We start from the raw sequence: 57,671 nt of genomic DNA, 5'->3' as shown, positions 1-57,671 counted from the left end.
GTAAGTAAACTTGGCTGTAGCGCTCTTTTATAATTGCAGCTGTTTCAAAGCCATCCATCACTGGCATAATGACATCAAGCAGTACGATGTCTATCTTTTGCTCGTCAAGAAGACTTAAAGCAACAAGTCCATTTTCGGCAGTGAAAACCCGGTAGCCTTGTTGCTCTAACATCACAGTTAATAAACGACGATTTAGCTCTAAATCATCGACTACTAATATATTAAGCATCAATCGATATCAAATTTTTTATCAAAACGAGATATTTGTAAGATTTTCTTTAATTGAGGCTGACAGTTACTTATTTGTATTGTATCAACTTTGCCCGTTAGGTTTTTTTTCATATTGAGCAACATACCTAATGCTGAACTGTCCATATAATCAGTTTCTCTAAGGTCAATAACGACTTTATTGATATTGCTGTTTAAGTCGGCGTATGCCTGACGAAAAGATTGCACCAAATTAAAATCAAACTTTCCTTTTATCTGTACGGTTAAAATAGCGCCATCAGCAGATGTACTGCGCGTCAAACTCATAATAAACTCCTATTTAACAAATCTTTCCGAAGACTTATCTAAATATAACTGCTTAGAACAAATAAGCCAAAAAATAAAACACTTAGGATTAAATTTGTTATCATTTATCTAAGCTTCTACAACGAGATCCACTATGAGCGAAAATAATCTAGTTTACTCAACTTCTACAGGGCGCATTGAACAACCCAAAGAAAGTAAACCTGCACAAAGTAAAATGTTTAAAGATGGTTTTTTACGAATCGAACGCCAAACAAAAGGACGCAAAGGTAAAGGTGTGATGTTAGTGGTTGGTATTGATAGCCAACAACATGACTTAAAAAAATTAGCCAAAACCATTAAAAGTAAGATGGGTCAAGGCGGTGCAGTAAAAGAGGGTATCATCGAAGTTCAAGGTGATGACAGAGATAAGCTAAAAGCGATTCTCGAAGCGCTGAAATTCAAAGTAAAAATAGCAGGGGGTTAACTTCCCCCCTACTTTGTTAATCATTCTTGATTAAATCTAGTGACTGTAAATGCTCATATAACTTAGGTAATTCAGCCTCACTCACAGGCGGACTGAAGTAATACCCTTGCACAACAAAGCAGTTATTATTTTGTAAAAACTCAATTTGCTCTTTAGTTTCGACCCCTTCAGCAACAACGTTAAGCTTAAGTTTTTGTGCCATTGCGATAATCGCAGCAGTGATCTCCATATCATTACTGTCTTCAGGGATATCTTTCACAAAAGAGCGGTCAACTTTTAAAATATCGACTGGGAAGCGTTTCAAATAACTCAGTGACGAGTATCCGGTACCAAAATCATCAATTGAAATTGAAACGCCAAGTGCTTTTAGTTGATGCAGTTGTAAGATCGCCGCCTCAACATGTCCCATTAACATACTTTCAGTCAATTCTAAGTGAATGCGTTTTGGTTCAACACCTGTTTGCTTGATGATTTTATCAAGCGTCGACACCAAATTAGCATCTTTAAATTGACGTGCTGATAAGTTGATTGAAATATTATTTTTTAAGTCTTGGCTTGCTAAACGTGCAGCAAACTCACACGCTTCTTGCAATATCCACGCTCCAAGCTCAACAATCAAACCTGTAGCTTCAGCAATAGGAATGAATTTAGTTGGCGGTATCATGCCTTCATTTGGATGGAACCACCGTATGAGTGCTTCATAGCCAACAACTTGATTCCTGCGACAATCTACTTGTGGCTGATAGTAAACCTGGAACTGCCCCTCACGAATACCTGTACGTAACTCATTTTCAATAAACAAGCGTTCATTGGCAGCAGCATTAAGCTCTTGGCTATAAAAGTGGTAAGTATTACGCCCTTTCGCTTTTGCTTCATACATAGCAAGGTCAGCATGCTTCAGTAGCTGATCTTCCTCTTGGCTATCAAATGGTGCCATCGTGATACCAATACTGGCACTAATTATCACTTCATTGTTACCTAGTTTGATAGGCTCATTAAGAGTACGTTGAATGGTATTCGCCACTTCCATGGCGTGAGTTTGATGCTCAATACCACTTAACAGGACTGCGAACTCATCACCACCTAAACGTGCAATGGTATCTTCGGTGCGTAAACGCTTTTTCAAACGATTAGCAACTTCAACCAATAACTGATCGCCCGCATCGTGACCTAGCGTATCGTTGATACGTTTAAATTCATCTAAGTCAAAGTAAAATAAAGCAAATGCATAATGACCACGTTCAGCAAGTGCCATAGACTTGCGTAGCTGCATTCTAAAGAAAGTACGGTTTGCAAGCCCTGTTAATGTATCAAAATAGGCAAGCTGTTCCATTTTTCGCTGACTTTCTTTCACAAACGAAATATCTTGAGCTGAAGCCACGTAACTGGTGATTTCCCCCCCTTCTTCGCGGATTGGAGAAATACTCAATGAAACCCATACAGATTGACGCTCATTACCCTGTAATAAAGTATCTCCTCGCCAATAGTTACGGCTACGTAGGTCGATATCAATATCGTCAACTAAAATCGCCATTTCTTGAGAGATAATATTCATCAATGGTGAGCCAATAAAGTGGCGTTCCTCGAAACCCGTCATCTCAACCATTTTCGGGTTCACGTATTTGATTTCAAAGTCTTGATTAGTGATCACAACGCCAGTGCCTGAGAAGGCAACCGCTTTGGATAATCGGTTCGCTGCTTTTTCAGCTATTTCTTTTTCGCTAATGCGCTGATTTAAACCATCGATTAATTTACGAATTTCTATTGCCATGTCTCTAAAAGAGCCATTAAGCGTGCCTATTTCGTCTTTGTTCACTTTAGGAAATTCAGTTTGAAATTGCCCTTTACCAAAACTAACAACCGCATTTACCAAAGAGTGAATACGACGCAGTACTAATTGATAAAGTGCTTGATGCAATAACAAGGCAACTAAAATAGCGTACAGGATAAACAAGCCAAAGAATTTTACTTTTAGCTCTTCAAGCGCAGAAAGTGCCGACGAGCGCTTTTTATAAATACCAATATACCAATTAAGGTTCTCGACTTTGCGGATATTGATAATATGGGTTTCACCATCTTGTACAAATGAATTTGCAGACTCTGGTAATTTTAAGCGAATGGTTTCAGACACTAATTTTTGTAGATCAGGATTAACAAAATCTTCAGTCAGCAACTTTTTACCTTCACGGCCATATTGCTCAAGCGTTGTTTTATCTAAATCAGGATGAGCTAAGAGCTGACCTTTCGCATCAAACACTAATAAATGTTGCTCACGATCGCCAATAGGCAGCTGTGCCAATAAGGTTTCAAGAGCAATATCACTACCAGTGACACCAAAAAATTCGTTATCAAGATAGATTGGCACAAGCACGCTTACTACCCACTTATGCCAAATAGTATCGTAATACACCTTTGACCATACAGCTTCTCGGCTCGGGTTTGTTGCAGCTTGTGCGTAATTAAATGTCTCGCCTTTGGTAAAGTCAAAATCGCCCGGTACATTGAGCGCCCAATTAGGTGGAGCAATACGTATAAAGTTATCTTTAGTGATTAAATAAAAATTAAAAAAGTCTTGGATAAGCGTTGGTGAGACAATTTTCCATAGCGATTCAGAATCGTTAATCAGCTGCTTATAAAAATTAGAGTACTGGTCTTGTGGAATAAATGAAGCTGATAAACCATCCTCAGAAGTGCTGCGAATACTGCCATCAACTGCAAACTTTATATCTGCGCTGCGGTTATTTTGTAGATGTGACTCATTATGCAGTAGCTGACTACTAACGACATTGTTAGCTTGCTCTGCAATATTTATTTTGGTGTTAATTAAGCGATTGAATTGACGACTCAAGCGTTCACTCGAATGCTTTAAAAGTTCGTGCTCTTCAAAAACAAGCTGTTTTTCTTCTGATTTAAGCATTAAAGCTGCAGCGCAAATACCTGCAATTAAACAAATAGCAGAGATTAACAGCGACAATTTCATACTTAATGAATTCACCCCAAACCGGGATGGCGGTCGTCGATACACCACAGGACTACCTTATTAATAATTGTTATTATTTATTATGCAAAAACAAATATACCAGATTCATTTTTAGATTTATAAATTTTTTATGAAGATTAATGAAATTTCTGAGGAATCTTTCGCTTTGTCCAAAATAGCATGTTTATGCAGTTGACTTTACATAGAAGTATTTTTACATTAGTCCAATGAAACAAAATATCTCTCGCACTTATTTTTCTTTTTTTAGCTTCTTTAGATAGAGGAGGCTTAACTGTTTGCGAGATAATTTCACCGAATAGCTAAAGCCTCCCTCTTGGGAGGCTTTTTTGTTTGTGCACTGTTTTGGAATGAGGAAACCAACATGAGCATTGATACATTAAATGCGTTACGACACGATATAAATGAAATCGACTCCGACTTACTTGTGTTACTGGCTAAAAGACGCCGTATAAGCCACAGCGTAGTCGAATATAAAATAGCCAATAACAAACCAATTCGTGATGAAGCTCGCGAACAAGCACTACTGGAAAAACTAATCAGTTATGGTAAGTCATTAGGTCTTGACGCTTACTACATTAATAATGTGTTTCAAACTATTCTTGAAGACTCAGTTTTAAACCAGCAAGCCATGCTGCAAAAGAACCTCAACCCAGAAGCTATGAGCGAAAGCCATCGTGTTGCGTATTTGGGTGGGCAAGGCTCATATAGCCAACTAGCCTGCCATAAATATTTTAGCCGCCGCCCTGGCAAAGTGATTGAAATGGGTTGCTCTAGCTTTGAACAGATCACTGGTAAAGTTGAAAGTGGACAGGCTGATTTTGGCTTACTGCCAATTGAAAACACCAGCTCAGGAAGTATCAATGAAGTATTCGACTTATTACAACACGCACAAGTATCAATTGTAGGTGAAGTAACCCATAGCGTTGAGCACTGTTTATTAGCAATGCCAGGTACTGAGCTATCTCATATCAATAAAATTTTTGCTCATCCACAACCTTTTGCTCAATGTAGCCGTTTCATTCAAGGGCTAGGTGACATTCAACATGAAACCTGTGATTCAACCTTCCACGCATTGCAATCTGCGGTTGAAACAGCAAATAGCGCCGCTATCGGCTCAGCTCAAGCTGGCAAAAATGTTGGTTTAGAAGTAATTAAGTCAGGCCTTGCAAACCAAAGCGAAAACCACAGCCGCTTTATTGTTGTCGCCCGTAAGCCGCTACAAGTATCGAAACAAATTCCGACCAAAACCAGTTTAATCATGGCGACTAAACAACAAGCAGGTTCATTGGCTGATGCTTTAATGATTTTTAAACATCACCAAATTAACCTAGTAAAACTAGAATCTCGCCCCGTACCAGGAAATCCGTGGGAAGAAGTGTTTTATGTTGACCTCGAAGCAAACCTTGATGACTTACATGTTAAGCAAGCGCTTGAAGAGCTGAAAGAACACACTCAGTACACACGTGTATTAGGCTGTTACCAAAGTGAGTCTTTGCAGGCTGTTAGTGTGTAATAGCCTGCCTAGATATGACTAATGAAAAGGAGTCTGTCGACTCCTTTTTCGTATAATTTCATCTTAGATACTTGCACCCATAGCCCTGTCTAAGCATAATCTTGAAAACAATTTGAAATTGGATCTTTCATGAATTGGTTAGCAGAATTAGCAACTAAAAGAACACCTTGGTTATTACTAGCGTTTATTTCACTCGCATTTGAAGTCACAGCATTGTTTTTTCAATACAACATGGGACTTGAGCCTTGCATCATGTGTATTTATCAGCGCACCGCTGTTTTAGGCTTACTTGCAGCGGGTGTGATTGGTGCGATTAACCCAAAAAGTATGGTTGTTCGCTTACTCGCATTTGCCACTTGGGGTATCTCAGCAATTTGGGGTTACTTTATTGCTAAAGAACACATTGCAATGCAAAACAATACCGACCCGTTTGCATTTAGCTGTGCATTTGAACCTAACTTCCCAAGTTTTATGCCTTTGCATGAATGGATCCCTAGCTTCTTTGCTGCCACTGGTGATTGTGGCAATATCGATTGGCAGTTTGCTTCAATGAGCATGCCGGCATGGATGGAAGTGATTTTTGCAGCATTTTCAGTGGTATTTGTGGCTGTTTTAGTTAGCCGATTAGTGAGCAAAAAGTCGCTATAATGATTTATTTTTTTACTAGCCAAATCCCTACTTTAAAAAACTTTAAAGTAAGGCAACGCCAGCAGATTATTGCTCTTGCTTTAGCTCATTTAAGCCCGAGCAAAAAGATCATTTTATCGGTATGTAAGCTTGCCTTTTTAACGCCATTATTTTTAGGTTTAGCTTACTTTGAAGGGTGGATGCTTATTCCTTGGTTGTTGTTAGCAGGTTTAAGTTACCCTCTTATCACAACACCTATCGAAAACATGTTCGCGTTAGCGCATTTAGACAAGGCTATCAATGAATTTAAACAGGGCGAATAACGCCCTGTATAGGTGATAACCTGCTATTTATAGTGTAATTTTCCCCTCAAGTTTAGCGAATAGCTTATCACCAATTCCTTTTACTTCTTTTAATTGTTCTAGCGACTTAAACGAGCCTTGCTTGGTGCGATGCTCGACAATCGCTTTCGCTTTTGACTCACCAATACCCGGTAATTGAGTTAGCTGCTCAATGCTGGCTTTATTAATACTCAGCTTTTGCATTTTAACTTGTGTTGCTTTGGTTGGTGTTTCGGCTGATACCTGTGTAGCAGGTAGTAATGCAAGAGTAGCGGCAAGTAAAATACTTGATAGTAATTTCATAATTTCCTCCATGACGCCCTTGTTTGGACTGATAGTTAGCGATTACCCAACACTCACTCCATCGCTTGTGTTTAACTTTGGGTAACATTTTAAATAAAGCTAATACACAAAGTATTGTCAAATTTACTAAATAAAAATTTTCTCAAGTTACTTGCAAAGTAAGGCTCGAAGCATTACTGTATATAAAAACAGTAATCTTAGCAGCGATTTTACGCTGCAATGCCAGGCTTAAATGCAGGAGAAATCATGGCTGTTGTTGTTAAATATGTTGTAGAAAGAAACGGAGTCGAGCGCATGACGTTTACTACTAAGAAAGAAGCTGATGCGTATGACAAAATGCTCGACATTGCTGAGTCATTAGAACTTATGCTTGAAAAAGTTGATGTACCATTAAGCGAGCAACAAATTGAGTCACTGGCGCTTGAAATGGCAAAAGAAAAAGACCAATTTATGGCGGTACTTAAAGGTGCAAAAGACGCGCCAGCTAAACCTAAAAAAGCAAAGTCAGACGATAACGTTGCTGATATAAAAGAAAAAGCGGCAAGCTAAACGCAAATTTAGATCATAAAAAAAGGGCAACATCCGTTGCCCTTTTTTGTGTTTAATCAAAAACTACAATGACGATTCAACTTCATCAAATAAGTCTGTAATTTCTTTTTTCGGCTCAGCCGTCATAAGGCTAACAACAACAATGGCTATTGTTGATAAAATAAAGCCAGGGACAATCTCATAAATGATTGCACTTAGTGCTTGGCCATCAATAGTAATTGGCGCGTATATCCAAAACAGCACTGTTGCTGCACCAACAACCATGCCACTAATAGCCCCTTGTAAGTTCATGCGTTTCCAGTAAAGGCTCAGTAGCACCAGTGGACCAAATGCTGCACCGAAACCAGCCCATGCATTACTTACTAAGTCTAAAATAGAGCTATTACGGTCATAAGCTAGGTAAATAGCAAATAAGGCAACTAAGATAACACTAATACGACCAACTAAAACCAGCTCTTTTTGAGATGCACTACGGTTTAAGTAAATTTTGTAGAAATCTTCAGTTAAAGAGCTTGAACACACTAACAACTGTGAAGAGATGGTACTCATAATTGCTGCTAAAATTGCTGCCAATAAGAAACCGGCAATTAAAGGATGGAAGATAAGCTCAGACAACACTAAGAAAATAGTTTCTTTATCATCAATAGGCATTTGGTTTTCAAGCATATAAGCAGCACCAAATAGACCAGTTAGCACAGCACCAATTGCTGATAGCGTCATCCACGACATACCCACACGACGCATGGTTGGCATATCTTTCACTGAACGTACAGACATAAAACGCACAATAATATGTGGCTGACCAAAATAACCAAGGCCCCATGCCATTGCTGAAATAATCGCTATAGTCGAACCACCTGCAAACCAATCCATCATATTAAGTGCATGAATTTCTGATTCTTTTGGTGAGCTTAATAATAAGTCATAGCGTGCATTGGCAAGTGTATCCATAACTGGCTGATCAAGCATGGTAAACGTCGCAATTGGCACAGCCAGCAGCGAGATAAACATGATACAACCTTGCACAAAGTCAGTCAGGCTCACGGCTAAGAAGCCACCAAACAAGGTATATAACACGACGACACCTGTTGTGATGTATAGACCCATTTCGTAGCTCATATTAAATGAGTTTTCGAACAACTTACCACCTGCAACAACACCTGATGAGGTATATAAAGTAAAGAAAACAATGATTACAATCGCAGAGATAACACGCAGAATATTCTTATTATCATCAAAGCGGTTTGCGAAGTAATCAGGAATGGTGATTGAGTCATTCGCCTTTTCTGTGTAAACACGCAAGCGAGGCGCGACTAAGAAGTAGTTAGCCCAAGCACCGAGTACTAGACCAATGGCAATCCAAACCTTACTTAAACCAAACAAGTACATTGCACCTGGTAGGCCCATTAGCAGCCAACCACTCATGTCAGATGCGCCAGCTGAAAGCGCAGCAACACTTGGTGATAAATTACGACCACCTAGCATATAGCCTGATACATCGTCGGTAGATTGCTTATAAGCATATAGCCCAATCCCCAACATGACGATGAAGTACAATGCTAACGAAATTATCATTCCTGTTTCCAAATTAGCCTCCAAAAGTTGTTTAATGTTGGCTTTTAATCCGAATAATGACTCGCAAGTTATTTAATTTAAAGACATTATTGGGGTAAAAACCTATATCACCCACGACTATATCATGCTTACCCCCCTTAACTCCAATCAAGCAGATAAATGACAAAGCTCAATTTTTCAACTTTTATCTAACATTTTTCTTATATTTAATCGCAAGTTATAGAATTTATCTGCAAATTATCCTAGTCTTTAATTCTTAATAAAATAATAACTTTTCCTCGCAAATGAACATTTAGCTAATGCTATTTCAGGCACAATGCAATATATTGCGAGAAGTAAATGAATTAACAGATGTGGACATGTTTGGACTATGTATTTTTACGCTGCACGCCAACCTATTTTAGACAGGGATAAAAAACTAATTGGCTACGAGCTTTTATTTCGAGATGGCGTAGACAATGTTTTTCCTGATATTGATGGCGATGAAGCAACGTCACGACTTATTGAAGGCAGCCAATTTAATTTTGGTTTAGAGGATTTAACGGATAACAAACCTGCTTATATCAACTTTACTCTAGAAACCTTGCAAAAGGGTTATCCACTTTTACTTGGTAAAGAGCAGGTGGTAGTAGAGATATTAGAAACAATCCAACCAGGTAAACGTCTACTGGCATTAGTTAAAGATCTAAAAGAAAAAGGCTATATACTTGCACTTGATGATTACATTCACCAACCTGTATGGCGACACTTTTATCCTTACATCGATATTATTAAGATTGACTTTCTAACTTGTGATGTAGACTCAATAAAAGCGATCATCGAGGCTATTAAGCCGTATCCACACATAAAGTTGCTTGCTGAGAAAGTTGAAACATACGAAAAGTATCAGCTTGCCCTAGAAATGGGCTTTAGCTACTTCCAAGGGTTTTTCTTTTCAAAACCTGAGATGGTACAAAGCAAAACTTTGCCGCCATCAGAGATGGCTCTTGCCGAGCTTCTATATGAAACATCGAGTATTGATCTAAACCTCAGAAAAATCACTGAGGTGTTTGAACGTGACGTTAACTTATCTTATAAGTTGCTACGCTACTCAAACTCAGCGGCCTTTAAACGTCGCGCTGAAATCAGCACAATTAAACAAGCGCTTATTGTATTAGGAAGTGAAGAAATTAAACGTTTCTTATCACTTTTATTTGCAGCGCAAGTCGCAGCAGATAAGCCAGCCGAACTAATTCGTCTTTCATTGACCCGTGCTCGGTTTGCTGAATTATTGGCAATCAGCCACGGCAAAATGCGAGATACTGGTATGGCATTTTTAACGGGTATGATGTCGTTAATGGATGCAATCCTCGACGAAGATATGCCAAGTGTAATGAACAAGTTACCGCTGACTATTGAAATTAAAGATGCGCTACTCAAAGATGAAGGCTTATTAGCAACGTATTTAAAGCTGGTAAAATTTTATGAGCAAGCAAATTGGGAAAAAGCGAAAGAAATCCAACAACAACTTGGACTTAAACCTGAAGAAGTACCGGACGCTTACCATGATGCATTAAGTTGGTCTAATGACCAAATGAGTGTGTTTGGGGACTGATGAATACCCATCCCTTAACGATATAAAAATGCCAGCAATTGCTGGCATTTTTATTTAACACTTTTAAAGATTCTCTAAGAAGTCTTCGTCAAAGTCATCTGGTTCTTTTTCTAGTGGCGGATTACCATCATGTAGCTCATATAGTTGACGCTGGAAGTAGATATCCTTCATGAAGATATAAGGGTCTAGCGACTCATTTAATAGGCTCTCTTGTGGCATTAATGAAGCACGGGCTTCAACCGCTTTAAGTGCAAACACTAATATTGTTTGAGGTGTTGTTAGTGTTATTTCAGGTAATACGAAATTATCAACAACATCACCAGTTAGGTTTCGTGCGGTACTTGGTCCCATACCAGGGATCATCAAGTAAGCACCATCACCCACTCCCCATACACCAAGAGTTTGGCCAAAATCTTCATCGACAATTTCTAAGCCCAGCGATGAAGCAACATCAAAAAAACCGAGTAGACCTACTGTAGAGTTCACTAAAAAGCGCGCTAAGCTAATACCCATATTACCAGGCTTACCCTGCAGACCAGCATTGACCATATCCGTTGGTGCGGTGATGTTATCGGTAAAATTAACAATGCTACGTCTTACGGGTGTTGGCGTTACTGTAACGTAGCCAACAGCTGCTGGTCGAAGAATATAGGCGTCAAGCACGTCCATATTAAAATCATACATAGGACGGTTAAACGACTGTAACGGATCTCGCTCATCCGCTTTTTCTTCGGGTATTTGTGCGCATCCTGCAAGCACTACAAAAAAGATAAAAAATATACTGTGCCTAAACATCGGCTATCCTTACGGTATTAACTCATTAATTAGCAACGCGTACTCTTTAACGTTCGCACGTTCTAAAATACCCGACTTGCCTTCCAACTCGCCGCTAGAAGTTACCACAGTTGCATCTTTTGATAAACGCGCAGTTAAAATAATTTTATCGACACTTGATAAATTCAGACCTTCAACCATTGCATTCGAATCACTCAATGTCACTGTTAGCGGAAAGCTGTATTCCGTCATTTTTACCACAGCTAATGGCATCTGTGGGCCACTGGCTGCTTTTGCAAAAACAAACAAGGTGCCATTTTGTGGCTGCGAATCTGCTAGAGCTGAGTCTAAATCAACTGTGATGCGAATTTCACTGTGTGAAGCTTTTGCAATTTCTGTATTTGTAACTTGCTGCTGATTATTTAAGTGAGCATCAATTTCAGCAATACGCTCTGCAATCATGCTATAACGCGGATCATTTTGCTGCATACTTGCAAGCAGTACTTCAAACGCAGTTTTAGCTTGCAGCCAATCCTTGCGCTCATAAGCAATCAGAGCTAACAATGAGATTGCATCAATATTAGTCGGCTCTGCTTTTAACACTCTCGATAACATCGTTGCTGCACGTGACATATTCACATCACTGCCTTCCATTAGCAGAACTTGCGAGTAGCTGATCAGCACTTGCTTGTTATCCGGGTTCATTTTTAGCACTTTATCAAATGACTGCATCGCCATATCAAATTCATTTAATGACATCGCAACACGACCTAGCAGCATCCACGCCACTTCATCATCACCACTTTGATCAAGCTTGGTACGCAATGCTAAAGCAAATGCTTGCAACTCATTCGGTGTCAATGGCTCACCATCTTGCATTACGGCACGTTCACCATACGACTTAAGGTTTGCCATCGCGTCATGCCAGCCTTTTATTTGCTGCTGACTACCCGTGTAACCGTAAAAGATAGCCGTTAAAACAATTAAAAAGCCAGCGCCAGTAAGGGCAAAAATACGGTTGTTACCTTTACTATTTAGCGCTTTTTCTGGAGACAGCTCATTGAGCAAACGACGTTTTTGTTCGATAACTGATTCGTCGTGCATTTGTGCATCAATACGTTGGTTATCTAAGTCTGTTTTAAGCTCATCTAAACGTTGATGATAAATTCGGATTAACTCCGAGTTTGCATTGTGATCAAGGCGTTGAATACGTTCGCGTTTAAAAAAAGGAACGACAACAAATAGCAATGCAACCAGCGTGAGTAAAACAAAAGAAGCCCACATTAATGCCATCTAGCTTTGCTCCTGACGTTGATTTTGTTCAATTAACTTTGCAAGTAGTGCCTCGTCTTGCTCTGTCCATGTTTGTTTTACCGATGCCTTACGTTGGCGTAAAACAATAAACCCAAAGCCAAGTACCACAATCAATACTGGCAATACCCATAATACTAAGGTTGCGGGTGTTACGGGTGGATCGTAATGTACGAAGTAGCCATAACGGTCAATCATATAATCGATGACTTCATCTTTAGTTTTGCCATCTTTTACCAGCGCTAACACTTTGTCGCGTAAGTCTTTGGCTACAACCGCGTCTGAATCGGCAATGTTCTGGTTTTGACATTTAGGGCAACGCAGCTCTTTGGTAAGCTCACTGAAGCGTACAGCTTGCTCTTTGTCATCAAATTGATACTTGTCTTGCTCTGCAAATGCACTAAACGTGATAAGCAAACTTGCTAAAAAAATCACGAGTCTCATTACTGTAACTCCTGCATTAACGGTGCGAATTTGGCTCGCCACACACGCGGATTAATATCGCCGGTATGGTGCAGCAAAATGGTGCCTTGCTTATCAACTAAGAAGGTCTCTGGCGCGCCAGACACCCCTAAATCAAGGGCCAATGTGCGCTTTAAATCTAAGATATTGAATTGATATGGGTCGCCAGCACGATTAAGCATACTGGTAACGTCTTCGCGTAGTGCGTTAATATCAAACTGGCCATCAAAGTCAGGGTCGTAGCCTTGCTCGTAGTATAAGCCAACAATCTTAACGCCCTGCTCTCTAAGCTCAGTTAAATAGCCCAACTCAGCTAAACAGGTCGGGCACCATGTGCCCCACACATTGAGTAAGTAAACTTCACCTTTTAAATCACTATCTGTCCAACGCGTTGACTCATCCATCAAGTCTGGCAAGTTGAAAGCTGGCATAGCCTGCCCAATACGCCCTGTTTGCAGCTCACGCGGGTTAGCAAACAAGCCTTGATATAAAAACACACACAGTAAAACGAAAACCAGTAAAGGTGCTAGTGCGAGTAGTTTACGGTTCATGCTGATGCCTCCTGCTTAGTCGATTTTTGGCGATAGCGTTTATCACCAAGCACTAAAAAGCCTGCCAGTGAAATCAAGATACCACCGAGCCACATCCAACGAACATAAGGCTTATGGTAAATACGTAACGACCACGCACCTTGGCTTAATTGCTCACCCAGTGCTAGGTATAAGTCACGCGTAAAGCCAGCATCAACAGCTGCTTCTGTCATAAACTGCATGCCAATGTCATAACGGCGTTTTTCAGCATGTAAAACGGTTACTTGTTTATCATTTTTCAGCACAGTGACAACCCCAGCATGGCCGCTATAGTTAGCGCCGCGAATAGACTTAACACCATCAAAACGGTACTGGTATTCATTTAAAGCCACAGTGTCACCCGGCTTCATTGATACATCACGCTCTACTGAATAAGCAGAGGTTAACGTTACACCTGCAATCACGAACGCTAAACCAACGTGACCTAATACCATCGCCCAATAGCTTAGTCCTAAACGTTTAAAGCCTTCGCCTAAGGTTTTGTGAATAGTTACTTTTGCCGTTAAATCAACCAGAGTAGTAACAACAATCCATACCGCTAGCGCAGTTGCAATAAAGGTAATTGGCGCAATTACATCGTAACTTGAATATAACCACGCTGCCGTAGCCACGAGACTGACAACAGCCGATAGTGCAAATTTGTTTTGCAACATTGACCATTTATTTTGTTTCCAGCGTAACAGCGGACCCATACCCATTAAAATGGCAAACGGTACCAGTAAAATAGCAAACATCTTATTGAAGAACGGCTCACCAATCGAAATGCTACCTAAGCCAAGTTCTTTGTGGATCATTGGCAGTAATGTACCTAGCAATACAATCAGTGTTGCCACAACTAAGAAAATATTATTTAACCAAAGCGCAACTTCACGTGAGGCAAACTTATAACGGCCTTCACTTTTCACCTGCGAAACACGCAGTGCATAAAGCGATAAACCACCACCAACTACAATGGCTAAGAATGCTAAAATAAACATACCGCGGTTAGGATCTGAGGCAAAAGCATGCACAGATACAATGATACCCGAGCGAACAATAAAGGTACCCAGTAAGCTTAACGAGAATGCTGCAATAGCCAGTAATACAGTCCACGACTTAAATACACCGCGCTTTTCGGTGGTTGATAATGAGTGCAGCAATGCGGTTGCCACAAGCCATGGCATTAATGATGCGTTTTCAACGGGATCCCAGAACCACCAGCCGCCCCAGCCAAGTTCAGAGTATGCCCACCAACTACCAATGGTAATACCGAGTGTTAAAAAACCCCATGCTGTCATAGTCCAAGGACGAGACCACTTAGCCCAAGTATTATCAAGCTTACCAGTAAGTAACGCTGCAATAGCGAATGAGAATGACACAGATAAACCTACATAGCCCATATAAAGCAATGGCGGGTGAATAATCATACCCGGGTCTTGCAATAACGGATTTAAATCGCGACCTTCGACAGGGAAATACGGCAATAAACGCTCAAATGGGCTCGACATTAACAAGGTGTATAACATAAAGCCAACACCTAAAAAGCCTAGTACACCAAGTACACGAGCACGTAATACCCAAGGTAATGATTGCGAACGCATAGCGACAACTGCTGTCCAACCCGCTTGCATCACTAACCAAAGTAATATCGCCCCTTCATGACCACCCCATGTCGAGGTTATTTTGTAGTACCAAGGTAAGGTGCTACTTGAATGATAAGCAACATACGAAACAGTAAAGTCGTCGGTTAAACTAGCATAAACAAGTGCCGCAAAAGACAAAAGCACAAATACGAACTGTCCAATTGCCAGTGATGGGGCGGCACGCATTAAACGTAAATTGCCGGTATGCGCCCCCCACATAGGAAAAATACACAATAGAACACTGAGCACCATGGCCAGTGTTAAAGAAAAATAACCGAGTTCTGGGATCATATTAATTGCCGTTATCTAAGTTATACGTCGGTTTTTCGTGCTTGATACCCTTCACTGCTTCAGCAACTTCTGCAGGCATGTATTCTTCATCATGCTTTGCAAGTACTTCAAAGGCATCAATTTCATTGGCTTTAACTAACACGCCCTGCGCCACAATCCCTTGGCCTTCACGGAATAAGTCCGGTAAAATCCCTTGATAATTAATTGTCACCATAGGGCCTTTATCAATCAGTTTGAAGCTTACCTTTAAGCTTGATTCGTCACGAACAACTGAGCCTGGTACAACCATGCCACCAATACGTAACTTTTGACCAATATGCGGTTTTTCTTTATTTGGTCCTTTACCATCAACAAGTTCACTTGGGGTATAGAATAAATTGATGTTTTCTTGCAGTGCATACAGCACTAAACCAATCGTTGCACCCACACCAAAAATAATGGCTACAACTGCTAATAAACGTTTTTTACGTCTTGGATTCATTGCCCTGCCTCTTGCTTCGCTTTCTTAATGCGCTCTTCACGTTGTGCTTGCTGCTTTACTGAAGAGAAAATACGTTTTGTATCGTTTAACGAACTAAATAAAATACCGAGTAAAATTAATGCACAGCTACCAAAAGACAACCATACATAAAAGCCATAGCCACCCATGGCAATAAAATCTGCAAAAGAATCAAACTGCATGATTAACCTCGCTCAACCATATCACGCACCCAAGGGCGATGCTTTTCACGTTGAAGAATTTCGTTTTTAAGGCGGATTAACGTCACCACACCAACAAAACCTGCAAACGCAACAATGTTAACCATTAATGGCCAAAACATGCTTGGATCAATGGCTTTAGTATCAAACTTTGTAATGGTTGCACCTTGGTGTAAGGTATTCCACCACTCCACCGAGAAGTGAATAATCGGTAAGTTGATAACCCCAACAATGGCTAAGATACAAGCAGCACGCCCCGCTGCTTTTTTATCTTCAAAAGCATGATAAAGCGATAACACACCAAGGTATAAAAATAACAGAATTAACTCAGAGGTAAGACGTGCATCCCACACCCACCATGCGCCCCACATAGGCTTACCCCATGCTGCACCGGTAATTAATGCTATCGCTGTCACACATGCCCCAACAGGTGCAATTGCAATCACTGCAAGTTCTGCATTACGTAATTGCCATACTAGTGCGATCACTGCTGCAATCGCCATAGAAGAGTAAGCGCCCATAGATAAAATAGCTGAAGGCACATGGATAAAAATAATTCGGTAGCTGTCTTTTTGTTGGTAATCGGCTGGGGCATAAGCAAGCCCCCAGACCCATCCAACAATCATACAAACCACCGTAACGACGGCGAAATAAGGCAGTAAGGTGTTACACAATTGGTAAGCACGATCTGCTTTTGCGTAGGGATGTAACCACTTCCACATATTAACTTACACTCACTTTCAATGCTGACGATATGGCAATTGGTGCCGCTATAATCGCTACGATTAGCATGGCACCAAGGATTGCAAGCTGTCCGCTATAGGCAAGCTCCATAGAGCTGGTATCAATAGCCGAGGTTGCAAAAATTAGTACAGGGATATACAAAGGCAAAACAAGCAAACTCATTAAAATGCCGCCTTTTTGTAGTCCCACAGTGAGTCCAGCGCCAATTGCTCCAATGAAGCTAAGCAATGGCGTACCTAACAATAAGGTCAGAACGGTTGCTAAAAGCGCTGAACTTTCTAAATTCAATAACAAAGCAAATACCGGAGTCATTAACACTAAAGGCAACCCCGTTATCACCCAATGCGCTGCCACTTTTGCAAGGACAGTTAACGGTAAAGGGTATGATGAAGCAATTAATTGCTCTAGTGTTCCGTCGTGATAATCATCACGAAATAGCTTATCTAGGCCTAACATGGTCGAGAGTAACGCAGCGACCCAAATAATGCCCGGCGCCATACGAGCAAGTAGACCGGGTTCAGGGCCAATTGCTAACGGAAAAAGTGTAATAACAATAAGAAAAAACAAGATAGGGTTAACGATTTCAGCACGCTGACGAAACGCTAATTTAAGATCTTTAGAAAAAACCGCAGAGAATAATTGCCAATACGAATGCTGTTTTACCATCAGTGGCGATACTCCAAAGTCACTGTTTGTAGGTCACTAAAATGTGTCGTTAAATCTTGGTGGGTGGTTAATAGAATCGCGCCGCCAGCATTTAGGTGCTCAACAAAGCGTTCTTGTAAAAATGCAACACCGCTTTTATCAAGGGCTGTAAATGGCTCATCAAGGATCCATAGTTTGGCACTGTTTAACCACAGTCTTACGAGAGCGACACGGCGCTGTTGCCCTGCTGACAACATACGAACAGGCACATCCTCAAGACCTACCAAGCCTATTTTTGCTAAGATCGGATACAAGTCTTGTTTGCTATCGTAGCCATTAATTTTTAGCCAAAATGCGACATTCTCAAGGGCGGTAAGCTGTGTATTTACCCCAGTTTTATGGCCGATGAATAATAACTCTTGTGCATATTCATCATAGTATTTTGTAATTGAGCGATCTTGGAACAAAACATCACCTTCATCCGCCATAGCGAAACCCGCGATAATACGCAATAATGATGTTTTACCAGCCCCATTCGGACCAGCTAACTGCATAATTTGTCCCGATTTCAAGCTGAAATTAAGATCCGCAAACAAACAACGATCTTGCTTGATGCAGGTGACGGCCTTAATGTGTAACAAGATGATGATTCTCTATACCCAAAATTAGGCGTTAGTCTACCATAATGATAGGGTAATACGAATATTGCTTTAAAACGATTAACTTATATTTGATCTAAAATAATGAATAAACAAAGCCAGTTGACTCTCAGCACTCAGCTTAATCTAGACCCAAAAGCAATCAGCAGTGCATCACAGCAATCACCTAATGATGCCTTGAAAATGCTGGCTGAACAGAGCCTAACTGCCCGTAATATCGTGATTGGTAAGCACAGTGTGCAAATGGACGTGCTAATCAATAACTCATGGCAAACATTACGCTTATCAACAGAGCAAGAAAATCTTAAAACTGAGCGCTTTTTAGCGGCCAATATTCAATTAAGTAGTGATGGTAAACAGCTGACTATCACACCAGCACCACTGACGATTACACTTGGCAAAAGCCAGCAATTACAAGCACTGCTGAACTTGCTAACGCAAGGGAGTGCAAATACAAATATGCCGCACCCAGCTCAGATTGCGCCAAGTAAACCTTTACTACAACTACCGGCATTAAAAGCTGAGTTTGCTCTTAATAATAGTCTCGCTGCTCTTTTAAAAGCTGAAGCACCACTTAAAGCCATTTTGCTGCCTGCTACCAACCAACAAAATAGCTTTAATTTAAACATTATTAATCGCTTTGGGGATTCTCTCCATCAGCAAAGTGTTAGCCAACAAAAAATAGCTGAGTTGGTGGCTAAGCAAACCCCTGAAATGAATTTGAAATTAGCAGGGCAACAAGTACAGTTAAGCGTTGCAAACAAGCAAAGTAATGAATTAACTTTACCGCTACCTACAATATCGCCAAAACAAGCTAAGCAAATTCAAGCGCAGTGGCAATTTCATCCTCATGCATTAAAACTAACCCCCCAGCAAGTTAAAAATACTGTTGAACTTATAAATAAAGCGCCTGTGCAACAAATACTGTTAAAGAACTCGCTGTCAGAGACATTCAATCAAGCATTAAAAAGCCAAGCTGTTGAACCTAAGAGTACGTTGTTAGCGCCATCGAGCAGCTCAAATTCCCCCATTAGCTCTTGGCTAAAAGACAGTTTTGCTGATTTAAAAACGCGTATTAGTGATGCAGTGCGCTATTTTGAAAAGCTCCCTGCTACCACCAAAGCGGCTGTTTACCAGTCAACGCATCAGCTGATTGAAAGCAAAAATACGATTAGCCAACTGGGCTTTAATGCCAATAAAATCAATATAGTAAAGCTTGCCGCTGCTCAACAAAGCGCGCCCCAACACACTGCGCTCCAAGTAGCGCAAAAACCCAGTGGGCCAGTTACAGCTAATACGCCACCACCTGTGGCTAAACAAACAGAGCCATTAACCGAAAGTCAGCCTGCAAAGCAAGTTAGTTTACCCGTGAGCTATAACAAGGCAGCACCTTTAATACAGTTACTACAACTGTTAAAAGTCAGTTTAGAGCCGCTTGTTAGCGCACAAAATCAAGCGACTCAGTTGGCTACAAACCATAGCAAAGAACAACTCCCTGTATTGAGCTTAGACAATGCTATGCAAAAAGCACCTGCAGACAACAAGTCAATTAACAGTTCTGTTAATACTCTAAACTCTGACAAAGCAACATCTGAACAGCTTGCCCCAGTTAAAAGTAGCCTCGCTAATTCAGTACTGAAAAAGATGAGTGAGCAAACTAAACAGCATAACTTCGTGACTCGAGCACCCAATGAGCAAACCGTAGGGTTACAAAAAGTTGTTCAACAGCAAACTCAATTACACGCCCCCTTCTTAGCAACAAAAGAGCCGAACTTGAGTCAGCCATTATTGCCGATAAGGCCAATCGAAGCCGCGTTGATTGCTAAGCTATTACCGCTCCCTGAAAGTAAACCGTTAGCAAGTATGCCTCTGCCAGTGCAATTAACAGAGAAACTTGTAGCCCTGAGTGAGCAAAACACATCGCCTTCGGTAGATTTAAACAGGCTCGTTAATCAAGCATTTAATCGCATGATCTCGAGTCAAAACATGCACCCTACAACGATTGAACGAGAGCTTTTAAGTATCCTCAGGCCAACAGCACTGCCTAGTCAAACTCAGCAGGCAAGCTTCAGCCAAGGGTTAGAACAACTAGCAGTGGCTTCACTTGCCGCGCCAATTATTAATCAAGCACCAACCAACCTTAGTTTTAATAATCAAACTGGTCTTGATGCCTTACTGCAAGTGTTAGTGCCCAACTTTAAAGCCGTTAACGGCAATAAATTACTCGAGCAACTACAGCAGCCTGCGATGCAAGCCATGGCGGCTGAAGCCTCGCAACTGAAAAACACTCTAGCTCAGGTGCAAACAACGCCCATCAATCAGCAACAAGATAACAGTGCTTTAGCGCAGTTTTTCTTACCGATGAAATTACCTCCTGAAACAGGGCAAACAGAAATCAGCTTAGGACAATATAAAAAGCCAAGTAAAAATAAACTCGAAGCAAAGAATGTCTGGTTTGTGCGATTGAACTTTGATTATGCTCAGCTTGGCAAGTTACAAATTACCGCGGAGGTGATGGATAAAGCAGTTGATTGCCAATTGCTCGCTTCTTCACAAGAAGTGACAGCGCTTGCTCATCCGCATTTAGAAACGCTGCGCCATAAATTAGCAGGCCATGGTTTAAATGTAGGTGAGTTAAACTTGCAACAAGGGACATCAAACCACCAAGCTTTTTATAAATCCCATGCGATTATTAACATTAAGGTGTAATTTTTATGAGTGAACAAGCGGTGCATAAATCAGCAATTGGCTTACTCTACGAAGCGGGTAGCTCACCACGAGTAACCAGTAAAGGCTTTGGTGAATTGGCTGAAGAAATCGTCAAACTTGCTGAGCAAAAAGGCATTTTGATACACCAAGATGCGGACTTAGCTCAAACCTTATCGCATCTTGAGCTAGGTGAAGAAATCCCGAAAGAGCTCTATTATGTTATTGCTGAATTAATTGCTTTTTCGTACGTATTGCGTGGTAAGTTTCCACCGGGTTGGCAAGACTTTCAAGGTAAGCTCAACATCAAAGCTTAGCTCAAATAAAAAAGCGCCTATTCGGCGCCTTTTTGTTTATGAAGTGACATGAGTAGCTCAGCTTCGGCTCTGGGTAATTCGCATTCACGAATTATTTCTTCTAAATCAGCGCCTAGCTCAACCATTTTAACCGCTCGCGAATAAATTTTCGCATTCGGATCATCATATTTTTGTGCATCTTGTAGCTGTTCAAGCTCTTTACTTTTTTCTTCAACAGCAACAACACGTTTGCCAATACTTAGCATGCCAGCTCGCATTTCAGCCACTTCGCTACGTAAAATACTCAATTGCTGTTGAGCTTCTTGTAACTGTTTTTGCTTAGCTTGAATCGCCGCCGCTTGCTTATTGTTATTGACAAAAATAAGCCCCAAACACACTAATACAAGTAAGATTGAGGCACCAAACAAAGAGTATAACAGCATATAATTTCCAAACGCTTATAGTGCGCTTAGCTCGTCCCACTCATCGTCATTTAATAATTTATTAAGATCAACCAAGATCAGTAACTCACCATCACGGTTAGATACACCTTGGATAAACTTAGCACTTTCTTCTGTGCCAATATTTGGCGCACTGTCAATTTCAGAGCTACGTAGGTAAACCACTTCAGCAACACTGTCGACTAAAATACCAATCACTTGCTTTTCAGCTTCAATGATAACGATACGAGAGTTATCAGTAACCTCAGCACCCATTAAACCAAAACGTGCACGCGTGTCGATCACAGTAACAACATTACCACGTAAGTTAATAATACCTAACACATAAGAAGGCGCACCTGGCACAGGAGCAATTTCGGTATAGCGAAGTACTTCTTGTACTTGCATTACGTTAATGCCGTACGTTTCTTCTTCAAGTTTAAAGGTTACCCACTGTAACACTTCATCGTTGCTATCAGCGTTTTTATTTGCTGACAGTAGTCTTTCTTCACTCATGCTATTACTCCGTAAAAATAGTTACTGCTCACGGCTGTCTAAGCCCTGCTCTAGCAATTGATTTAAATTTTCAACGTCAATCAAGGCGCACATTTTCTCTTTGATAACACCTGCAAGCCAAGGCCGCTTACCTGATTTTGCTCGCCATTTTACATCTTCTTTACGAAGCGTAATATTATTTACGAGCTTTTCTGCCAATAATCCCCATTGACTGTCACCTAAGGTGATTAAATACTGATAATCTAATGATTGTTCTAATTTTTCATCATACTTTTCTGGCATAACCCAACGTGCAGTATCAACAACATTTAGTTTTTCTTCACGGTTTAGCATGACACCTTTAAACCATTTTGGTTTACCAAATAATTGGTTAACCTCTGCCAGCTGATGAATTCCCCCTAATGCTTTTAACGGTACAGCAAGGGTTAACCCTGCAACCTCAAAGAATAATGCCTGAAATTCACCATCAAAATAGTCTTCTTGACGATCAGACGAGGTTTTTGCAACCAGTTCAGCTTTAGGTTCTGCGACTATATCTTTGATATTAGCTTGGTTCTCGGTTTTCTCAAGCTCTTTAGTCGGTTCTGGGGGTGGTAAAACAGGTTCTGGAGTAGGCTGAACGTCTGTCAGCTTTTCTTCTGTCTTAGTTTCAGGCTCTTTAACCTGCTCCAGCAGCTTTGCGACTGGCTCAAGATTTTGGTCTGTAGGCTCATCTTCACACAACAAAGCGCCCAAATATTGGGTCATCACTTTTTCATTGGCAAATAAATGCTTACTCATCTTTAACCTTGTGCAACTAAGTAATCAAGCAGGGCGCGATAGGCAAAAACGCCACGCGAACGCGGGCAAAATTGAATCGGCACTTGCTGTGCTAAACTAGCATCTCTAAACTTTGTATCGACAGGAACCACGCCTGACCATACTTTATCTTTGTAATTATCCTGCAGAGTCTTGTAAGCTTCAAGTGATGCTTTAGTACGTTTATCGTACATTGTAGGAATAATTGTATATTGGTACTGTTTTGCTTGCGATGTTTGCATCAGCTCCATGGTGCGCATCATACGATCAAGCCCTTTTAAAGCCAAAAATTCTGTTTGTACTGGCACTAAAATTCGCTCACTGGCTGCAAGTGCATTGACCATCAAAACCCCTAAAACAGGCGGGCAATCAATAATTGCATAGTCATAATGGTCGCTAATTTTGGCAAGCGCTTTTTTTAGTATTAAGCCCATGCCATTTTTATTGCCCATGCTTCTATCAAGCGTCGCGATTGCCATCGTCGCAGGTAAGATATCTAGGTTTTCAAGTGTTGATGGACATAGAGCCTGCAAAATTTCTTCACTGGCCATGCTGTTACCACGCGCGAAAATATCATACACGCTGACTTCTAAGTCTTCTGAATCTATACCAAAATAATAAGTCAATGATGCATGCGGATCGGTGTCAATAAGTAACACGCGTTTTCCTTGTAAAGCGAGAATACCAGCAAGGCTAACGGCTGTTGTTGTTTTCCCTACCCCACCTTTTTGATTCGCTACGGTCCAAACTTTCACATCACACCTTATTATTGTTCATTGCGCGTGGTAATCCTAATTCCACCATGTGGTAATTGAATCACTTTAATGCTGTTATCATCGCTTGGCAACTCAATTTCTGTCGTCTGTTGCGGTTGGTTTTGTGACTCTTGTTCTGCGTTTTCTGGCTCTTGTGGTGGTAAACCATATTTAGACAACGCAACAACCACTTTGCGGTTTTCTGCGCGTCCTTGCTCAGTGTCATTACTTGCAAAAGGTGAATATTGCCCGTAACCTTCAATAGCCATACGCGCAGGGTTAATACCTAAACTCTCAAGCTCAACTAGGACAGATGTCGCCCTCGCTACAGATAGCTCCCAGTTAGAGCGAAACATCTCATTACGAATACCTTCGTTATCGGTATAACCACGCACACGAATGTAATTATCAACTGGTGCAATAATATCTTTCACTAAACTAACAACTTGTTTTGCACGCTGCTGTGCAACAGCACTGCCCGATGAAAACAACATACCAGAGCTTAATTCAATGATGAGCCAATCTTGATGAAGCTCTAAACTTGCTTCGCCATCACGAATTTCATCAATGAGCGCAGACTGTAATTTAGTAAGTAAGCTGTCGAGAGGCTTGCCGAGATGTTTTTTCTCAATATTGCTGGTTTCGCTTTGCCCATCGAGTAATTCAGGGCCTTGCTCATCTTTACGAATGCTCTCACCGTATAGAATGTCGTTCTCAGGGCTGACTCTGTCAGTTAGTATGCCTGTGCCGTTAACCCCAGTGCCAACCTGTTGTTGCTGACGAGCAGACTTTTCAAACACCTGCTCTAGTGAATCTGAGAGAATTTGAAAATCTTCATTTTTACTAATTGCGATCGCATACATGACCACAAAAAAAGCAAACATGATGGTCATATAATCGGCATAAGAGACAAGCCAGCGTTCAGTATGTTGGTTTTTTGACGTGTTATGACGCAGACGACGGCGCATCATAATAAATTACTCGTCAACTAAGCTTGGGCGCTCTACACGGTACGCCTCAAGTTTTAGTTCGATATTTAGTGGGCTTTCACCTTGCGAAATAGCAATAATGCCTTCAGCGAGTAGTTCATGATACAGCATTTTTTGTTCCACTTGCTGCTTGAGTTTATTCGCCATAGGCAAAAATAATAAGTTCGCTAAACCAACACCATAAATCGTGGCAATAAACGCTGTAGCAACACCGGCACCCAGTTTTTCAGGATCGGTGATAAATTGCATGGCCTGAATCAAACCGAGTACTGCACCTAAAATACCAATTGTAGGGCTATAACCGCCCATAGCTTCATAAACTCGACTTACCTCGAGTAAGCGTTCGCGTTCAAGCATTAAATCAATTTCAAGCGTATCTCTAAGCTTTTGCTCATCAATACCATCAACAAGTAGACTCAAGCCCTTTGCCGCATACGGGTCTGAGTGCGACAGCGCTTCCGACTCAAGGGCTAAGTAACCTTCTTGACGTGCTTTATGTGACCAACGCTTTACTTGCTCGATTGCTGCATCAATATCATGATATGGCGGAAAAAACACCCAATGACTGATCTTAAGTGTTTTAGTAAAAACACTAGCAGGAGTCTGAAGCATGACAGCCCCAAGCGTACCACCAAGCACGATGATAAGCGCAGGACCATTAAACAGTGCAGAAACAACCCCGCCCTCTAATGCATAACCAAAGGCGATGGCACTTACTGCGACAATTAAGCCAAAGAAAGACAGTTTATCCACAACCAGTCTCACGCGTTAAACGATTCGCAACATCTGCGAGCGCTAAGCTTTCACTCGCCAAGCCGGCATTAGCAACAGCTTGTGGCATACCATACACCACACTGGTTTTTTCATCTTGCGCCCAAATAGTCGCACCGACTTGCTTAAGCATACGCGCACCATCACGGCCATCTGCGCCCATGCCCGTTAATACTACAGCTAGCACATCACCGCCGAAGGTTTTTGCAGCACTTGCAAAAGTCACATCAACACTCGGCTTGTAAGTAATACGCGGACTATCGTCTTCAAATACTCGCAGAGTGCGAGAACCACCACGCCCCTCTATTAGCATTTGTTGGCCACCTGGCGCTAAGTAAGCGGTGCCAGGCACTAAACGGTCACCATTTTGCGCTTCTTTAACATTGATTTTGCATAAGCCATTTAGCCTTGCAGCAAAAGCTGGCGTAAACGCAGCTGGCATATGCTGAATAAGCAAAATAGGATGTGGGAAATTAGCTGGCAGCTGAGTCAAAATTGTTTGAAGCGCCACAGGTCCACCGGTTGATGTACCGATAGCAACCAATTGATATTTCTTGCCCGAAGCGCGAATATTACTCGTATTCGATGACGATGCAGCCGGCGAACTTGCAGCAGCAGGACGGCTAAAACTGCGATCAGGCTGGACAATACCGTTACTGCTTGTAGCGCCACTACTTCTTAGTGTAGGAGTCGGAGTTGATCTCGAAATAGGTGCTGGGCGCGAGAAACGAGAAATGCGACGGCGACCAATTTCTTTTACTTTATTTTGTAAAAGCGCGATTGCATCTTCATTATTGCGTGCAATGTCTTCGAACTTTTTCGGTAAAAAATCAAGGGCCCCAGCATCCAATGCATCTAGGGTTGCTGTTGCGCCATCACGGGTGAGTGATGAGAACATTAAAATAGGAGTCGGTGTTGCTGCCATTATTTCTTTCACGGCACTAATGCCATCAAGAACCGGCATTTCAACATCCATAGTAATTACATCAGGTTTTAATTCACGGGCTTTATCGACCGCTTCACGACCGTTTACGGCAAAACCAATTACTTGAATATTGCTGTCTTGCTCTAAAATTTCGCTGACTCTGCGGCGAAAAAAGCTTGAATCATCAACAACTAATACTTTGACTGCCATTGGCACTCTCTTGTTTTATATCACTTAAAGTGCAGTTAAACGCTGCACTTTATTATTTATTATTAGCCAACGTAGTGTTTAAGCATGCTAGGTACGTCGAGGATCAATGCAATCCCACCATCAGAAGTAATTGTCGCACCAGCCATGCCTGGCGTACCTTGCAATAAGGCATCTAAAGGTTTGATAACAACTTCTTCCTGGCCAATTAACGAGTCAACCACAAAGCCCACTTGTTTAGTACCGATTTGCACAATAACTACGTGACCTTCAGCTTTACGCTCTTGGCGGTTGGCACCTTTTACTAACCAATGTTGTAAATAGAAAAGCGGGATCGCTTTTTCACGCACAATTATTGTCAGTTGACCATCAACGACATTAGTTTTAGTTAAATCAAGATGGAAAATTTCACTCACACCAGCAAGTGGTAAAGCAAATGTTTGCTCGCCAACAATAACCATAAGAGTCGGTAAAATAGCCAGTGTTAATGGCACCTTGATTTCTAATACAGTACCTACACCCAGCTCTGACTGAATATTGACAGAGCCATTTAACTGGGTGATTTTTGTTTTTACTACATCCATGCCGACGCCGCGGCCTGAAATATCAGATATCTCTTCTTTGGTTGAGAAACCCGGAGCAAAAATTAAGTTGTAAGCTTCGGTATCCGACAAGCGGCTTGCTTGGTCGTGATCAATCACACCTTTGCTGATAGCAATTTTTTTCAACTTCTCAGCATCCATACCTGCACCATCATCACGAATGGTCAATAAGATATGATCGCCTTCTTGCGAAGCAGAAAGAGTGACTGTACCGGTACGTGGTTTACCCGCGGCTTCACGCACATCTGGCATTTCAATACCATGGTCAACAGAGTTACGAACTAAATGCACGAGCGGATCGGCAAGCGCTTCTACTAAGTTTTTGTCTAAATCGGTTTCTTCACCAACCAGCTGCAGGTTAATGTCTTTTTTCAAGCTACGAGCTAAGTCACGCACAACGCGTGGGAAGCGGCCAAATACTTTCTTAATTGGCTGCATGCGGGTTTTCATCACCGCACCTTGCAGGTCTGCAGTTACCACATCTAAATTAGAGATGGCTTTACCCATTGATTCGCTGTTACTGTTATTTGCAAGGCTAACCAAACGGTTGCGTACTAATACCAGCTCACCCACCATGTTCATGATTTCGTCCAAGCGCTTGGTATCAACACGAACCGTTGTTTCAGCTTGTGGTGGTGGCGCTTTTTTCGGTGCAGCAGAAGCTGCTGGTGCTTTTGCAGGAGCTGGAGCCGGTTTAGGTGCAGCTGCGGCAGGCTTAGGAGTAGGTGCCGGTTTTGATGCTGCAGGCTGTGCCGGTTTTGCAGGTTCAGCTTTAGGTGGTTCAGGCGCTTTTTCTGGCGCAGCCGTTTCTAAAGACTGTGGAGCTGTACCTTTACCATGTAATTCATCAAGCAACGCCTCAAACTCGTCATCGCTAATTTCATCGTCTGAGTCACTGCTTGTAGTATCTACTGCTGGCGCTTGAGGAGTTGGTTGTGCAGGTTTTACTGTTTCAGGTTTGGCTATATTTTCTTGTTTTACTTCACCAAAATTACCAACACCATGTAATTCGTCTAATAAACTGTCGAATTCATCATCGGTGATGTCATCACTATCACTGCTAATAGCTTCAGTAGCAGCCGATGCTGGCCCTTGACCTTTACCATGTAATTCATCGAGGAGGCTTTCAAACTCATCTTCAGTAATTTCATCAATATTCTGTGGTTCTGCCTTACTATCAGCAAGACCGCCGCCATCAAACAACATATCAAACGCAAATGGATCATCTTCATCAATATTGTCTGCTGCCGTGTTAGCTGTTACTTCAGGTGCATCAACAACAGCCTCTTCAACAGCAGGTTCTTCAGGTGCAACTGCTACATCGTCTGCTACTGATACATCTTCACCTGCAAGCTCTTCCGCTGTAGGTGGTTGGCTTAATTTATGAAGAACGTCTAGAAGCGCAGGATCTGCAGGCTCTGGTTGCTCACGATTTTGAATCGTTGCGAACATTTCGTTGATGGTATCCAGAGCTTGTAAAATAACATCCATAAGCTCAGGAGTGACACTGCGAACACCTTGGCGTAATAAATCGAAAACATTCTCTGCACCGTGACACGCATCAACAAGTTCAGTCATGCTTAAAAAGCCTGCACCGCCTTTGACAGTGTGGAAGCCTCTAAAAATGGCGTTTAAGAGATCTTTGTCTTCGGGATTGTTCTCAAGCTCAACTAATTGCTCTGACAAAAGCTCTAAGATTTCTCCTGCCTCAACAAGGAAATCCTGTAAAATATCTTCATCGACTTCAAAGCTCATGCAGCTACTCTCCTCTTAGAAGCCCAGACTTGATAATAGATCATCGACTTCATCTTGTCCTGAGACAACATCATCACGAGAGTCTTTATCAATAATCGGCCCTTCAGGACCTGCTAGTGTATCACTTGTTGCAGGTGCTTTTTCTATGGCCTGTTTTTCTTGTTGTTGATGACCATCTTCTTGACTGCCAAACACAGTTAAGAGATTAATTAAACTGTCTTCTACTTCTCGCACTAACTCAATGACGCGACGGATTACTTGCCCCGTCAAATCTTGATAGTCCTGTGCCATCAGCACATTGGTCATCAAGCCCTGTAGCTCATCGGTTTTAGTATGCGAGTTATTCATAAAATTATCTAAGCTATGACATAGCTTTTTAAACTCACCGAGCTCTATTTCTCGGCTCATTAAACGATCCCACGTTGGTTTAATCGTCGCTATTTCATCTGCAAGTTGTTGCGCTATAGGTAAACTAGCTTCAACTGCATCCATGGTTTTGTTAGCGGCGCTTTCTGTCATTTCCATAACATAATTTAAGCGCTGCTTAGCGTCTGGGATCGCATCGGTAGTTAAATCTGAAAGACGAGTATCTAGATCAAAGTTTTTTAGCGCTTCATGTAATTGTCGCGTCAGTTTACCGATTTCAGCAAACAGCTCTGATTGTTCTTTTGATGCTGTTTCAAGTATCAGCTGATCAGCTTTTTCTTGTTCACCATTTTCAAGAAACTCAACAAGTTGACGAGCTTGCTCTAAACTTATTTGAGGCGCAGCTAGTGCTGACATAAGCCTCTCCCCTTAGATTAACCTAAACGTTCAAACACTTTTTCCAATTTGGTTTTAAGTGTCGCAGCAGTGAATGGTTTAACGATATAGCCATTAACACCCGCTTGAGCAGCAGCAACAATTTGTTCTTTTTTCGCTTCAGCTGTCACCATTAATACAGGAATATGCTTAAGGCTATCATCAGCACGAATTGCTCTTAACAAATCAATGCCTTGCATACCTGGCATGTTCCAATCTGTTACAACAAAATCAAATTCTTGATTTTGTAGCATTGGCAATGCTGTTGACCCATCGTCAGCTTCCTGCACATTGGTAAAACCTAAATCCCTTAATAGATTTTTAATGATACGTCTCATTGTAGAAAAATCATCAACAACAAGAATTTTCATGTTTTTATCCAAAACATCCTCCGGTGAGGTTTGAACCTATATTTACTTACTACTAATTAATCCAGTCATTGATTTTTGCTTTGAGCTTAATCATCGCCTGACCATGTATCTGACTCACACGCGATTCACTAACATCGAGTATGTGTCCTATTTCTTTTAAGTTCATTTCGTCGTTGTAGTACAAAGACAAAACAAGTGCATCTCTTTCTGGTAACGATTGGATAGCCGTTAATAGAGACTGGTTAAACCGCTCATTTTTAACGTTATTAAACGGTTTGTCTAGTCCTAAATCCTGACCTACAGGTGTAATGACGTCTTCATCAACGCCTAAGTCCTCTATACCTAATACTTTACTAGAATTTACATCATGTAGAATATGATGGTACTCATCGAGCGTTATATCAAGTTTTTCAGCGACTTCTGTATCTTTAGGTTCACGATTTAGCGTGCTTTCTAATTCGGAAATGGTTTCAGCCACAAGGCGAGCATTTCGGTGAACTGAGCGTGGTGCCCAGTCACCTCTACGAATTTCGTCTAACATCGCACCACGAATACGAATTCCAGCGAAAGTTTCGAAACTAGCCCCTTTGCTAGCATCAAAGTTTTTTGATGCTTCAATTAGGCCTATCATGCCTGATTGAATTAAATCATCGAGTTGGACACTGGCAGGTAAACGAGCAATTAGATGGCACGCCACTTTTTTAACTAAAGAGGCATGTTTTTCAACAATCGCATTTAAGTTTTGTGCTGATTGATATCCCATCGCTTTATTCACCGATGTTGTCATAGTTAGCCGTTTACTAGTTTTTCAATGAAAAATTCTAAATGGCCAGAAGGTTGATTAGGGATCGGCCACTTAACTGCTTTTGTTGCTAATGTTTTAAACGCCACCGCAGCTGGTGAGTTTGGAAATAATTCAACAATCACCTTTTGACGTCGCGTAGATTTACGCATGTTCTCGTCATAAGGAATGGTAGCTACCAACTCCATTGAAACGTCTAAAAAGCGATCCGTTACTTTTGAAAGTTTAGCAAATAATTCTTGCCCTTCACGCAAACTGCGCACCATATTGGCAACAATTTTAAATTTATATACGCCATGCTCACGGCTAAGCACTTTTATAAGCGCATAAGCATCGGTAATTGAGGTAGGTTCATCGCATACAACCACAACAACATCTTGGGCTGCACGAGAAAAGCTTAATACCATGTCAGAAATACCTGCAGCGGTATCGACAATTAAAATATCAAACTCAGTGTTTAACTCGCTAAAAGCGCGGATAAGGCCTGCATGCTCAGATGGTGTTAATTCCACCATGCTTTGCGAACCAGAGGTCGCTGGTACAATTTTTATACCTGCAGGACCTTCAACAAGAATTTCGTCAAGCTCACACTCGCCTGACAAAACATGAGATAAGTTACGTTCAACACGAAGGCCAAGCATCACGTCACAGTTTGCCAAACCTAAATCGGCATCTAGTACTAATACACGATTTCCTTGCTGCCCTAATGCGATTGCGGTATTGAGTGAAACGTTGGTTTTACCCACACCACCTTTACCGCCAGTCACAGCGATAACTTTAACGCCACTATTATTATTTTGATTCATTTTGCGCAGGCCGCTTGCTTGATCTAATACTGTGTTAATCATACATCCCTACTGTGTTCGACGCTACTGCTTGACGTCGTGAATGTTGTGCTTTTGCTCGTTTTAAATACAATTGTTCAGCTTTTTTCACTAGTTTTTCAGCATTCGCTACGCGAATATCTTCAGGAACACGCTGACCGTTAGTAAGATACCCTATTGGCAGGCGATTTTGAATCGCTATACTAATAATCTCACCTAAACTTAAAGATTCATCCAATTTAGTGAAGATACAGCCACTTAGATGAACCTTTTTAAAGTGTCTTACGGTTTCTTGCAACACATTTATCTGTGCTGTTGCACTTAATACTAAATAACTACGAATATCAACACGCTGATTACGCATTAGGGTGTTTAATTGCTCAGTTAAACGTAAATCACGTTGGCTCATACCCGCTGTATCTATTAATACTAGACGCTTATTACGTAAATGGTATAGCACTTCAGCTAATTCATTCGCATCTTTTACCTGCTTAACACCACAGCCAATAATACGACCATAAGTAGCCAATTGTTCGTAGGCACCAATTCTATATGTATCAGTGGTGATCAACGCCACTTTATCAGCACCATATTTTTGTGCACCCAGTGCAGCTAATTTCGCAACAGTCGTTGTTTTACCAACACCCGTTGGGCCCACTAATGCGAATACACCACCTTGACGTAGGATTTCGTTATTCGTTGTATGCATTTGGTTTTCAACCATTTGCAGTAATGCTTGCCACGCTTGTTGACGTGATACATCGTCAGGAATGAAACAGGCCATTTGCTCAGCAACATCACGTTCAATGCCCATACCCGCTAAGCGGTCAATCATACATGCACGAGTCGGATCGCGGCGAGCCATATCCTGTTGCATTAAGCCAGATACTTGGTGTTCAAGTAATTGACGAATCGCATTCATTTCTTCCCGCATAGTCGTCATTTCTGATTGATTCGCAGGTGCTGAGTTTTTATGCTCAGCGGGAGAATCTAAATCATCAAAACCTGAATCTAAATCGTCATCAAAACCTAAGCTATGTGCTTGAGTTTGTACACGAGGTGCTGCCTGCGGTTGATAACGAGGAGCTTGCTTGTATTGTGGCTGTTGCTGCTCAAAGCTTGGCTCTTTTGCTTGATAGTGTTCACTCGTATCAATACCAGATTGACTAAACATTGACGCAAGCTCTGGCGAACGAGGGCGTGGGGCTTGACGCTCAAGTATCGCTTGTAAGCTATCAGCAACTTTCGCTTGCGGCTCAGGTTTAGCACGCATTGGCTCAGGTTTAACAAAGTTATGCTGTGGAGCAGGTGCTGATTGTGCCACTGCTGGTTTAGCTTCGGCTTTCGGGGCTGCTTTGTCGTAATCAACAGCTGCAACGATTTCAACGCCGTTAGCAAGCTTTTTGTTCGACATAATAACCGCATCAACACCTAGTTCATCTTTCACTTCTTTCAGTGCAGTGCGCATATCTTTAGCAAAAAAACGTTTAATTTTCATGGTTCAACCCCTTTACTATCCTATTGTTGGCCTACTGAGCTGACAATCTTAATCTGTCTTTCGTCTGGTACCTCTTGGTAAGACATCACCCTTAAACCTGGGATGGTGTACTTAACGAAGCGAGATAGCACAGTCCGTAACATTCCTGACGTTAACAGTATCGAAGGTTCGCCGGCCATTTCTTGGTTTTGGTGCGCTTCATTCAATGATTGTTGAAGTCGCTCTGCAAGGCCTGGCTCTATTCCGGCACCTTCGTCACCTGCATTCTGAAGTGACTGATGCAACATCTGTTCCAACTCAGGCGCCAAGGTTATGACAGGGATCTCAGAAGACATACCAACAGCGTCTTGAACAATCAGTCTGCGTAGTGAAATTCTCACTGCAGCCGTTAGTACATCTGGGTCTTGGCTACGTGGGCCATACTCAACAAGAGTTTGAACAATCGAGCGCATATCGCGAATTGCCACCCCTTCATTGAGTAAGTTTTGTAGTACTTTTACGATAGTAGTGAGTGGTAATACATCAGGAACCAGCCCTTCAACAAGACGAGGATGACTCTTCGCTAACATATCTAATAAGTTTTGTACTTCTTCATGACCAAGCAGTAAAGCAGCGCTATTAGTAAGTAACTGACTAATATGAGTTGCAACCACAGTTGCTGAATCAACGACTGTGTAGCCAAGTGACTGCGCTTCATCTTTTTGATCTGGTTTGATCCAAACCGCATCTAGACCAAATGCAGGATCTTTTGTGGCAACCCCTTTGATTGGACCAAATACTTGGCCTGGATTAATCGCTAACTCATCACCATGCTTAAGCTCACCTTCACCGCTTGAAACCCCCATCATAGTGATTCTATAAGCATTTGGGTCAAGCTCTAAGTTATCGCGGATATGCACAGGAGGTACCAAGAAACCAAGTTCCTGAGACAATTTCTTACGCACACCTTTGATACGATTTAATAGTTCACCACCTTGAGATTGATCAACCAGTGGAATTAAGCGATATCCCACTTCTAAACCAATAACGTCAACCTGTTGAACATCATCCCAACCCAGTTCTTTTTGCTCTTGTTTATTAGCAACACCTGTTCCTGGCGCACCACCATTTGCTTCTTGCTCTGCTTTTTCGGCTTCTGCTTTGGCTTTTTGTTGTTGGGTGAAGTAAGCAAGGTAACCCAGTAATCCACCTAAGCTTAAAAATGCAATATGCGGCATACCTGGCACTAGACCCATGATGATCAAAATACCTGATGCGATATACAAAGACTTTTCGTTACCTAGCTGAGTCTTAACTTGGTCGCCCATGTTGTGCGATTCATTTTGACGGGTAACAACGATTGCAGTACCGATTGACAGTAACAATGAAGGCAGTTGTGCAACTAGACCATCACCAATGGTTAGCAAGGTGTACACTTCCATCGCACGGCTGAACGATAAATCATGTTGGATCATACCAACAAATAAACCACCAACGATGTTAATCACTAGAATAACGATACCCGCTATTGCATCGCCTTTTACGAACTTACTCGCACCATCCATTGAACCATAGAAATCGGCTTCGCGGGTAACCTCTTCACGGCGTTCACGGGCTTGCTCTGCACTGATAAAACCAGCGTTTAAATCAGCATCAATCGCCATTTGTTTACCCGGCATTGCATCAAGAGTAAAGCGAGCTGATACTTCAGAAATACGACCTGCACCTTTGGTGATAACCACAAAGTTAATAATGATTAAAATCAGGAAGACCACTAAACCAACTGCATAGTTACCGCCGATAACCACCGAACCAAAGGCCTCGATAACTTTACCGGCTGCATCACCGCCGTTATGACCTTCGAGTAATACTACACGGGTACTGGCGACATTCAGCGCTAAGCGCATGATGGTTGCAATCAGTAGAACCGCAGGGAACATACCAAATTCAAGGGGTTTCATGGTGTAAACTGTAACCAGTAACACCACCAGTGCTAACGCGATATTAAACGAAAATAGAATATCTAAAAGAAATGGCGGCAGGGGTAAAATCACCATACCCAGCGCAGCAAGTACCATTAACGGCGTGCCGATACCCTTCGCATATTCTTTTTTATCTCTGTTAAGTTGTTGTAATACCGCTTTAAATTCCATAATTCAACAATTTCAAAAAATTGACACTACACGGAATTTGCAATAACTATTCCAAGTTATAAATTTACTGTTTAGTATTTGTAGGCATCGGGTATTGGGAGCTTTTTATTGAGTGGTACAGGACGTTTACCGCGCCCTTTTTGGAAGCGTTTTAACTGGAAGACATAAGCTAACACTTGTGCAACGGCAGTGAATAGCTGATCAGGTATTTGATGACCAACATCGGTGGTGTGATACAGCGCACGAGTAAGCATGGGTGATTCAACAATTGGCACGTCATTCCCCTTGCCCACTTTACGAATTTGCATAGCAAGCTCGTCCACGCCTTTGGCAAGAACAATAGGCGCACCCGCTTTAGCTGTATCGTATTTGAGTGCTACAGAATAATGGGTCGGGTTAGTTACGATCACATCTGCATCAGGCACGTCTTGCATCATACGCCTTTGCGACATTTCACGCTGAGTACGGCGAATACGCGCTTTTATTTGCGGATCACCCTCAGAGTTTTTAAATTCGTCTTTTACCTCTTGTAAGGTCATTTTTAACTGTTTATGGTGTTTGTGACTTTGATAAGGAGAATCTATTGCAGCAATAATGATTAACGTACAAGTTAACCCCAAGAACATCCAAGATAGTATTTCGAGTGCATGGATAAAATTTCCGGGCGCGCTTTCAATGCTTAGGTGCAGTATTTCATCAAAGAAAGTATTAATTAAGAACACAGCAAAGCCTGCAACCACTACAAATTTTAAAATAGACTTAACTAGCTCTACTCCTGCTTGAGGGCCAAGCATACGCTTAATACCTTTAGCTGGCGACATCTTACTTGCTTTTGGGGCTGCCGCTTGCCAACTAAAGTTATAACCCCCCAGTAAAGTATTGCCAACAAAAGCGGCTATGACGATGATCAACACAAACATTGCCATAGGGAATAACAATGCATCCGCAACAATTCCCCACACTGAAAACATCTTAGTGGTGTCGTAGGTTTCATTACGGTTAAGGCTTAATAAACGTCCCATTATATTATAAAGACCTTTACCAATTTCAGGGCCATACAACAAGAGTGAAACTGCAGAAAAAATAAGCACAAACATGGTACCTAGCTCTTTTGAGCGGGCAACCTGACCTTTCTTCTTGGCATCATCAATTTTTTTCTGCGTGGGTTCTTCGGTTTTTTCTTGACCAGAATCTTCAGCCATGGCGCGCTCCTAAGGTGTACAACCAACAAGGCTGCACATTAACTCAACCATTTTTAACCACTGAAACTCAAATTGAGTCATAAAGTTGCCTAATGTTGCCCAAATAATCACAAGACCAGCTACTAAGGTAAACGGAAAGCCAATTGAGAAAATATTTAACTGCGGTGCCGCTCGGGTCATTACACCAAACGACATGTTAATAACAAGCATGGCTGTCAGTGGAGCTAAAGCAAGCACCAAGGCTGTGGTGAACATCCAACCACCCCAAGTAACGATATCCCAGTAATGATCAACCGCCCACCAATTGCCATCAATTGGTAGCACTTCAAAGCTATGAATGACCATTTGAATCATCATTAAGTGGCCATTGAACACAAAGAAAAGCAAGGTCGCCAAGATTAGATAAAATTGTCCCACAGCGGGTACACTCAGACCATTCGATGGATCAACTACGGACGCAAAACCAAGACCTGTTTGCATCGCGAGTATTTGCCCAGCAAGAACAAAAGTATTTAGCAATAAAACAGATGCAAACCCAATCGCGACACCAATAAGCATTTGCTGAATGACCACAAGAATCATCTCAAACGAAAAAAGATTGTTGAAAGTCGCAGGGGGCAGCATAGGCACAGCAACAAAGGTTACAACTACAGCTAAACCAAGCTTAATTCGGCTTGGTACATTCTTCGCACCAAGGCCTGCCATAATCATTATCATTGAGCTAATACGCACTAATGGCAGCAAAAAGTCGCTGAGCCATTGAATAATGACCGCAAATGGAAATTCCATTTAGCCTGCAATCTCCGGTATAGACATCACTAAACGGGTAAAATAGTCCATAAGCTCTTGCGTGAACCAGTGACCACCTATAATAAGTGCGCTTATGGTAATTAGCAAACGAGGTAAAAAGCTTAAGGTTTGCTCATTGATTGATGTTGCCGCTTGGAAAACTGCCACGACTAGACCGACTAATAAGCCAGGTACTACGATTGCAGACACTAACTTTATAACTAAAAATAGCGCGTCACTGAGTATATCGACAAAAATTTCGGGTTCCATTTTGTCTCTCCTACCTAATTATGTGCCTTGAATTGCATTGTTACACCCCGAGCCCAAAGCTCTTCGCCAGCGTGCCCATCACAAGGCTCCAGCCATCCACCAACACAAACAGCATGATCTTAAACGGCAAAGACACAATCATCGGCGAAAGCATCATCATACCCATGGCCATTAATACGGAGGCCACCACTAAATCAACTATCAAAAATGGGATGAAGAACATAAAACCAATGATAAAGGCCGTTTGCAATTCGCTGGTAACAAACGCTGGGATCAATACAATCAACGGCGTGTCTTCTGGCGAATCTAATTGCTCATAACCAGCTATTTTCGCAAAGGTCTCTAAATCTTTTATACGAACTTGCGAGAGCATAAACGCTTTCATAGGGTCTTTGGCAAGCTCTAAGGCTTGCACTGAAGTAACTTGCTCATTCAAGTACGGCTCAATGGCGCGCTCATTCACCTGCTGATAAATTGGCGCCATAATAAAAATACTTAAAAACAGCGACATGCCTAACAAAATTTGATTCGAAGGCGTTTGTTGTAAGCCTATTGCTTGGCGTAGTATCGCCAGAACCACAATAATCCGTGTAAATGAGGTCATCATAATGACCGCCGCTGGAATAAAGCTCAGCGCCGTCATGATCGCTAACACTTGTAGCGTCACTGAGTAATCTTGAGAGCCATCAGGGTTGGTGGTAATGGTCAGTGCTTCTATGCCTTCAGCGTTAACCGACGGCAAAAACAACACACTTGCTAAAATAAGTATCCACTTGATCATAGCGTTAATTCTTTTTATTTGAAGGTGATTGTGGGTTCAGTAACTTTCCAAATTTCTTGGCAAGTTCTGGCAGTTCTTTTTCTTGTAATGGTGTTTCTAGTTTATGCAGGTAGTTAATACTGTGCGGAGTCACACCAATTAAGTGCTGTGCGTTATCAATTTCAATGACCATCAAACGCTCACGAGAGCCCAAAGGCAAACTGCGCACTACTTTAAATTCATCACTATTAGCAAGATTTGGATTTAGTTTTTTAACCAAAAAAGCCAAAGCAATAATAACCACCAGCACTAAAAGCAAAGACATCACCATAGACAGTAAATCTGCCGTCGGTGATGCCGTAGGAAATGCAGTGCTCGACGCACTTGTTAAAGCAACTAAAGCATTCATCGTAACTTTTTAATACGTTCAACTTGGCTAATAACGTCAGTTAAACGAATACCGAACTTATCGTTTACAACGACCACCTCACCATGCGCAATCAGCGTGCCGTTAACCAATACATCAAGCGGCTCACCAGCGACTCGGTCTAGTTCTACCACCGAACCTTGGTTAAGTTGTAATAAGTTACGAATGTTGATTTTTGAACGGCCCACTTCCATAGAAATAGTAACCGGAATGTCCAAGATGGTATCAAGTTTTCGTTTTTCGTCGCCCGATAGCTCATGTCTTTCATCTTTTAATTCATCAAGCTCTGCCACAGCAGCATCGCCTGAGCCACCCTCAGCCTCTTCAGCTTCGGCTAGTGCCGCGGCCCATTCGTCCATTGTATCTTGATCATCACTCATTATGTTTAACCTTATAAATCGACTACCAGTCTAAATCTACACCTTCAGATAGATGTAGATCTTCTTCTAGTTCTGCTAATTCTGCATCTGAATCCAGTTTTTTGCCACCTTTTGTGAACACATGTAGTTCTGACTTAACTGATTCAGGGCGTTTAATTTTTTCGCTAATTTGTAGTGCCACATTGTCACGTGAGCGGCCCATTTTCGCTCTAAAGGTCGGCAGTTCTTCTACAAATACGGTGATATGCTCTGGCATTTCAACTGGGATAATATCGCCAGCTTTAAGCTCCATAATCTGTTGTAGCGTTAAATCAACCTCAAGCAATTGAGTCGATAGGTCGACTTCTACATCCATGATCTCATCACGTAATGCTTTACTCCAACGTAAGTCGGTGTCTTCGGTGTCTGATTGCACACCGGCATCGAGCAATTCGCGAATAGGCTCAAGCATTGAATATGGTAATGCGATATGGAAATCACCACCACCACCATCTAGCTCAATATGGAAGGAGCTAATAACAACCACTTCAGTTGGACTTACGATGTTCGCCATTGCTGGGTTAACTTCTGAGTCAAGGTACTCAAAAGATACATCCATTACCGGCGCCCATGCTTCTTTATAATCTTCGAAGATAATTTTAAGTAGCATTTGAACAATACGCCGTTCTGTTGGCGTAAATTCACGGCCTTCAATTTTTGCATGATAGCGGCCATCACCACCAAAAAAGTTATCCACTAAAATGAATACTAATCGGGCTTCCATGGTAATTAAGCCAGTGCCCTTCAACGGACGAAAACGTACCATGTTCAAACTGGTTGGCACGAATAAGGTATGGATATATTCGCCAAATTTAATCATTTGCACGCCGTTGATTGAGACCTCAGCGGTGCGGCGCATCATGTTAAATAGGCTAATTCGCATATGACGGGCAAAACGTTCATTCACGATCTCCAAGGTCGGCATACGACCACGGACAATACGATCTTGTGATGAGAAGTCATACTGTAAGGTATTACTGTCTAAGTCATCACCTTCGTGAATATCTTCCTCTTCGACTTCATCAACGCCGTGTAAAAGCGCATCAATTTCGTCTTGAGATAATAAATCGCTCACGCTGACCCCTTATTGCATCACAAAGCCGGTGAATAATACCCGCTCTATCACTTTGCTACCTTCAACATCACTTAATGCTGATTGTACTTTTTCAAGTGCAGCAACACGCACTGACTCTTTACCTTCACTGGTACCTAATTCATCTGCGGTCGTTGTTGAAAGAACGCCAAGTAAGGTACTTTCGATAAGTGGAATATGCTTTTTGGCAGTTTCTTCGTTCACTTCACCGCGAACAAGTAGCTGAACTTTTATTTGTACAATACGGTCGCGACTCGCACCGGGTACATTAAATACAAATGGGCGTGGCATTGCGACATAGAGAGCCGAACCAATCTGTGCGGAGCTCGATGGTGCAGCAGCCTCAGTCACTGTGGTTTCATCTGCTAGGCTCTCTTCAGGGGCATCATCACCCATAAATAAAAAGTAACCTACGGCGGCGCCAACAATCAACACTACAGCTGCAATAATGATAATCAGCTTCTTTTTGCCTTTACCCGTATCTTCTATTTCTAAATTTGCTTCTTCGGCCATTGTTACTTCCCTCAAAGTTACAGCAAGTTGTTTATCACACTGTAACTATTTTATTTCTTATAATAGCAGGACTTATGCATAGTAATCTATTGATGATGAAGATTGTTGTCGAGAAGTTTCTGCGCTTTGCGCTGCTACTTCTGGTTGTTGCTCCTCAGCTTGTTGATTTCCTGCAAGCTGCCCTTGCCCAGACTGCTCTTGTTGTTGCTCAGGGTCACCTTGCTGAATACTACTTTCACCAAGTTCAATACCTTGCTGCGCAAGCATTTCGCGCAAACGTGGCATTGATTGCTCTAAAGCTTCTTTAGCCTGCTGATTTTGAACAACAAAATTAATTTGCGCTTGTTCAGCATCGCTACGTATACGAATTTGCATACTGCCCATTTCTGGTGGGTCTAAGCGAATTTCCGCTTCTTTATTATTAATATTTAGTAACGCACTAACTCGCTCTTGAAGCATCTTTGCGGCGTCACTCTTTATAATATTGATCGCTTGCATTACACCAGGGTCAATGCTCACCGATTTAGAGTGAGCCTGAGTTTGTGTCGTTGCTTGAGTCTGCATTGTTTGTGCATCTATTGCTTGCTCATATTGCTGATGAGCTACCTCATAGGCACCTGGTTGTGCTGCTGCATTGGCTTGAGTCGTTAACTGAGTAAATAACTGAGCTACACGCGAAGGCACAGCTTCTTGTGTACGTTCGGTATTAATTTTTGTATCAAGCTCTAAAGTTACTTCTTCACTAGTTGCAGCCTTTGTAACATCGGCTGTAACCTGCGCAGTATTGTTTTGTTTTGTATTATTATTTTCAGCATTGACTGTGGCGGCGGTTATCGGCATCGCTGTGTTGACTATTGCAGGAGCATTAATAGCCTCTTTGAGCACAGTTTGTGCCGCAGAAAGTTTTTCGTACTGAGCAGTACCCGGCGTTAACGTTTGCAGTTGAGTATTCACTTTATTTAACAGTGCTTGCTGCTCATCTTTCGTCAGTGCAGTGATTTGCTTTTCGATGCTAGTCGGCAGTTTAGTATCAAGCGCTTTATTATCAGCTAATTTAGCATCTTGTTTTGTCAGGCTTTCATCAGCAATGTCTTGCTCTACAGCAAATTGTGATACAGGGCTCTGTGCAGTTTGTGTTGTAGGCTTACTACTCATCACATCAGTCAATAGCGACTTGATTGTTGCCAGCTCATCAGCGCCAAGCTTATTGTCAACTTTTAGTTGATTGATTTGTTGTTCAAGTTGCTTTTGTTGATCAGTGCTGAGCGACAAACCTTTAGCGAACTCACTTACAGCCTGCCCGTCGCCACTTTGTAGTTTGGCAAGCAGGTTAACGATTGACTTATCAGTTACTGGTTTATCTGATGCTTTTGCCGCGCTTGCTTCAACGCTCTTCGGAGCTACCTGCTCAGTAGCTAGGTTTACTGCTGGCTTATCAACGTTGCCATGCGCTTGCTTTGTCGTCACTTCAGGCGCTTTTGCATCAGTTTGAACGCTATTATTTGCATCGCTAAGCATCTTGCTTAAAACAGCTTTGCTTTTATCATTCGCGCTGAGTTCATTTCCATCAGCTGTTTTTACAGCGTCTAAATCAACAGTGGTTTCTTTACTGTCAGTTGCTTGTATTGCACTGGCAAAGTTAGCTACCTGAGGTTTTGTATCCGGTGTATTAACAGCTGAAACACCCTGCTTTTCTTTGTCTGTTAATGGGCCATCAACAATAGGGGTCACGCTATCTTTTGGCGGTAAATCACCAATCGCTTTTAGTTGACTATCTACCGCTGTCGCAACTTTAGACTTATGTAATAAACTTGCGATTGAGTTGTCATCTTCTGCTGCGACTTTTGAATCATCGGTTTGCGCAACGTCTGTCATAGGTGAAGGTATTACAGGTGTAATGGTATCGATTGGGGTTGGTTTTTTATCAACAACTACAGGGCTAAAGTCATTATTTTCAATCAATTTATTAACACGTGTACTCATAGCTTGAGCCGCATTAATTTGCGAAAGCAGTGGGTTATCTTCACCTTCTACAAGTGCAAGTTCATCGCTTTGTTCTTTAGTTACAGCTTCATTACGAACATCTGGATTTATTTTAGGCTGCTGATCTGTAGATGTGGGAGTAGTTGCAGCTTTAGCATCAGTCGCTGTATTCTCATCACCTGGTTTTGCATCTGATTTAAGTTCTTCAGAAGTACTGATAGCTTTAGGTTCATCAATTGAGTCAGCATCTGCATCACTTTTTGCTTGCGCGTTTGCCGCTTCACTTGCTTCTGTCAGTGAAGTTAAAAAACTTAAGCCCGATGCTTTGTTGTTAGACTCTGAGTCTTTGCCTGAAAAACCAGTACCTTGCTCAGTTTTAACCTGCAAATTGATATCACTGATCGCCATAATTCACCTAAACCTAGTCATCTAAAGTAATGAGGCAATTTGCCGCCGCAAGTGCCAAAATTAATGCTACTGGTTAGGTAAATGCAATTAACATGCCTAAAAAGGAAGTATTTTAAAGAAGTGCGTTTTTAAGTTGACGCTGATAAAACTGATTTGCAGCAAATTCATCCAGCATTTTTTGTTCTGCTTTTGCCACTTGCATCGCTTGTTTTTCAGCTTGCTTTTCGATTAACTTCGCTACTGCTTTTGCTTTCACTTGTTGCTTTAACCACAGTGCTTTTCGCTGTGTCACAACTTGTTTTGCGGTATTCACTGTACTTGCTTGCTGGCGTATCGCTTCTTCAATTTTTGCAATAAAAGCATGATATTGGCTGAAGCCAGCACTAGACAAACCAGAGCGACCTTTCAAATGTAACTGCTGAGAATACTCTAAACGAAAGTTATTAAGCCCTTGCAGTTTTTGTTGATTACTTTGTAAGTGCTGCTGTGCTTTTAAATAATCCATGCGTAAAGACTCTTCTTTATCGCTCTCAAGCTTTAACAATAAATCAAGTTTACTTTTAGCCATTAACCTTGCCCTAATAACTGCGCTAGGCCTTGCAGACCTTCATCATAACTGATCACATCTTTCATACCTTGTTGAAGGAATTGATTGACTCGCGGCATCATATTAATTGCTTGGTCGAGCATAGGATCGGTGCCTTTTTGGTACGCCCCTAAGGTGATCATATCTTTGTTTTGTTGATACATTGAATACACTTGCTTGAGCACACGCGCTTGTTGCATATGCGCTTCAGATACAACCTGCGGCATTACACGAGAAATCGACTTTTCAATATCAATAGCCGGATAGTGACCACTGTCGGCTAAATCTCGAGATAAAACAATGTGGCCATCTAAAATAGCGCGGGCAGAGTCAGCAATTGGATCTTGCATATCATCGCCCTCACTAAGTACAGTAAAAAACGCTGTAATGGCACCTTGCCCTTCACCACCATTACCGGCACGCTCCACCAGCGCAGGTAATTTAGCAAATACTGAAGGCGGATAACCTTTCGTAGCCGGAGGCTCACCAACCGCTAAGGCAATTTCACGTTGTGCCATGGCATAACGGGTAACAGAGTCAAGTAATAACAACACGTTAAGACCTTGATCGCGAAAGTATTCCGCAATGGTCACTGCACTTTCACAGCCTTTTAAACGCATTAATGGTGACGCATCCGCAGGGGCTGCAACCACCACTGAGCGCTTACGCCCTTCGACTCCTAAAATTTCTTCAATAAACTCTTTTACCTCACGACCACGTTCACCCACAAGGCCAACCACGATTACATCTGCTTCAGAACCACGAGTCATCATACCTAGTAGCACTGATTTACCAACACCAGAGCCTGCAAACAGACCCATGCGCTGGCCTTGACCCACGGTAATAACGGAGTTGATGGCTCGTACACCTACATCCATAGGTTGACTGATTGGTCGTCTTGCCAGCGGGTTAATTGCGTTTTGCGCAAACTTTAAGTGATGCTCAGCATTAATTGCACCTAAGCCATCAAGTGGCCGACCAAGGCCATCCACTACGCGGCCAAGTAAACTCATGCCTACAGGCAATCCTGTTTCGTTTACTTTTGGGATAACTCGCGCACCTGGTAGTACGCCAGAGATGTGATCATTTGGCATTAAGTACAGTGTTTGGTCATTAAAGCCAACAACTTCAGCATCAACAAAGCCGTTAATGGTTTCAATTTTACATTGACTACCAACAGGTGCTCTAAGCCCTTTTGCTTCTAGCGTTAAACCAACAACACGCGTCAGAATACCGGCAACAGCCGGTTTTGGAGCCTTGATATGTTTTTCATAGCGCTGTAAGCGTTCGCTAAGAGTCATTGATTGAGCACTCATAATGAGCCTAAAAAGTGTTAGATACCACTGCTATGCAAAAAGTTTTCCAACGTTTCTTTGACGCGAGTTTTTATCGTCATATCAAGGGATGATTGCGGGGTTTTAATTTCGCAGCCACCACGTTCTAAAGTCGGTTCTGCCACTAACTGCCAATGGTTATCTGCGATAGTTTGTTCGCCATAACTTTCGGTAATTAAAGTAATATCATCAGGATGTAAGTGAATACGTACTTTAGCTTGCTCTTCACCTAACGCATCAATAGCTTGCTTCAAAGCATGTAAAATGACTTCAGGTGAGGTTTTAATTTCTTGGTAAACTAAGACCTCTGTCAGCATCACAGCTAACTGCACTAACTGCTTTTCGGCACTTTCATCGACTTTAGATAATGGTTGAGAAAGGCTATCAAGTAAGCTTCTTAAGTTGGTGAGCTGCTCTTCTAAAATAGGCTTAATTTCTTCTTGGCCTTGCTCCTTACCAAGCTCAACACCTTCTTTAAAACCAGCTTCTTTCCCCTCATGCGCGCCTTTTTCAAAACCATCTATATAGCCTTGTTCATGACCTTGCTTTAGCCCTTCTTCATAGGCATCTTGACGGATTTTTTCAAGTTCAGCCATGGTCAATGACGGAATTTCAGGCTCTTCTGGCTGCTCTTCGGCCTGCTGCTTTTGCTGCTCTTTACGATATAAGTCAGCTAAAGGCGTGCCATACGCCGTTGAGCGTCCAGCGAGTTTTGTTGTATCTTGCGTAACCTCAGGAATTGGCCAGTTTTCCAATAGTTCATCGGCTGCTTCACTGGCATGCACTGGGCGTCCTGTATGAAATGAAGACTTACTCATGGCTTACAGGAACTCCTCACCACCACCGCCACCAAGCATAATTTCGCCTGAGTCAGCTAAACGACGTGCCGTAGAAAGAATTTCTTTCTGTGCCGCTTCTACTTCGCTAATACGAACAGGGCCCATTGCCTCAAGATCATCAGCGAGTAATTCAGCGGCACGTTTTGACATATTGCCTAAAATCTTCTCTTTTAATGCTTCGTCAGTACCTTTAATTGCTTTCATTAATACATCTTGCTGTACTTCACGAAGGATCGCTTGAATACCACGGTCTTCAACATCCATTAAGTTCTCAAAGACAAACATAAGGTCTTGGATTTGCTGTGACATCTCTTCATCGTGTTCACGGATTGAATCCATTAACTGACCTTCAACATTGGTATCTAGGTAGTTCATGATATCAGCAGCCGCTTTCAAGCCACCCATTTTCGCAGCTTGCGCACCAGCTTGACCTGCAAATTGTTTCTCCATGATTTCATTCAACTCTTGCAATGCTGCTGGTTGAACTTCTTCAAGGTTCGCAATACGCATAGTTAAATCTAAACGCACTTTTTCTGGGAATTGCGACAAGATTTCCGCTGATTGCTCTGGCTCTAAATAAGATAAAACAATGGTTTGAATTTGCGGGTGCTCGTTGCGAATGATATTCGCCACTTGCTTTGAGTCCATCCACTTCAATGAATCAAGACCTTTAGCCCCTGAGCCCATAACAATTTGGTCAATAAGGCTGGCAGCCTTGTCTTCACCAAGCGCTGCTGTAAGGGCTTTTTTAATAAAGTCTTCAGACTGGAAGCCAATGGTACTGAAGCTTTGAATTTGCTCAATAAACAAATTATGGACTGCGCTAATTTTCGCTTGCGATAAATCATCTAGTGCGGCCATTGCCATACCCACTTTTTGCACTTGCTTTGGCTCTAAGTGCTTAAGGATTTGCGCAGCATCTTCTTCTGATAAGCTCAGCAATAAGATTGCCGCCTTATCAACACCGTCTAATTTATCAACATCAAACGCCGGTGGTAATTGTTTTTGTTCTTGATCAGTCATCTTCTGTTAACCACGCTTTCACTACTTGAGAAGACAGTTCTGGTTCATTTGCAACCAATGCACGAACTGCTTTGAGTAAATCTTCATCGCCATGTAAGTCTGGCAGCTGTAGTGTACCATCACTTGAGAATCCTACAGCAGCAGAGTCAAAGTCTTTATTTAGCATATCTAGCGTGCTATCACCAATATCTACACCTGCACTTAATGCATCTTCATCATATTCTTCTAGTGTATCGTCTGGGTAAATTAGACGTTTCAGCATAGGTCTTACAACAAAGACAATAAGTACGATGATAACCAGTGCACCTAATGCTAAGCGTAGCATCTTCATGAACCAATCTTGCTCCCAAAGTGGAACTTCAATCGCTTCACCTGTATCTTGTCTTACAAATGGCACTGTGACGACTTCAAGTGCATCACCGCGTTGCATATCAAACCCAACACCACCTTGTAGTAAGCGACGAATATTTGACAATGCTTCGACAGAGCGAGGAACCATAGTTGTTTCACCGTTTTCACCTACTTGTGGTACATAATCAACGGCAACTGACACACTGATGCGGCGGATAACACCGGTTTGCTGGCGCTTATGCGAAATTGTGGTATCAAGTTCGTAGTTACGTGTTGCTTCTTTATGCGAACGACTTGGGTTCGTTGCTGAACCTGCACTACCTTGGCCAGCGACCTCAGGAATATTAGAGTTAACTGGCGGCTGATTCGTTAGCGCACCAGGAATGCCCACAGCAAGACCACCAATGTTGTTTTCTTCGAACGTGGTTTCACTGCGCACAGCGGGTAAGTCTGGGTTATAACGTTTTTGTGTTTCTTCGACTGCACTAAAATCCATATTTAAGTCGACTTGCGCTGTGTAGTTACCTAAACCTACAACTGGAATAAGGATGCTATCGATTTTATTTAAGTATTCTTCTTCACGCTTACGCTCAATTTCATACTCTTTTCGAGAGCGAGCAGCAAGTGAGTTTTGTGAGCCTGAATTCAGTAAACGACCATTTTGATCGGTAACAGTAACACGCTCTGGCGATAAACCTTGGACTGCTGAGGCAACAATATCAACTACTGAGTCAACTTCTTCACCATCAAGCGTACGGCCGCGTTTTAAGGTTAGTACTACCGTCGCTGAAGGTTGTTTTTCACGACGAGCAAATACATTTTCTTTTGGGATAGCTAAAAGTACTTTGGCGCGAGTAACATTTTTTAGCTCTTCGATGGTACGTGCAAGCTGTTGCTCACGACCATGCTTTAAACGTTCACGTTCAAGGCGTTGGCTTACACCAAACCCCATGTCTTGCATGATGATGTCAGTACCTGAGCTTGGCGCTTGCTCTAGGCCTTCACGAGCCATCAATAATTTGATGTTTTGGTATTCACCTTCTTCAACAGAGATGACGTTACCATCAAGTTCGTAATCAATCTTTTGAGCGTCTAAGAAGTCCAGCGTTTGAATAAGCTCTTCCGTTGGCATTTTGCCAAGCGGACGCATATCTGGCTGACGAGCCCAAATAATAATAAAAATTGCGATAGCCAAACAGATTGCTAAAGCAATCACTAAAGTAGCCTGGCGTAAAACGTCTACACCATTTAAGGCACTTAGGTAGCCTGACTTTTGCTCTTGTTGATCGTCAGTATCGGTTGCATCGATACCGCCGCCTGCTAAGGCTAGATCAGTTGATTGATTAGATTGCGCCACAATAATTCTCCACTACCTAGTTACACAGGCATGTTCATGATTTCTTTATAAGCTTCAACAAGTTTATTGCGAACCTGTACCGTCGCTTCAAAGGCAACTGATGACTTTTGCGAAGCAATCATTACGTCCGCAAGTGAAACACTGCGATCGCCCATTTCAAGCGCGGTTACTTTTTGTTTTGCTTCTTGTTGTAAGCCATTCACTGTATCAAGTGCATTGGTAAGTAAATCACCAAACTGTGCCGATGAAGTTGGCTGAGTTTGTGTTGGTAAATTATTAATTGAGTTACCACGACCAACTTCTGAAGCCATAGATTGCATTTCTTGAAATAATGCGCTGTTTTGAACTTTCATAATACTCTCTGACAATGCAGTTTACTTATGCACTGATAAAGCACAAACCGTGCCACAAAATAAAACGAGAATTTTCAACAACTTAACACAGACAATTTACTTGTCAGAGTTTTGACAGCAAACAAGCTCACAAAAATGTGAGCTTGTTTGACTAACTTTTTGGAAGGAGTTTATGCAGGTAAGGCGATACCCAAGTCTCGCATTTGCGCCAGTTTATAACGTAACGTGCGCGGACTAATACCTAAGGTTTCTGCAACCTCTTTACGCTTACCGTTACAACGCGCTAAGGTTTCTAAAATAATACGATGCTCTTTGTCTTTCAGCTCGTCTTTATAATTACCCTGCTCACTCACTTGCGGTACGGTATCTAGATTAACTTCAACAGGCTGTTCTTGATATACCGGAGCGTTGTGTGGTGGCGTAGCGACTGGCTTGATATCCGCCGTAAGCAACTCTTCAATAAAGACATCATCTTGATGAATACTATTACCATCGCATAATATCAACGCCCGTTGAATAACGTTATCGAGCTCTCGTACGTTACCTGGCCAAGCATGCGATAGCAGCTTTTGTTTCGCACCCTCACTTAGTTGAGCTATAGGCTCTTTACTTTTCAGGCAATGACGCTCTATTAAATGCTCTGCCAATACAATAATGTCGCCAGGACGCTCGGCTAATGGTTTCCACATTAACGGGAATACATTTAAGCGATAATATAAATCTTCTCTAAATAGATTTTCGCTCACTGCTTCTTTTAAATCTCGGTTACTTGTAGCAAGTACGCGAACATCAAGCTCTATGGTTTTACGACCGCCTAAGCGCTCTACTTCGCGCTCTTGAAGTACACGCAGTAATTTAGCTTGCAAGCCTAAATCCATCTCAGTGATTTCATCTAGTAAGATGGTACCACCTTGAGCTTGCTCAAATTTACCCGGGCAAGCTTGAATAGCGCCAGTAAACGCCCCTTTTTCGTAACCGAATAAGGTTGCTTCAAGCATGTTTTCAGGAATAGCAGCACAGTTAATAGCCACAAAGGGAGCATCGCTACGATTTGATTTATCGTGGATAAAACGAGCCAACACTTCTTTACCCGAGCCACTTGGGCCGAGTACCATGACACTGGCATCTGAGCGCGCTACTTTACTGGCAAGTTCTAATAACTTAATGCTCGATGGATCGGCAACAATTGGGCCATCGGTTTCTTTTTCCTTTTCAGGCAAATAACGACTCACCATGTTAAGAAGCACTTCTGGGGCAAACGGTTTTGCCATGTAATCAATCGCGCCTAAACGCATTGCCTCTACAGCATCATCAATGGTGGCATAGGCTGTCATCATTAATACTGGCAGCTCAGGATAATTAAGTTTAATGCTACGTAATAGGTCAAGGCCACTCATGGCGCCCATTTGCACATCACTAACAACCAATGAATAACTATTTTGCTTAAGCAAGATCATCGCTTGTTCAGCGCTATCTGCAGCAACGCAATCAATACCCGACATCTCAAGGGTATCGATTAGCGCTTCTCGTAAACCTGCGTCGTCTTCAACGACTAAGATAGAGTTAGTATTCATTTTGCCTCCGCTGACATTGGTTCTGCACTAATTGGCAAGATCAAACTAAAACATGCTCCCCCATGAGCATTATTAGTCACTTCAACCCGTCCTTGGTGCGCATTGGCGACTGAACTTACAACTGCAAGCCCAAGCCCCGTGCCTTGGCTTTTGGTAGTGTAAAAAGGTTCGAATAATTTGTTGGCATGACGTAAATCAACACCTGGGCCATTATCACTGACACTGATACGAACACAGTTTTCGCTACTTTCGTCACGTTCGGCACTCAGGGTTACCACAGCCTCAGAGCCAATAATTTGAATACTATTGTGGATCAGGTTTTGAATAGCACTCGCCAGAGCAGTTTTATTACCCATAATTTCAATATCTGGCTCAGGCAAGTTCACGCTTAGTTCACTGTTATTTTGTGCAACCATGGCATCAGCACCAGCCTTTACTTCATTAAGTAATTGCTGCATTGAAACACTTTCGACCACTTGTTGCTCGCCACTTTTAGCAAATAGCAGCATGTCGTTCACTTGGGTTTCTAAATCTTTTAAACGCGACATTAGCTTTGTATGAAAGTTGCCACGCGAGCTTTCTGGCAATCGCTTTGAGCCTAAATTTGCGGCATACAACATGGCCGCTGATAACGGTGTTCTGACCTGATGAGCAAGCGAAGCGACCATTTTACCAAGCGCACTTAAGCGCTGCATATGTGCCACTCGCTTTTGTAAGCGTCTGGTTTCAGTTAAATCTGTCATTAAAATTAACTGACCTGGCTCTGGAGCAAGCGCAGTAATATCAAGCTTAATTAAACGCCCATCTCTAAGTGATACTTCATGTCCATCGTCTTGCTGTGGTCGAAATGAGCGTTGAATTACGCTAAACCACTTTTCACCTTCAAGGGGTTCTCCTAGCATATCAATGGCGATTTGATTGGCTTTTGCGATCATACCTCGGCCATCCAAAACCACCACACCCGCAGGCATGGTATCAACCAAATGACCTAACCAACTGGCTTGTTGGCGCAGCTCACTCAATTCACCCACATACTCTTCTTGTTGTAAGCATGGGTTATATTGTTTGGCTGTGATAAATTGTGGTTTTAGGACATTTGCTAAGGCCATAATCGATACTCAAAAAATCGTGTCTACCTAGCTAAATGCACAATCCGTACCAAATTTATTTTTGTTTTATTTCAATAAATTAAAGACAAAACAACACTGACAAAAAAATGACAATCGCGAGGGAATAATGCAAAAAGAACACCATTGTCGTTGCCCATGGCTCGATACCAGCAAAGAAGATTATGTGGCCTATCATGACCAAGAATGGGGGGTGCCACTATATGATGATCACCGCTTATTTGAATTTATAACCTTAGAGTCAGCACAAGCGGGACTGAGTTGGTATACCATACTTAAAAAGCGTGATGGCTATCGCAGTGCCTTCAAAAACTTTGTTGTCGAAGAGGTTGCCAAAATGACCGAAGACGACGTCGAACGATTAATGCAGTTTGAAGGTATTATTCGTAATCGCGCTAAAATCACCGCCACTATCAATAACGCGCAACGGTTTATTGAGATTCAAAAAGAGTTTGGTAGTTTCTCAAATTACCAATGGCAGTTTGTTGGTGGCAAGCCATTGGTAAACAATCTTGATAAATTAGAGGATTACCCGGCTATTACTGAAGCCTCTACAGCATTTGCCAAAGATTTAAAAAAGCGCGGCTTTAAGTTTTTAGGCCCGACGACAGTGTATGCCCACATGCAGGCCTGTGGCATGGTAAATGACCATAGCAATGATTGCTTTAGAAAAGCTGAGATAATTAGTGAATATTAAAAAGAAAAACCGAGGAAGATACCTAACGCGGCTTAGTCGCGCGTTAGGTTATATTTCTTCATTTTTTCGACCAGTGTGGTGCGGCGAACACCTAAAATTTCTGCTGCACGTGCAACAACATAATCGTAGCGCTCTAATGCTTGGCTGATTAAGCTGATTTCTAGCTCAGCTAGGTATTCTTTGAGCTCAATTCCTTCATCAGGGAGTAAACCTGAGTCAACCGTTGTTGCTGGTACTTCAGGTTCTTCATCATCGTAATCACTAAAGCCGGTACTGAAAATATCGTTGAAAGCATCTCGCTCCATCAACTCTTCAGGGTACTCAGGCTCATAAGCATCAACTTCAATATAACGATATTTAGCTGGTAGGTCTGGCACATCAACCACTTTATCAGGGAACATGATCACCATGCGCTCAACTAAGTTAGCAAGCTCACGAATATTCCCCGGCCACGCATGCTCTTTTAAGCTTTGAATCGCACGCTCAGTGAATTTGGCCGTTGTGCCACTTTGTTCGTTCACACGACGCATTAACTCTTTTAAAAGCAGAGGAATGTCGTCAGCACGCTCACTAAGCGAAGGATTTTCAATTGGAAACACGTTTAAGCGATAAAAAAGGTCTTCACGGAAGTCGCCCTTTTCAATCATTTCTTCAAGGTTGCGGTGAGTCGCAGCAATAATGCGTACATCTGCTTGAATAGGCTTAGTACCCCCTACTCGCTCATAGCTACGCTCTTGCAACACACGCAGTAGTTTAACCTGCATTTGCAAAGGCATATCACCAATTTCATCAAGAAACAGCGTGCCGCCTTGTGCTAATTCAAAACGCCCTTTGCGTGCAGAAATAGCGCCCGTAAAGGCACCCTTTTCATGGCCAAATAGCTCACTTTCAAGTAGTTCACCAGGAATAGCACCACAGTTTACCGGCACAAATGGCCCGGTATTGCGTTTAGAGAGTAAATGAACGTTGCGTGCAACAACTTCTTTACCTGTGCCTGACTCACCTAAGATCAGCACATTGGCATCGGTTTTTGCTACTTGCTCAATTAAAAAGCGCACATCTTTTACAGCTTCAGTTTCACCGACTAAACCATCAAATGATTTGTTAGATTTAGCTTGTTTGTGGTCACTCGGTAGCATGCGCTGATATTGCTGACAATCATGCAATAGCTGAGTAGTTACATCATGGTTAAATGGCTCACAAATTAAACCTACTACATTTGCAATGCTTAGTAACGGTTTGAGTGTTTCACCAATTAATAAAAACGGAATGGCAGGAAACTGTTTGATCACAGCCTCGTGATTTAGCTGCTGTAAAGCACCAAGAATGACCATACACTCTTGCTGTTGATGTTTTTCACAAAAAGACTGTAATGTAGTCTCATCAACTAATTGTGCAGTTTCACCAATGAAGGTAAGTGCTGCATGTAAACCTATCGCACGATTATTATTATTGTCTAAAATTAAGATCATTATTGGCGAACCACAGTTACCACGAGGTTAGTTAATTTCTAAATTGTAAGCGAGTTTAGGAGGGATGCAAGCGCTAAGCGGCAATTTATTGACATCAACGCCAAAAAATAGTCACTTAGCACTAAAATTTAATACTAAAGAATTAACTTACAAATTTAGCCTGTTTGAATTTTAAAATATTCTATACTCGTTGCTATAATCTCTATAGAAATGCTCAAAGAAAGATAACATCAATGGCATTAATATTGCTTATCTATTTTTATGAATCGGTGTTTTTAATATAGGATTTTCTCATGGCACATATATCGATAAAAAAGTACAGTCAAGTTAGCGTTAGCAACATTAATGAAATGTCTCCTTATGAGCAGATCAATTTGATTTTCAGCAATATTATCGGACGCTTAGCAGCAACTAAAGGCTTTATTGAGCGTAAAGAATTTGAAAAAAAAGGTGAAAATATTTCTACCTGCATTTTATTATTCGGTGCTCTACAAGATGCACTCAATTTTGAGCATGGCGGAGATATCTCTAGCAACCTACTATCGCTGTACGACTTTTGCCAACGCAGGTTAACTGAAGCAAATGTAAACAACGACATTGCAGCAGTAGATGATGTTATCCGTATCGTTAAAGAAATAAAAGAAGGGTGGGATTCTATTCCGCTCGAAGAGCGCATACCTAAAGCTGAGCAATAATGCCGAATTATAACGCTCTGAATGAATTACTCATTGCATTATCAGAGCACATAGATAAAACAGATATTGAGCTGGCAAGCCAAACGTTAATAGCTATTGACCAAGAGTTAAAACATTGGTGTGAGAGTGAAACACCACCTCAAGAAAAAGAGTTATTAGCTATACAAGCTAAAATTTTAGCCGCTACAGCTAGACTTAAAAACGCGAGAGATAAAACTCAGGCCGAGTTAATCAACCAGCGTAAATCACAAAAAGCTATTTCTAAATATAAAGCAACTAAACGCTAATTTTCGTTTAGTTGCTTTTGACATACTCAGTTATATAAACGCGTTATTAGCGCTATATCAACTGTGAAAAATAAAGTCGCGGTTGTAGATAGTGAATTGGTTTTTGTACTTCTATTCAAACAAAGTAAAATATTTACTAAATAGATCGTTTATGAACCAAAAGCAAAAAAGCGCCAAAAGAGTTGGCGCCTAAATACCGATAAGAAAATAGACTAATCAATTATTTACTTTGCTTAACAACCCCTGGCATATTATCAAGCTGCGCTTGCACATAGCTACTGGTTGAGTTCATCTGGGCTACAAGTAAATCCATGCTATTGTACTGTGCGTATAAACGAGACTCTAACGACTCCATTTTTCTTGCAAAATCAATTCGCTCATCATCTAAGCCATCTAACTGGGTTTGTTTACTGTCAATTCTGTTTTGAACAATACCATCTGAGTCTGTATAAAAGCTCATTAGCTCATCAAAAGACTGTGCAAAACCGCCCTCGTCTTCATTTTCACCTATAAAGAACTCCTGCACTAGGTCTACATCTGCTTCGACTTGCTCGTTTAGGCGTTCTGTGTCTAGGCTTAATTTACCGTAACGGTCTGCTTCAACCCCGAGTTTTGATAACGACAAACTACTGCCATCACTCAGGGTTACTTCACTGGTTAATTGCTGACGGAGTTTTGACATTACCCCACGAAGCATAGAATCACCAGCCATCACACCAGCGCCGTCTTCACCTGATTTACCTAAATTATTACTAAGCTCAAGTAATTCGTTATAACTTTCAATAAAACTGTTTAAGCCTGCTTTAATATTATTGTTATTTTCAGTAATTTTTAACGTGCTATCATCGTCATCAGTGCCATGTGCTTTTTTGGCGGTAATCGTTACACCGTCAATAACATTTGCAAACTCGTTATCACTGCTAGTAACTGTTAAATTACCATCTATGGTAATTGAAGCGTCTATTGCAGCAATTACTTCACTAATGTTTGTCACCCCTGCATCTGTGTCATAGGCTAGAGCCGATAAACCTGCCGCGTCAGTATTATCGCCATCAGCATCAGTTGCTGTAACTTTTATTGCGTTTTCAACACCACTATTTTTTGCGGATAAAACTAAATGCTGGCCATTATCGTCGGTAATAATCGTTGCTGTTACACTGTCGTTATCTTTACTGTCATTAATCGCATCACGAATTTCAGACAAAGTTGCAGTATCTGACACATCAATATCAAAACTATTCTCACCTGACGCTATAGTTAACGTCCCTTCACCAACTGCGGCATCTTCTGCAAATGCACTTGACATCAATTTATGTTCAGTCGCAAGATTGTTTACTTTTACATTATAACCACCAGGCTGAGCCTCTTTATCTGAGCTTAGTGTTACAAAATCATCACTACCAGAAATACTACGTTTTTGGTAGTTATCAACTTCGCCTAGTGCCTCCATCGAGGTTTGCAGTTTTTCAAGCGCTGATTTTAGTGCACCTGCAGCTGAAATATCTGTAGTTAACGTGGCTTCTTTGTTGTTTAAACGTGAAGTAAAAGGGGTACTTTCAGCGCTAACTAACGCATCAACAATATCTGATACTGCTAAACCTGAACCTAAACCATTAAATGAAATAGCCATAATACTTCCTCACATTACACATTTAACTTAACAAAAAACTTTAAACAGTTTGATCAATTAAAAAACCTGCGGTTTCTGAAAGTTTAGCCACTAGGCTCAACACTTCTTCAGATGGGTATTGCTTAATTAGCTCACCACTGTTTTTATCAACCACTTTAATAACATCACGGCCCGACTCTTCATCTACTTGAAACTGCAAACTACGATTCATTTCACCCATGAAGTCTTGCAATTGTTGCGCCATTTTCTCAAGCTGTTCGCGGCCTAATTCGTCTTTTTCAGCACTTTCGTCCAATTTACGCTGCATTTGTTGATAATTTTGCTCTGTTTGCTGTTGTTGTGTATTTTCCGTTTTATTTGATTCATCAATCGCCGTTGCTGTCAGTTGCGGGCTCGCAGCTAGCTTATCATCCGCTTTTTGTGGAGCCACTGCAAAATCAGGGCTTTGGGTTATTGCACTCATAACGCCTCCTTAAACATTTTACCCTATGGCTAATGCAACAAAAGGAGATTAGCGTAAGCCAATCTCCTTTTTATTTTAGTTAACTAATGCTGACTTAACCATTAGTTGTTGTACTAATCACACTATTAACCAATTAAGCTAAGCGCTGCTTGTGGTAACTGGTTCGCTTGCGACAAGATTGATGTACCCGCTTGTTGCAAGATTTGGTTCTTCGTCATTTGCGCAGTTTCTGTTGCAAAGTCAGTATCTTGAATACGACTACGTGAAGCAGATACGTTTTCAGAGATGTTTGCAAGATTACTGATTGTATGACCAAAACGATTTTGAATCGCACCTAAATCAGCTCTCTGGCCATCTATAGATGAAATCGCCGAATCGATTATTGATAAAGCTTTCTGAGAACCAGCTTGAGTTGAAATATCAATCTTATCAACCATTGAGTCTGCAGCCGATTCAGTGACTGCACCTGTAATTTCTCCGCCAGCACCCACAGTAAATGAATTATTCCCTGAAAACTCTATTTTTGATTTTGCT

At 41.7% G+C, this 57,671-nt stretch carries 61 protein-coding genes (1 of these 61 running past the window's edge); 11 read left to right on the top strand and 50 right to left on the bottom strand.

Features of this window, described 5'->3' with window-relative positions:
- Positions 1–229, bottom strand: partial view of an ATP-binding SpoIIE family protein phosphatase gene (locus CWB80_RS14760; protein ID WP_138599022.1) — the beginning only. Its footprint begins 1,442 nt before the window's first position; only the first 229 of its 1,671 coding nucleotides appear in the window; its start codon is at positions 227–229; the stop codon falls past the left edge of the window.
- Complete coding sequence (locus CWB80_RS14755) at positions 229–534, bottom strand: STAS domain-containing protein (RefSeq protein ID WP_054553230.1); 306 nt, start codon at positions 532–534, stop codon at positions 229–231. The genes CWB80_RS14760 and CWB80_RS14755 overlap by 1 nt, the downstream gene beginning before the upstream one ends.
- Before the next feature lie 133 nt (positions 535–667).
- On the opposite strand from CWB80_RS14755, the gene CWB80_RS14750 reads away from it, so the two are divergent.
- Entirely contained in the window at positions 668–997 is a 330-nt protein-coding gene (locus CWB80_RS14750) for an SUI1 family translation initiation factor (protein WP_054553231.1), read from the top strand.
- A gap of 16 nt (positions 998–1,013) precedes the next feature.
- Here the strand turns inward: CWB80_RS14750 and CWB80_RS14745 are convergent, their stop codons facing one another.
- A complete protein-coding gene (locus tag CWB80_RS14745) occupies positions 1,014–3,977 on the bottom strand; it encodes an EAL domain-containing protein (protein WP_206004329.1) in 2,964 nt (987 codons plus the stop codon).
- Positions 3,978–4,359: 382 nt separating this feature from the next.
- Here CWB80_RS14745 and CWB80_RS14740 point away from each other — a divergent pair, with 382 nt between their 5' ends.
- The 3 genes from CWB80_RS14740 to CWB80_RS14730 all read left to right on the top strand — a co-directional run bounded on the left by CWB80_RS14740 (position 4,360) and on the right by CWB80_RS14730 (position 6,461).
- Positions 4,360–5,511, top strand: coding sequence for a chorismate mutase (locus CWB80_RS14740; RefSeq protein ID WP_054553232.1), 1,152 nt, complete (start codon positions 4,360–4,362; stop codon positions 5,509–5,511).
- 129 nt (positions 5,512–5,640) lie between these two features.
- Entirely contained in the window at positions 5,641–6,159 is a 519-nt protein-coding gene (gene dsbB, locus CWB80_RS14735) for a disulfide bond formation protein DsbB (RefSeq protein ID WP_054553233.1), read from the top strand.
- Positions 6,159–6,461, top strand: coding sequence for a DUF6170 family protein (locus CWB80_RS14730; protein WP_138599024.1), 303 nt, complete (start codon positions 6,159–6,161; stop codon positions 6,459–6,461). The genes dsbB and CWB80_RS14730 overlap by 1 nt, the downstream gene beginning before the upstream one ends.
- A 27-nt stretch (positions 6,462–6,488) precedes the next feature.
- On the opposite strand, the gene CWB80_RS14725 is transcribed toward CWB80_RS14730, so the two are convergent.
- A complete protein-coding gene (locus CWB80_RS14725; RefSeq protein ID WP_054553235.1) occupies positions 6,489–6,782 on the bottom strand; it encodes a ComEA family DNA-binding protein in 294 nt (97 codons plus the stop codon).
- Positions 6,783–7,028: 246 nt separating this feature from the next.
- Between CWB80_RS14725 and CWB80_RS14720 the strand changes: the two genes are divergently transcribed.
- Positions 7,029–7,331: a YebG family protein gene (locus tag CWB80_RS14720; protein WP_054553324.1), complete on the top strand. Its 303-nt coding sequence runs from the start codon at positions 7,029–7,031 to the stop codon at positions 7,329–7,331.
- 63 nt (positions 7,332–7,394) lie between these two features.
- Here CWB80_RS14720 and putP read toward each other — a convergent pair whose 3' ends face one another.
- Positions 7,395–8,906 carry a sodium/proline symporter PutP gene (gene putP, locus CWB80_RS14715; RefSeq protein WP_054553236.1) on the bottom strand — a complete coding sequence of 504 codons (1,512 nt, stop codon included), beginning with the start codon at positions 8,904–8,906 and terminating at the stop codon, positions 7,395–7,397.
- A gap of 370 nt (positions 8,907–9,276) precedes the next feature.
- Between putP and CWB80_RS14710 the strand changes: the two genes are divergently transcribed.
- On the top strand, positions 9,277–10,500 hold the full coding sequence (locus tag CWB80_RS14710; RefSeq protein ID WP_054553237.1) for an EAL and HDOD domain-containing protein: 1,224 nt from the start codon (positions 9,277–9,279) through the stop codon (positions 10,498–10,500).
- A 63-nt stretch (positions 10,501–10,563) separates the two neighbouring features.
- On the opposite strand, the gene CWB80_RS14705 is transcribed toward CWB80_RS14710, so the two are convergent.
- From CWB80_RS14705 to ccmA, 10 genes are read right to left on the bottom strand one after another with little or no spacing between them, the layout of a single operon-like run.
- On the bottom strand, positions 10,564–11,295 hold the full coding sequence (locus tag CWB80_RS14705; RefSeq protein WP_138599025.1) for an MlaA family lipoprotein: 732 nt from the start codon (positions 11,293–11,295) through the stop codon (positions 10,564–10,566).
- A gap of 9 nt (positions 11,296–11,304) precedes the next feature.
- On the bottom strand, positions 11,305–12,567 hold the full coding sequence (ccmI, locus tag CWB80_RS14700) for a c-type cytochrome biogenesis protein CcmI (protein ID WP_138599026.1): 1,263 nt from the start codon (positions 12,565–12,567) through the stop codon (positions 11,305–11,307).
- Positions 12,568–13,029, bottom strand: a complete 462-nt coding sequence (locus tag CWB80_RS14695) for a cytochrome c-type biogenesis protein (RefSeq protein ID WP_138599027.1) — start codon at positions 13,027–13,029, stop codon at positions 12,568–12,570.
- Entirely contained in the window at positions 13,029–13,598 is a 570-nt protein-coding gene (locus CWB80_RS14690; RefSeq protein ID WP_138599028.1) for a DsbE family thiol:disulfide interchange protein, read from the bottom strand. Before CWB80_RS14690 ends, CWB80_RS14695 begins: the two co-directional genes overlap by 1 nt.
- A complete protein-coding gene (locus CWB80_RS14685) occupies positions 13,595–15,550 on the bottom strand; it encodes a heme lyase CcmF/NrfE family subunit (RefSeq protein ID WP_138599029.1) in 1,956 nt (651 codons plus the stop codon). Before CWB80_RS14685 ends, CWB80_RS14690 begins: the two co-directional genes overlap by 4 nt.
- Position 15,551: 1 nt before the next feature.
- Positions 15,552–16,031 carry a cytochrome c maturation protein CcmE gene (ccmE, locus tag CWB80_RS14680; RefSeq protein ID WP_054553243.1) on the bottom strand — a complete coding sequence of 160 codons (480 nt, stop codon included), beginning with the start codon at positions 16,029–16,031 and terminating at the stop codon, positions 15,552–15,554.
- Positions 16,028–16,231: a heme exporter protein CcmD gene (gene ccmD / locus CWB80_RS14675; RefSeq protein ID WP_054553244.1), complete on the bottom strand. Its 204-nt coding sequence runs from the start codon at positions 16,229–16,231 to the stop codon at positions 16,028–16,030. The genes ccmE and ccmD overlap by 4 nt, the downstream gene beginning before the upstream one ends.
- A 2-nt stretch (positions 16,232–16,233) precedes the next feature.
- Positions 16,234–16,971: a heme ABC transporter permease gene (locus CWB80_RS14670; RefSeq protein ID WP_054553245.1), complete on the bottom strand. Its 738-nt coding sequence runs from the start codon at positions 16,969–16,971 to the stop codon at positions 16,234–16,236.
- Between the two features lies 1 nt (position 16,972).
- Entirely contained in the window at positions 16,973–17,659 is a 687-nt protein-coding gene (gene ccmB / locus CWB80_RS14665) for a heme exporter protein CcmB (protein WP_054553246.1), read from the bottom strand.
- The gene (gene ccmA, locus CWB80_RS14660; RefSeq protein ID WP_138599030.1) at positions 17,659–18,279 is read right to left on the bottom strand and encodes a cytochrome c biogenesis heme-transporting ATPase CcmA; all 621 of its coding nucleotides are present in this window, start codon (positions 18,277–18,279) and stop codon (positions 17,659–17,661) included. The genes ccmB and ccmA overlap by 1 nt, the downstream gene beginning before the upstream one ends.
- A gap of 102 nt (positions 18,280–18,381) precedes the next feature.
- Here ccmA and fliK point away from each other — a divergent pair, with 102 nt between their 5' ends.
- Together fliK and CWB80_RS14650 are read left to right on the top strand one after the other, a co-directional pair.
- Entirely contained in the window at positions 18,382–21,006 is a 2,625-nt protein-coding gene (fliK, locus tag CWB80_RS14655) for a flagellar hook-length control protein FliK (protein WP_249362591.1), read from the top strand.
- Positions 21,007–21,011: 5 nt separating this feature from the next.
- Entirely contained in the window at positions 21,012–21,320 is a 309-nt protein-coding gene (locus tag CWB80_RS14650; RefSeq protein WP_054553249.1) for an EscU/YscU/HrcU family type III secretion system export apparatus switch protein, read from the top strand.
- Positions 21,321–21,337: 17 nt separating this feature from the next.
- On the opposite strand, the gene CWB80_RS14645 is transcribed toward CWB80_RS14650, so the two are convergent.
- The 31 genes from CWB80_RS14645 to CWB80_RS14495 all read right to left on the bottom strand — a co-directional run bounded on the left by CWB80_RS14645 (position 21,338) and on the right by CWB80_RS14495 (position 51,875).
- Entirely contained in the window at positions 21,338–21,742 is a 405-nt protein-coding gene (locus tag CWB80_RS14645; RefSeq protein ID WP_054553250.1) for a DUF2802 domain-containing protein, read from the bottom strand.
- A 15-nt stretch (positions 21,743–21,757) separates the two neighbouring features.
- Positions 21,758–22,255, bottom strand: coding sequence for a chemotaxis protein CheW (locus CWB80_RS14640; RefSeq protein WP_054553251.1), 498 nt, complete (start codon positions 22,253–22,255; stop codon positions 21,758–21,760).
- Positions 22,256–22,276: 21 nt separating this feature from the next.
- Positions 22,277–23,035 carry a chemotaxis protein CheW gene (locus CWB80_RS14635; protein ID WP_055020708.1) on the bottom strand — a complete coding sequence of 253 codons (759 nt, stop codon included), beginning with the start codon at positions 23,033–23,035 and terminating at the stop codon, positions 22,277–22,279.
- A 2-nt stretch (positions 23,036–23,037) separates the two neighbouring features.
- Entirely contained in the window at positions 23,038–23,808 is a 771-nt protein-coding gene (locus tag CWB80_RS14630) for a ParA family protein (RefSeq protein WP_054553253.1), read from the bottom strand.
- A gap of 11 nt (positions 23,809–23,819) precedes the next feature.
- Positions 23,820–24,779, bottom strand: a complete 960-nt coding sequence (locus CWB80_RS14625; protein ID WP_138599031.1) for a flagellar motor protein MotB — start codon at positions 24,777–24,779, stop codon at positions 23,820–23,822.
- A 6-nt stretch (positions 24,780–24,785) separates the two neighbouring features.
- Positions 24,786–25,550, bottom strand: a complete 765-nt coding sequence (locus tag CWB80_RS14620) for a flagellar motor protein (RefSeq protein ID WP_138599032.1) — start codon at positions 25,548–25,550, stop codon at positions 24,786–24,788.
- On the bottom strand, positions 25,543–26,703 hold the full coding sequence (locus CWB80_RS14615) for a protein-glutamate methylesterase/protein-glutamine glutaminase (protein WP_054553256.1): 1,161 nt from the start codon (positions 26,701–26,703) through the stop codon (positions 25,543–25,545). Before CWB80_RS14615 ends, CWB80_RS14620 begins: the two co-directional genes overlap by 8 nt.
- A 62-nt stretch (positions 26,704–26,765) precedes the next feature.
- Entirely contained in the window at positions 26,766–29,057 is a 2,292-nt protein-coding gene (locus CWB80_RS14610; protein WP_138599033.1) for a chemotaxis protein CheA, read from the bottom strand.
- A 15-nt stretch (positions 29,058–29,072) separates the two neighbouring features.
- Entirely contained in the window at positions 29,073–29,840 is a 768-nt protein-coding gene (locus CWB80_RS14605) for a protein phosphatase CheZ (RefSeq protein ID WP_138599034.1), read from the bottom strand.
- A 17-nt stretch (positions 29,841–29,857) separates the two neighbouring features.
- Entirely contained in the window at positions 29,858–30,241 is a 384-nt protein-coding gene (cheY, locus tag CWB80_RS14600) for a chemotaxis response regulator CheY (RefSeq protein ID WP_016708035.1), read from the bottom strand.
- A gap of 40 nt (positions 30,242–30,281) precedes the next feature.
- The gene (locus tag CWB80_RS14595; protein ID WP_054562345.1) at positions 30,282–30,992 is read right to left on the bottom strand and encodes an RNA polymerase sigma factor FliA; all 711 of its coding nucleotides are present in this window, start codon (positions 30,990–30,992) and stop codon (positions 30,282–30,284) included.
- Positions 30,993–31,018: 26 nt separating this feature from the next.
- Positions 31,019–31,879: a MinD/ParA family ATP-binding protein gene (locus CWB80_RS14590; RefSeq protein ID WP_054553259.1), complete on the bottom strand. Its 861-nt coding sequence runs from the start codon at positions 31,877–31,879 to the stop codon at positions 31,019–31,021.
- The gene (gene flhF / locus CWB80_RS14585) at positions 31,872–33,353 is read right to left on the bottom strand and encodes a flagellar biosynthesis GTPase FlhF (protein WP_138599035.1); all 1,482 of its coding nucleotides are present in this window, start codon (positions 33,351–33,353) and stop codon (positions 31,872–31,874) included. Before flhF ends, CWB80_RS14590 begins: the two co-directional genes overlap by 8 nt.
- Positions 33,354–33,373: 20 nt before the next feature.
- A complete protein-coding gene (gene flhA, locus CWB80_RS14580) occupies positions 33,374–35,485 on the bottom strand; it encodes a flagellar biosynthesis protein FlhA (RefSeq protein WP_138599036.1) in 2,112 nt (703 codons plus the stop codon).
- A 71-nt stretch (positions 35,486–35,556) separates the two neighbouring features.
- A complete protein-coding gene (gene flhB / locus CWB80_RS14575; protein ID WP_054553262.1) occupies positions 35,557–36,687 on the bottom strand; it encodes a flagellar biosynthesis protein FlhB in 1,131 nt (376 codons plus the stop codon).
- A 9-nt stretch (positions 36,688–36,696) separates the two neighbouring features.
- Entirely contained in the window at positions 36,697–37,476 is a 780-nt protein-coding gene (fliR, locus tag CWB80_RS14570; protein ID WP_054553263.1) for a flagellar biosynthetic protein FliR, read from the bottom strand.
- Complete coding sequence (gene fliQ, locus CWB80_RS14565; protein WP_054553264.1) at positions 37,477–37,746, bottom strand: flagellar biosynthesis protein FliQ; 270 nt, start codon at positions 37,744–37,746, stop codon at positions 37,477–37,479.
- Positions 37,747–37,786: 40 nt separating this feature from the next.
- Positions 37,787–38,527, bottom strand: a complete 741-nt coding sequence (gene fliP / locus CWB80_RS14560) for a flagellar type III secretion system pore protein FliP (RefSeq protein WP_138599037.1) — start codon at positions 38,525–38,527, stop codon at positions 37,787–37,789.
- Between the two features lie 4 nt (positions 38,528–38,531).
- Entirely contained in the window at positions 38,532–38,915 is a 384-nt protein-coding gene (fliO, locus tag CWB80_RS14555; protein WP_054553266.1) for a flagellar biosynthetic protein FliO, read from the bottom strand.
- Entirely contained in the window at positions 38,912–39,313 is a 402-nt protein-coding gene (fliN, locus tag CWB80_RS14550) for a flagellar motor switch protein FliN (RefSeq protein WP_054553267.1), read from the bottom strand. The genes fliO and fliN overlap by 4 nt, the downstream gene beginning before the upstream one ends.
- A 22-nt stretch (positions 39,314–39,335) precedes the next feature.
- Complete coding sequence (fliM, locus tag CWB80_RS14545) at positions 39,336–40,427, bottom strand: flagellar motor switch protein FliM (protein WP_054553268.1); 1,092 nt, start codon at positions 40,425–40,427, stop codon at positions 39,336–39,338.
- 9 nt (positions 40,428–40,436) lie between these two features.
- Positions 40,437–40,958 carry a flagellar basal body-associated protein FliL gene (fliL, locus tag CWB80_RS14540; protein WP_138599038.1) on the bottom strand — a complete coding sequence of 174 codons (522 nt, stop codon included), beginning with the start codon at positions 40,956–40,958 and terminating at the stop codon, positions 40,437–40,439.
- Positions 40,959–41,030: 72 nt separating this feature from the next.
- Complete coding sequence (locus CWB80_RS14535; RefSeq protein WP_138599039.1) at positions 41,031–43,349, bottom strand: flagellar hook-length control protein FliK; 2,319 nt, start codon at positions 43,347–43,349, stop codon at positions 41,031–41,033.
- A 112-nt stretch (positions 43,350–43,461) separates the two neighbouring features.
- Positions 43,462–43,917 (bottom strand): flagellar export protein FliJ, encoded by a 456-nt coding sequence (gene fliJ, locus CWB80_RS14530; RefSeq protein ID WP_054553271.1) that lies wholly within the window; start codon positions 43,915–43,917, stop codon positions 43,462–43,464.
- Positions 43,917–45,251, bottom strand: a complete 1,335-nt coding sequence (gene fliI, locus CWB80_RS14525; protein WP_054553272.1) for a flagellar protein export ATPase FliI — start codon at positions 45,249–45,251, stop codon at positions 43,917–43,919. The genes fliJ and fliI overlap by 1 nt, the downstream gene beginning before the upstream one ends.
- Positions 45,252–45,268: 17 nt before the next feature.
- The gene (gene fliH / locus CWB80_RS14520) at positions 45,269–46,087 is read right to left on the bottom strand and encodes a flagellar assembly protein FliH (protein ID WP_063528645.1); all 819 of its coding nucleotides are present in this window, start codon (positions 46,085–46,087) and stop codon (positions 45,269–45,271) included.
- Positions 46,088–46,090: 3 nt separating this feature from the next.
- Positions 46,091–47,131: a flagellar motor switch protein FliG gene (gene fliG, locus CWB80_RS14515; RefSeq protein WP_054553274.1), complete on the bottom strand. Its 1,041-nt coding sequence runs from the start codon at positions 47,129–47,131 to the stop codon at positions 46,091–46,093.
- Positions 47,124–48,839 (bottom strand): flagellar basal-body MS-ring/collar protein FliF, encoded by a 1,716-nt coding sequence (fliF, locus tag CWB80_RS14510; RefSeq protein ID WP_054553275.1) that lies wholly within the window; start codon positions 48,837–48,839, stop codon positions 47,124–47,126. Before fliF ends, fliG begins: the two co-directional genes overlap by 8 nt.
- Before the next feature lie 20 nt (positions 48,840–48,859).
- Positions 48,860–49,192: a flagellar hook-basal body complex protein FliE gene (fliE, locus tag CWB80_RS14505; protein WP_138599040.1), complete on the bottom strand. Its 333-nt coding sequence runs from the start codon at positions 49,190–49,192 to the stop codon at positions 48,860–48,862.
- Between the two features lie 170 nt (positions 49,193–49,362).
- Positions 49,363–50,766 (bottom strand): sigma-54-dependent transcriptional regulator, encoded by a 1,404-nt coding sequence (locus tag CWB80_RS14500; protein WP_138599041.1) that lies wholly within the window; start codon positions 50,764–50,766, stop codon positions 49,363–49,365.
- Positions 50,763–51,875, bottom strand: a complete 1,113-nt coding sequence (locus CWB80_RS14495; protein ID WP_138599042.1) for a sensor histidine kinase — start codon at positions 51,873–51,875, stop codon at positions 50,763–50,765. Before CWB80_RS14495 ends, CWB80_RS14500 begins: the two co-directional genes overlap by 4 nt.
- 127 nt (positions 51,876–52,002) lie before the next feature.
- On the opposite strand from CWB80_RS14495, the gene CWB80_RS14490 reads away from it, so the two are divergent.
- The gene (locus tag CWB80_RS14490) at positions 52,003–52,590 is read left to right on the top strand and encodes a DNA-3-methyladenine glycosylase I (RefSeq protein ID WP_138599043.1); all 588 of its coding nucleotides are present in this window, start codon (positions 52,003–52,005) and stop codon (positions 52,588–52,590) included.
- 32 nt (positions 52,591–52,622) lie between these two features.
- On the opposite strand, the gene CWB80_RS14485 is transcribed toward CWB80_RS14490, so the two are convergent.
- Positions 52,623–54,062, bottom strand: coding sequence for a sigma-54 dependent transcriptional regulator (locus tag CWB80_RS14485; protein WP_138599044.1), 1,440 nt, complete (start codon positions 54,060–54,062; stop codon positions 52,623–52,625).
- Between the two features lie 293 nt (positions 54,063–54,355).
- Here CWB80_RS14485 and fliS point away from each other — a divergent pair, with 293 nt between their 5' ends.
- Together fliS and CWB80_RS14475 are read left to right on the top strand one after the other, a co-directional pair.
- Positions 54,356–54,757, top strand: coding sequence for a flagellar export chaperone FliS (gene fliS, locus CWB80_RS14480; protein ID WP_138599045.1), 402 nt, complete (start codon positions 54,356–54,358; stop codon positions 54,755–54,757).
- Positions 54,757–55,044, top strand: a complete 288-nt coding sequence (locus CWB80_RS14475) for a hypothetical protein (protein WP_138599046.1) — start codon at positions 54,757–54,759, stop codon at positions 55,042–55,044. The genes fliS and CWB80_RS14475 overlap by 1 nt, the downstream gene beginning before the upstream one ends.
- 220 nt (positions 55,045–55,264) lie before the next feature.
- Here CWB80_RS14475 and fliD read toward each other — a convergent pair whose 3' ends face one another.
- From fliD to CWB80_RS14460, 3 genes are all read right to left on the bottom strand, one after another.
- Positions 55,265–56,674, bottom strand: a complete 1,410-nt coding sequence (gene fliD / locus CWB80_RS14470; protein WP_138599047.1) for a flagellar filament capping protein FliD — start codon at positions 56,672–56,674, stop codon at positions 55,265–55,267.
- A 40-nt stretch (positions 56,675–56,714) separates the two neighbouring features.
- Complete coding sequence (locus CWB80_RS14465; RefSeq protein WP_138599048.1) at positions 56,715–57,137, bottom strand: flagellar protein FlaG; 423 nt, start codon at positions 57,135–57,137, stop codon at positions 56,715–56,717.
- 125 nt (positions 57,138–57,262) lie between these two features.
- Positions 57,263–57,671 (bottom strand): flagellin (locus tag CWB80_RS14460; RefSeq protein ID WP_283235112.1); only part of this gene is annotated, 409 nt, incomplete at its 5' end.

The sequence above is a fragment of the Pseudoalteromonas sp. S1650 genome (assembly GCF_005887195.1).
Lineage (GTDB): Bacteria > Pseudomonadota > Gammaproteobacteria > Enterobacterales > Alteromonadaceae > Pseudoalteromonas > Pseudoalteromonas simplex.
The sequence above is the reverse complement of the archived record's forward strand: the minus strand, read 5'-3'. Positions and strand labels throughout refer to the sequence as shown.

What these genes read in the sequence shown, in the direction of transcription:
- CWB80_RS14605 (WP_138599034.1), bottom strand. Translation starts at nt 29,840, where the DNA reads ATGTCAGCACTAGCTGCGCCTCAAATAAGTTTAGAGCAAGCTCGTCAA.
- CWB80_RS14650 (WP_054553249.1), top strand. Translation starts at nt 21,012, where the DNA reads ATGAGTGAACAAGCGGTGCATAAATCAGCAATTGGCTTACTCTACGAA.
- CWB80_RS14670 (WP_054553245.1), bottom strand. Translation starts at nt 16,971, where the DNA reads ATGTGGAAGTGGTTACATCCCTACGCAAAAGCAGATCGTGCTTACCAA.
- fliL (WP_138599038.1), bottom strand. Translation starts at nt 40,958, where the DNA reads ATGGCCGAAGAAGCAAATTTAGAAATAGAAGATACGGGTAAAGGCAAA.
- dsbB (WP_054553233.1), top strand. Translation starts at nt 5,641, where the DNA reads ATGAATTGGTTAGCAGAATTAGCAACTAAAAGAACACCTTGGTTATTA.
- CWB80_RS14500 (WP_138599041.1), bottom strand. Translation starts at nt 50,766, where the DNA reads ATGAATACTAACTCTATCTTAGTCGTTGAAGACGACGCAGGTTTACGA.
- ccmB (WP_054553246.1), bottom strand. Translation starts at nt 17,659, where the DNA reads ATGGTAAAACAGCATTCGTATTGGCAATTATTCTCTGCGGTTTTTTCT.
- CWB80_RS14710 (WP_054553237.1), top strand. Translation starts at nt 9,277, where the DNA reads ATGTATTTTTACGCTGCACGCCAACCTATTTTAGACAGGGATAAAAAA.
- CWB80_RS14595 (WP_054562345.1), bottom strand. Translation starts at nt 30,992, where the DNA reads ATGGGATATCAATCAGCACAAAACTTAAATGCGATTGTTGAAAAACAT.
- CWB80_RS14750 (WP_054553231.1), top strand. Translation starts at nt 668, where the DNA reads ATGAGCGAAAATAATCTAGTTTACTCAACTTCTACAGGGCGCATTGAA.
- CWB80_RS14495 (WP_138599042.1), bottom strand. Translation starts at nt 51,875, where the DNA reads ATGGCCTTAGCAAATGTCCTAAAACCACAATTTATCACAGCCAAACAA.
- CWB80_RS14635 (WP_055020708.1), bottom strand. Translation starts at nt 23,035, where the DNA reads ATGAGTAAGCATTTATTTGCCAATGAAAAAGTGATGACCCAATATTTG.
- fliE (WP_138599040.1), bottom strand. Translation starts at nt 49,192, where the DNA reads ATGAAAGTTCAAAACAGCGCATTATTTCAAGAAATGCAATCTATGGCT.
- CWB80_RS14490 (WP_138599043.1), top strand. Translation starts at nt 52,003, where the DNA reads ATGCAAAAAGAACACCATTGTCGTTGCCCATGGCTCGATACCAGCAAA.
- CWB80_RS14625 (WP_138599031.1), bottom strand. Translation starts at nt 24,779, where the DNA reads ATGATGCGCCGTCGTCTGCGTCATAACACGTCAAAAAACCAACATACT.
- ccmI (WP_138599026.1), bottom strand. Translation starts at nt 12,567, where the DNA reads ATGGCATTAATGTGGGCTTCTTTTGTTTTACTCACGCTGGTTGCATTG.
- fliI (WP_054553272.1), bottom strand. Translation starts at nt 45,251, where the DNA reads ATGAGTGCTCAATCAATGACTCTTAGCGAACGCTTACAGCGCTATGAA.
- CWB80_RS14690 (WP_138599028.1), bottom strand. Translation starts at nt 13,598, where the DNA reads ATGAACCGTAAACTACTCGCACTAGCACCTTTACTGGTTTTCGTTTTA.
- fliP (WP_138599037.1), bottom strand. Translation starts at nt 38,527, where the DNA reads ATGATCAAGTGGATACTTATTTTAGCAAGTGTGTTGTTTTTGCCGTCG.
- fliS (WP_138599045.1), top strand. Translation starts at nt 54,356, where the DNA reads ATGGCACATATATCGATAAAAAAGTACAGTCAAGTTAGCGTTAGCAAC.
- fliQ (WP_054553264.1), bottom strand. Translation starts at nt 37,746, where the DNA reads ATGGAACCCGAAATTTTTGTCGATATACTCAGTGACGCGCTATTTTTA.
- CWB80_RS14725 (WP_054553235.1), bottom strand. Translation starts at nt 6,782, where the DNA reads ATGAAATTACTATCAAGTATTTTACTTGCCGCTACTCTTGCATTACTA.
- CWB80_RS14475 (WP_138599046.1), top strand. Translation starts at nt 54,757, where the DNA reads ATGCCGAATTATAACGCTCTGAATGAATTACTCATTGCATTATCAGAG.
- CWB80_RS14745 (WP_206004329.1), bottom strand. Translation starts at nt 3,977, where the DNA reads ATGAAATTGTCGCTGTTAATCTCTGCTATTTGTTTAATTGCAGGTATT.
- CWB80_RS14640 (WP_054553251.1), bottom strand. Translation starts at nt 22,255, where the DNA reads ATGAGTGAAGAAAGACTACTGTCAGCAAATAAAAACGCTGATAGCAAC.
- ccmE (WP_054553243.1), bottom strand. Translation starts at nt 16,031, where the DNA reads ATGAATCCAAGACGTAAAAAACGTTTATTAGCAGTTGTAGCCATTATT.
- fliJ (WP_054553271.1), bottom strand. Translation starts at nt 43,917, where the DNA reads ATGGCTAAAAGTAAACTTGATTTATTGTTAAAGCTTGAGAGCGATAAA.
- CWB80_RS14615 (WP_054553256.1), bottom strand. Translation starts at nt 26,703, where the DNA reads ATGGCAGTCAAAGTATTAGTTGTTGATGATTCAAGCTTTTTTCGCCGC.
- fliG (WP_054553274.1), bottom strand. Translation starts at nt 47,131, where the DNA reads ATGACTGATCAAGAACAAAAACAATTACCACCGGCGTTTGATGTTGAT.
- fliD (WP_138599047.1), bottom strand. Translation starts at nt 56,674, where the DNA reads ATGGCTATTTCATTTAATGGTTTAGGTTCAGGTTTAGCAGTATCAGAT.
- CWB80_RS14705 (WP_138599025.1), bottom strand. Translation starts at nt 11,295, where the DNA reads ATGTTTAGGCACAGTATATTTTTTATCTTTTTTGTAGTGCTTGCAGGA.
- CWB80_RS14740 (WP_054553232.1), top strand. Translation starts at nt 4,360, where the DNA reads ATGAGCATTGATACATTAAATGCGTTACGACACGATATAAATGAAATC.
- CWB80_RS14645 (WP_054553250.1), bottom strand. Translation starts at nt 21,742, where the DNA reads ATGCTGTTATACTCTTTGTTTGGTGCCTCAATCTTACTTGTATTAGTG.
- flhA (WP_138599036.1), bottom strand. Translation starts at nt 35,485, where the DNA reads ATGGAATTTAAAGCGGTATTACAACAACTTAACAGAGATAAAAAAGAA.
- fliN (WP_054553267.1), bottom strand. Translation starts at nt 39,313, where the DNA reads ATGAGTGATGATCAAGATACAATGGACGAATGGGCCGCGGCACTAGCC.
- CWB80_RS14730 (WP_138599024.1), top strand. Translation starts at nt 6,159, where the DNA reads ATGATTTATTTTTTTACTAGCCAAATCCCTACTTTAAAAAACTTTAAA.
- CWB80_RS14695 (WP_138599027.1), bottom strand. Translation starts at nt 13,029, where the DNA reads ATGAGACTCGTGATTTTTTTAGCAAGTTTGCTTATCACGTTTAGTGCA.
- CWB80_RS14590 (WP_054553259.1), bottom strand. Translation starts at nt 31,879, where the DNA reads ATGATTAACACAGTATTAGATCAAGCAAGCGGCCTGCGCAAAATGAAT.
- fliH (WP_063528645.1), bottom strand. Translation starts at nt 46,087, where the DNA reads ATGAGTAAGTCTTCATTTCATACAGGACGCCCAGTGCATGCCAGTGAA.
- CWB80_RS14755 (WP_054553230.1), bottom strand. Translation starts at nt 534, where the DNA reads ATGAGTTTGACGCGCAGTACATCTGCTGATGGCGCTATTTTAACCGTA.
- flhF (WP_138599035.1), bottom strand. Translation starts at nt 33,353, where the DNA reads ATGAAAATTAAACGTTTTTTTGCTAAAGATATGCGCACTGCACTGAAA.
- CWB80_RS14465 (WP_138599048.1), bottom strand. Translation starts at nt 57,137, where the DNA reads ATGAGTGCAATAACCCAAAGCCCTGATTTTGCAGTGGCTCCACAAAAA.
- CWB80_RS14685 (WP_138599029.1), bottom strand. Translation starts at nt 15,550, where the DNA reads ATGATCCCAGAACTCGGTTATTTTTCTTTAACACTGGCCATGGTGCTC.
- CWB80_RS14535 (WP_138599039.1), bottom strand. Translation starts at nt 43,349, where the DNA reads ATGGCGATCAGTGATATCAATTTGCAGGTTAAAACTGAGCAAGGTACT.
- ccmD (WP_054553244.1), bottom strand. Translation starts at nt 16,231, where the DNA reads ATGCAGTTTGATTCTTTTGCAGATTTTATTGCCATGGGTGGCTATGGC.
- fliO (WP_054553266.1), bottom strand. Translation starts at nt 38,915, where the DNA reads ATGAATGCTTTAGTTGCTTTAACAAGTGCGTCGAGCACTGCATTTCCT.
- CWB80_RS14485 (WP_138599044.1), bottom strand. Translation starts at nt 54,062, where the DNA reads ATGATCTTAATTTTAGACAATAATAATAATCGTGCGATAGGTTTACAT.
- putP (WP_054553236.1), bottom strand. Translation starts at nt 8,906, where the DNA reads ATGATAATTTCGTTAGCATTGTACTTCATCGTCATGTTGGGGATTGGG.
- CWB80_RS14610 (WP_138599033.1), bottom strand. Translation starts at nt 29,057, where the DNA reads ATGAGCTTTGAAGTCGATGAAGATATTTTACAGGATTTCCTTGTTGAG.
- CWB80_RS14720 (WP_054553324.1), top strand. Translation starts at nt 7,029, where the DNA reads ATGGCTGTTGTTGTTAAATATGTTGTAGAAAGAAACGGAGTCGAGCGC.
- fliR (WP_054553263.1), bottom strand. Translation starts at nt 37,476, where the DNA reads ATGGAATTTCCATTTGCGGTCATTATTCAATGGCTCAGCGACTTTTTG.
- fliK (WP_249362591.1), top strand. Translation starts at nt 18,382, where the DNA reads ATGAATAAACAAAGCCAGTTGACTCTCAGCACTCAGCTTAATCTAGAC.
- flhB (WP_054553262.1), bottom strand. Translation starts at nt 36,687, where the DNA reads ATGGCTGAAGATTCTGGTCAAGAAAAAACCGAAGAACCCACGCAGAAA.